General features: G+C 73.5%; 48 protein-coding genes and 1 pseudogene (2 of these 49 cut by a window edge). 26 read left to right on the forward strand and 23 right to left on the reverse strand.

Features of this window, described 5'->3' with window-relative positions; translation table 11 throughout:
- A protein-coding gene (locus tag AC0VX6_RS12620) for an ABC transporter permease (protein WP_475468783.1) crosses the window boundary here: on the forward strand, nt 1-520 show its final stretch. The gene continues 614 nt to the left of window position 1, outside the view; only the last 520 of its 1,134 coding nucleotides appear in the window; its start codon lies beyond the left edge, outside the window; the stop codon is at nt 518-520.
- A 132-nt stretch (nt 521-652) separates the two neighbouring features.
- Nucleotides 653-1,888, forward strand: a complete 1,236-nt coding sequence (locus AC0VX6_RS12625) for a hypothetical protein (RefSeq protein ID WP_475468785.1) — start codon at nt 653-655, stop codon at nt 1,886-1,888.
- A gap of 693 nt (nt 1,889-2,581) precedes the next feature.
- Here AC0VX6_RS12625 and AC0VX6_RS12630 read toward each other — a convergent pair.
- Together AC0VX6_RS12630 and AC0VX6_RS12635 are read right to left on the reverse strand one after the other, a co-directional pair.
- The gene (locus AC0VX6_RS12630) at nt 2,582-4,708 is read right to left on the reverse strand and encodes an AAA family ATPase (RefSeq protein WP_475468787.1); all 2,127 of its coding nucleotides are present in this window, start codon (nt 4,706-4,708) and stop codon (nt 2,582-2,584) included.
- A 592-nt stretch (nt 4,709-5,300) separates the two neighbouring features.
- Entirely contained in the window at nt 5,301-8,483 is a 3,183-nt protein-coding gene (locus AC0VX6_RS12635; RefSeq protein ID WP_475468788.1) for an AfsR/SARP family transcriptional regulator, read from the reverse strand.
- A 791-nt stretch (nt 8,484-9,274) separates the two neighbouring features.
- On the opposite strand from AC0VX6_RS12635, the gene AC0VX6_RS12640 reads away from it, so the two are divergent.
- Entirely contained in the window at nt 9,275-10,420 is a 1,146-nt protein-coding gene (locus AC0VX6_RS12640; RefSeq protein ID WP_475469321.1) for a UDP-N-acetylglucosamine--N-acetylmuramyl-(pentapeptide) pyrophosphoryl-undecaprenol N-acetylglucosamine transferase, read from the forward strand.
- A gap of 149 nt (nt 10,421-10,569) precedes the next feature.
- On the opposite strand, the gene AC0VX6_RS12645 is transcribed toward AC0VX6_RS12640, so the two are convergent.
- From AC0VX6_RS12645 to AC0VX6_RS12655, 3 genes are read right to left on the reverse strand one after another with little or no spacing between them, the layout of a single operon-like run.
- Nucleotides 10,570-11,175, reverse strand: coding sequence for a response regulator transcription factor (locus AC0VX6_RS12645; protein WP_274977715.1), 606 nt, complete (start codon nt 11,173-11,175; stop codon nt 10,570-10,572).
- A complete protein-coding gene (locus AC0VX6_RS12650) occupies nt 11,172-12,341 on the reverse strand; it encodes a sensor histidine kinase (RefSeq protein ID WP_475468790.1) in 1,170 nt (389 codons plus the stop codon). Before AC0VX6_RS12650 ends, AC0VX6_RS12645 begins: the two co-directional genes overlap by 4 nt.
- A 16-nt stretch (nt 12,342-12,357) precedes the next feature.
- Nucleotides 12,358-13,419 carry a lysostaphin resistance A-like protein gene (locus AC0VX6_RS12655; protein WP_475468792.1) on the reverse strand — a complete coding sequence of 354 codons (1,062 nt, stop codon included), beginning with the start codon at nt 13,417-13,419 and terminating at the stop codon, nt 12,358-12,360.
- A gap of 165 nt (nt 13,420-13,584) precedes the next feature.
- Here AC0VX6_RS12655 and AC0VX6_RS12660 point away from each other — a divergent pair, with 165 nt between their 5' ends.
- Both AC0VX6_RS12660 and AC0VX6_RS12665 read left to right on the forward strand, forming a co-directional pair.
- Nucleotides 13,585-13,782, forward strand: coding sequence for a hypothetical protein (locus AC0VX6_RS12660; protein ID WP_475468794.1), 198 nt, complete (start codon nt 13,585-13,587; stop codon nt 13,780-13,782).
- 45 nt (nt 13,783-13,827) lie between these two features.
- Nucleotides 13,828-14,121 (forward strand): helix-hairpin-helix domain-containing protein, encoded by a 294-nt coding sequence (locus AC0VX6_RS12665; protein ID WP_475468796.1) that lies wholly within the window; start codon nt 13,828-13,830, stop codon nt 14,119-14,121.
- Between the two features lie 126 nt (nt 14,122-14,247).
- On the opposite strand, the gene mug is transcribed toward AC0VX6_RS12665, so the two are convergent.
- A complete protein-coding gene (gene mug, locus AC0VX6_RS12670) occupies nt 14,248-14,793 on the reverse strand; it encodes a G/U mismatch-specific DNA glycosylase (protein WP_368045836.1) in 546 nt (181 codons plus the stop codon).
- 227 nt (nt 14,794-15,020) lie between these two features.
- The gene (locus AC0VX6_RS12675; protein WP_475468797.1) at nt 15,021-15,971 is read right to left on the reverse strand and encodes an MSMEG_6728 family protein; all 951 of its coding nucleotides are present in this window, start codon (nt 15,969-15,971) and stop codon (nt 15,021-15,023) included.
- 461 nt (nt 15,972-16,432) lie between these two features.
- On the opposite strand from AC0VX6_RS12675, the pseudogene AC0VX6_RS12680 reads away from it, so the two are divergent.
- The 3 genes and pseudogenes from AC0VX6_RS12680 to AC0VX6_RS12690 form a co-directional block, all read left to right on the forward strand.
- A pseudogene (locus AC0VX6_RS12680) lies at nt 16,433-16,537 on the forward strand (vacuolar transporter); the annotation flags it as partial.
- Nucleotides 16,498-17,232 (forward strand): VTC domain-containing protein, encoded by a 735-nt coding sequence (locus tag AC0VX6_RS12685; protein ID WP_475468799.1) that lies wholly within the window; start codon nt 16,498-16,500, stop codon nt 17,230-17,232. The pseudogene AC0VX6_RS12680 and the gene AC0VX6_RS12685, both read left to right, overlap by 40 nt.
- Nucleotides 17,233-17,272: 40 nt before the next feature.
- The gene (locus AC0VX6_RS12690) at nt 17,273-17,959 is read left to right on the forward strand and encodes a DUF4956 domain-containing protein (RefSeq protein WP_274977722.1); all 687 of its coding nucleotides are present in this window, start codon (nt 17,273-17,275) and stop codon (nt 17,957-17,959) included.
- A gap of 39 nt (nt 17,960-17,998) precedes the next feature.
- Here the strand turns inward: AC0VX6_RS12690 and AC0VX6_RS12695 are convergent, their stop codons facing one another.
- A complete protein-coding gene (locus AC0VX6_RS12695; protein ID WP_475469323.1) occupies nt 17,999-19,321 on the reverse strand; it encodes an RNA-guided endonuclease InsQ/TnpB family protein in 1,323 nt (440 codons plus the stop codon).
- A gap of 110 nt (nt 19,322-19,431) precedes the next feature.
- Between AC0VX6_RS12695 and AC0VX6_RS12700 the strand changes: the two genes are divergently transcribed.
- Complete coding sequence (locus AC0VX6_RS12700; RefSeq protein ID WP_475468802.1) at nt 19,432-21,012, forward strand: CotH kinase family protein; 1,581 nt, start codon at nt 19,432-19,434, stop codon at nt 21,010-21,012.
- Nucleotides 21,013-21,405: 393 nt separating this feature from the next.
- On the opposite strand, the gene AC0VX6_RS12705 is transcribed toward AC0VX6_RS12700, so the two are convergent.
- The 4 genes from AC0VX6_RS12705 to AC0VX6_RS12720 form a co-directional block, all read right to left on the reverse strand.
- A complete protein-coding gene (locus tag AC0VX6_RS12705; protein WP_274978131.1) occupies nt 21,406-21,915 on the reverse strand; it encodes a GNAT family N-acetyltransferase in 510 nt (169 codons plus the stop codon).
- A gap of 245 nt (nt 21,916-22,160) precedes the next feature.
- Nucleotides 22,161-23,255, reverse strand: coding sequence for a ribosome small subunit-dependent GTPase A (gene rsgA / locus AC0VX6_RS12710; RefSeq protein ID WP_475468804.1), 1,095 nt, complete (start codon nt 23,253-23,255; stop codon nt 22,161-22,163).
- Between the two features lie 677 nt (nt 23,256-23,932).
- Entirely contained in the window at nt 23,933-25,399 is a 1,467-nt protein-coding gene (locus AC0VX6_RS12715) for a sensor histidine kinase (RefSeq protein WP_274977726.1), read from the reverse strand.
- Nucleotides 25,396-26,121 (reverse strand): response regulator transcription factor, encoded by a 726-nt coding sequence (locus AC0VX6_RS12720; RefSeq protein WP_475468806.1) that lies wholly within the window; start codon nt 26,119-26,121, stop codon nt 25,396-25,398. Before AC0VX6_RS12720 ends, AC0VX6_RS12715 begins: the two co-directional genes overlap by 4 nt.
- Before the next feature lie 404 nt (nt 26,122-26,525).
- Between AC0VX6_RS12720 and AC0VX6_RS12725 the strand changes: the two genes are divergently transcribed.
- Nucleotides 26,526-27,767 (forward strand): anhydro-N-acetylmuramic acid kinase, encoded by a 1,242-nt coding sequence (locus AC0VX6_RS12725; RefSeq protein ID WP_475469325.1) that lies wholly within the window; start codon nt 26,526-26,528, stop codon nt 27,765-27,767.
- A gap of 4 nt (nt 27,768-27,771) precedes the next feature.
- Entirely contained in the window at nt 27,772-29,325 is a 1,554-nt protein-coding gene (locus AC0VX6_RS12730; RefSeq protein WP_475468808.1) for a sodium:solute symporter, read from the forward strand.
- 126 nt (nt 29,326-29,451) lie between these two features.
- Here the strand turns inward: AC0VX6_RS12730 and AC0VX6_RS12735 are convergent, their stop codons facing one another.
- From AC0VX6_RS12735 to AC0VX6_RS12745, 3 genes are read right to left on the reverse strand one after another with little or no spacing between them, the layout of a single operon-like run.
- Complete coding sequence (locus tag AC0VX6_RS12735) at nt 29,452-31,014, reverse strand: tripartite tricarboxylate transporter permease (RefSeq protein ID WP_475468810.1); 1,563 nt, start codon at nt 31,012-31,014, stop codon at nt 29,452-29,454.
- The gene (locus tag AC0VX6_RS12740) at nt 31,015-31,629 is read right to left on the reverse strand and encodes a tripartite tricarboxylate transporter TctB family protein (protein ID WP_274977731.1); all 615 of its coding nucleotides are present in this window, start codon (nt 31,627-31,629) and stop codon (nt 31,015-31,017) included.
- The gene (locus AC0VX6_RS12745) at nt 31,626-32,615 is read right to left on the reverse strand and encodes a Bug family tripartite tricarboxylate transporter substrate binding protein (protein ID WP_475468812.1); all 990 of its coding nucleotides are present in this window, start codon (nt 32,613-32,615) and stop codon (nt 31,626-31,628) included. The genes AC0VX6_RS12740 and AC0VX6_RS12745 overlap by 4 nt, the downstream gene beginning before the upstream one ends.
- A 307-nt stretch (nt 32,616-32,922) precedes the next feature.
- Between AC0VX6_RS12745 and AC0VX6_RS12750 the strand changes: the two genes are divergently transcribed.
- Genes AC0VX6_RS12750 through AC0VX6_RS12760 form a run of 3 tightly spaced genes read left to right on the forward strand, consistent with a single transcriptional unit; the run spans nt 32,923 to nt 35,833 of the window.
- Nucleotides 32,923-33,717: an IclR family transcriptional regulator gene (locus AC0VX6_RS12750; RefSeq protein ID WP_274977733.1), complete on the forward strand. Its 795-nt coding sequence runs from the start codon at nt 32,923-32,925 to the stop codon at nt 33,715-33,717.
- Nucleotides 33,714-34,967: a CaiB/BaiF CoA transferase family protein gene (locus tag AC0VX6_RS12755; protein ID WP_475468814.1), complete on the forward strand. Its 1,254-nt coding sequence runs from the start codon at nt 33,714-33,716 to the stop codon at nt 34,965-34,967. Before AC0VX6_RS12750 ends, AC0VX6_RS12755 begins: the two co-directional genes overlap by 4 nt.
- Complete coding sequence (locus tag AC0VX6_RS12760) at nt 34,964-35,833, forward strand: citryl-CoA lyase (RefSeq protein WP_274977735.1); 870 nt, start codon at nt 34,964-34,966, stop codon at nt 35,831-35,833. Before AC0VX6_RS12755 ends, AC0VX6_RS12760 begins: the two co-directional genes overlap by 4 nt.
- A 188-nt stretch (nt 35,834-36,021) precedes the next feature.
- Here the strand turns inward: AC0VX6_RS12760 and AC0VX6_RS12765 are convergent, their stop codons facing one another.
- Together AC0VX6_RS12765 and AC0VX6_RS12770 are read right to left on the reverse strand one after the other, a co-directional pair.
- Complete coding sequence (locus tag AC0VX6_RS12765; protein WP_475468816.1) at nt 36,022-36,906, reverse strand: universal stress protein; 885 nt, start codon at nt 36,904-36,906, stop codon at nt 36,022-36,024.
- A gap of 242 nt (nt 36,907-37,148) precedes the next feature.
- Nucleotides 37,149-37,478, reverse strand: a complete 330-nt coding sequence (locus AC0VX6_RS12770) for a hypothetical protein (protein WP_274977737.1) — start codon at nt 37,476-37,478, stop codon at nt 37,149-37,151.
- Between the two features lie 653 nt (nt 37,479-38,131).
- On the opposite strand from AC0VX6_RS12770, the gene AC0VX6_RS12775 reads away from it, so the two are divergent.
- The gene (locus tag AC0VX6_RS12775; protein ID WP_274977738.1) at nt 38,132-39,967 is read left to right on the forward strand and encodes an ABC transporter ATP-binding protein; all 1,836 of its coding nucleotides are present in this window, start codon (nt 38,132-38,134) and stop codon (nt 39,965-39,967) included.
- Nucleotides 39,964-41,736 (forward strand): ATP-binding cassette domain-containing protein, encoded by a 1,773-nt coding sequence (locus AC0VX6_RS12780; protein ID WP_475468818.1) that lies wholly within the window; start codon nt 39,964-39,966, stop codon nt 41,734-41,736. The genes AC0VX6_RS12775 and AC0VX6_RS12780 overlap by 4 nt, the downstream gene beginning before the upstream one ends.
- 266 nt (nt 41,737-42,002) lie before the next feature.
- Here the strand turns inward: AC0VX6_RS12780 and AC0VX6_RS12785 are convergent, their stop codons facing one another.
- The 3 genes from AC0VX6_RS12785 to AC0VX6_RS12795 form a co-directional block, all read right to left on the reverse strand.
- The gene (locus tag AC0VX6_RS12785; protein WP_475468820.1) at nt 42,003-42,686 is read right to left on the reverse strand and encodes an NAD(P)H-binding protein; all 684 of its coding nucleotides are present in this window, start codon (nt 42,684-42,686) and stop codon (nt 42,003-42,005) included.
- 329 nt (nt 42,687-43,015) lie between these two features.
- Entirely contained in the window at nt 43,016-44,101 is a 1,086-nt protein-coding gene (locus tag AC0VX6_RS12790) for an SDR family oxidoreductase (RefSeq protein ID WP_475468822.1), read from the reverse strand.
- A gap of 196 nt (nt 44,102-44,297) precedes the next feature.
- On the reverse strand, nt 44,298-45,524 hold the full coding sequence (locus tag AC0VX6_RS12795; protein WP_274977742.1) for an alkene reductase: 1,227 nt from the start codon (nt 45,522-45,524) through the stop codon (nt 44,298-44,300).
- A gap of 222 nt (nt 45,525-45,746) precedes the next feature.
- Between AC0VX6_RS12795 and AC0VX6_RS12800 the strand changes: the two genes are divergently transcribed.
- From AC0VX6_RS12800 to AC0VX6_RS12840, 9 genes are all read left to right on the forward strand, one after another.
- Complete coding sequence (locus tag AC0VX6_RS12800; protein ID WP_274977743.1) at nt 45,747-46,133, forward strand: MerR family transcriptional regulator; 387 nt, start codon at nt 45,747-45,749, stop codon at nt 46,131-46,133.
- 115 nt (nt 46,134-46,248) lie between these two features.
- Nucleotides 46,249-46,809 carry a GrpB family protein gene (locus AC0VX6_RS12805; protein WP_274977744.1) on the forward strand — a complete coding sequence of 187 codons (561 nt, stop codon included), beginning with the start codon at nt 46,249-46,251 and terminating at the stop codon, nt 46,807-46,809.
- Between the two features lie 292 nt (nt 46,810-47,101).
- Entirely contained in the window at nt 47,102-47,737 is a 636-nt protein-coding gene (locus AC0VX6_RS12810) for a maleylpyruvate isomerase family mycothiol-dependent enzyme (RefSeq protein ID WP_475468824.1), read from the forward strand.
- Nucleotides 47,738-47,811: 74 nt separating this feature from the next.
- On the forward strand, nt 47,812-48,123 hold the full coding sequence (locus AC0VX6_RS12815) for an ArsR/SmtB family transcription factor (RefSeq protein ID WP_475468826.1): 312 nt from the start codon (nt 47,812-47,814) through the stop codon (nt 48,121-48,123).
- Nucleotides 48,120-48,512, forward strand: coding sequence for a VOC family protein (locus AC0VX6_RS12820; protein WP_475468828.1), 393 nt, complete (start codon nt 48,120-48,122; stop codon nt 48,510-48,512). The genes AC0VX6_RS12815 and AC0VX6_RS12820 overlap by 4 nt, the downstream gene beginning before the upstream one ends.
- Before the next feature lie 285 nt (nt 48,513-48,797).
- Nucleotides 48,798-49,358, forward strand: coding sequence for a TIGR03086 family metal-binding protein (locus tag AC0VX6_RS12825; protein ID WP_274977748.1), 561 nt, complete (start codon nt 48,798-48,800; stop codon nt 49,356-49,358).
- Between the two features lie 397 nt (nt 49,359-49,755).
- Complete coding sequence (locus tag AC0VX6_RS12830) at nt 49,756-50,259, forward strand: 2Fe-2S iron-sulfur cluster-binding protein (protein WP_475468830.1); 504 nt, start codon at nt 49,756-49,758, stop codon at nt 50,257-50,259.
- The gene (locus tag AC0VX6_RS12835; protein WP_475468832.1) at nt 50,256-51,251 is read left to right on the forward strand and encodes an FAD binding domain-containing protein; all 996 of its coding nucleotides are present in this window, start codon (nt 50,256-50,258) and stop codon (nt 51,249-51,251) included. The genes AC0VX6_RS12830 and AC0VX6_RS12835 overlap by 4 nt, the downstream gene beginning before the upstream one ends.
- Complete coding sequence (locus AC0VX6_RS12840; protein ID WP_475468834.1) at nt 51,248-53,341, forward strand: xanthine dehydrogenase family protein molybdopterin-binding subunit; 2,094 nt, start codon at nt 51,248-51,250, stop codon at nt 53,339-53,341. The genes AC0VX6_RS12835 and AC0VX6_RS12840 overlap by 4 nt, the downstream gene beginning before the upstream one ends.
- A gap of 321 nt (nt 53,342-53,662) precedes the next feature.
- Here AC0VX6_RS12840 and AC0VX6_RS12845 read toward each other — a convergent pair whose 3' ends face one another.
- Complete coding sequence (locus AC0VX6_RS12845) at nt 53,663-54,439, reverse strand: YqjF family protein (protein ID WP_274977752.1); 777 nt, start codon at nt 54,437-54,439, stop codon at nt 53,663-53,665.
- Nucleotides 54,440-54,719: 280 nt separating this feature from the next.
- Complete coding sequence (locus AC0VX6_RS12850) at nt 54,720-55,625, reverse strand: manganese catalase (protein WP_274977753.1); 906 nt, start codon at nt 55,623-55,625, stop codon at nt 54,720-54,722.
- 241 nt (nt 55,626-55,866) lie between these two features.
- On the opposite strand from AC0VX6_RS12850, the gene AC0VX6_RS12855 reads away from it, so the two are divergent.
- Complete coding sequence (locus AC0VX6_RS12855; RefSeq protein ID WP_274977754.1) at nt 55,867-56,913, forward strand: sodium:calcium antiporter; 1,047 nt, start codon at nt 55,867-55,869, stop codon at nt 56,911-56,913.
- A 139-nt stretch (nt 56,914-57,052) separates the two neighbouring features.
- Here AC0VX6_RS12855 and AC0VX6_RS12860 read toward each other — a convergent pair whose 3' ends face one another.
- A protein-coding gene (locus AC0VX6_RS12860) for a metallophosphoesterase family protein (protein ID WP_274977755.1) crosses the window boundary here: on the reverse strand, nt 57,053-57,056 show its end. The gene runs 491 nt beyond the window's last position; only the last 4 of its 495 coding nucleotides appear in the window; its start codon lies beyond the right edge, outside the window — the gene reads right to left on this strand; it ends in the stop codon at nt 57,053-57,055.

A 57,056-nucleotide genomic window follows, 5' to 3' on the forward strand; every position in this document is an offset into this window, starting at 1 on the left:
CGACGGGCTGGTGCTGACCCCGCTCGTGCAGGGGCGGATCGCCGGGATCGGCTACCCGGTGCTGCTGGTGGCCGTGCTGTTCGCGGTCGGCGGACTGGTGCTGCGCCGGACCCGTGCGGGCCAGAACGTCTACGCCGTGGGCGGCAACGAGGACGCGGCCGCGCTGATGGGCGTGCCGGTGGCGCGCACCAAGACCGCGGTGTACACGCTGTCGGGCCTGACCGCCGGGCTCGCGGGCACGCTCAACGCGTTCTGGCTGGGGTCGGGCGTGACCATCTTCGGCATCGGGATCGAACTGGACGCCATCTCCGCCGTGGTCATCGGCGGAACCCTGCTCGCCGGGGGCTACGGGTTCGTCTCCGGCTCGCTCGCGGGCGTGCTGCTGCTCGCCGTCATCCAGAACATCATCAACGCCGTCAGCGGCCTGACCTCCGCCTACCAGCAGGTGGTCAGCGGGGCGTTCCTGGTCGTGGTGGTGCTGGCGCAGAACCACCTCAGCGGGAGGCACCAGCGGGAGTGACCCCGGTCGCGCCCGCGGTCCAGTACCGCGTCCGAGGCCGTCCAGCGCGCCGTCCAGCGGTGTGTCGAGTCCGCCCTCCCATCCTCACGGTGACGGCCGCACCCGTGCGGAACCAGCTGGGAGGGAGCTTCGATGGGGAACTCGGAATGGGCCCGCGCGCCGATCGGGATGGACGCGGGGCGGTGGACCACCTGGGGCGGGTGCCGCCGCGTTCTGGCCGTGGCGTGCACGGTCGCCGACGCGCAGCGGCTGATGGACCCGGTGGCGACCGTGGCCTCCGACCCGCGCGTGCAGGTGGTCTTCACGGCCGCGCCCGACCAGGTGTTCGGGGCCGGGCTCCCCGCCTGGCTGGCGCGGGCCGGGGTCGTGGCGGTGCCCTGGCAGCAGGCGGTCAACACCCGCTTCGACCTGGCCCTGGCGGCCAGCGCCAGCCGCGTCCTGGACCGGGTCCACGCGCCCGTGGTGCTGTTCGCGCACGGCGTCGGCTTCAACAAGCTCACCCCCGCCCATACGGGCGGACAGGGCGCGCTCGCCCGCGCCACCTACGGCCTGGGACGCGAGGGCCTGGTCCGGGACGGCCGCCTGGTCGCGGAGCGGATCGCGCTCGCCCACGACGACGAGGCCCTGCGCCTGGCCTCCGCGTGCCCCGAGGCGGTCGGCGGCGCCCGTGTCGTGGGGGACGCCGCCGCGGACCGGATCCTGGCCTCCCTGGAGCGGCGCCCGTGGTGCCGGTCCCAGCTCGGGCTGGACCCCGACGACGTGTGGGTGGTGGCGGCCTCCACCTGGGGGCGCTCGTCGCTGCTGGGGTCCCGGCGAACCCTGCTCGAACGCCTGGTCGTGGACGCGGTCTCCGCGGCCTGCCGGGTCGGTCTGCTCGTGCACCCGAACGTGTGGGCCGCCCACGGCGACTGGCAGGTGCACCAGTGGCTGGGCCCGCTCATCGCCCAGGGGCTGGAGGTGGTGCCGGTCGACGCCGAATGGGCCAGCGCCCTGGCCGCCGCCGACGCGGTGGTGGGGGACCACGGCTCCACCACCGTCTACGCCACCCTGACCGGACGGCCGGTGCTGGTGGCCGACGACGGGCGGGCGGACGTGGACACGGCCTCGCCCATGGGGCAGGTCCTGCGCACCCTTCCGGCCGTGCGCGGTGAGGCACCGCTCGTGGGCCGCGCCCTGAGCTCCGTGGGGGCGGCCGAGCGGGAGGCGCTGCGCGCCGTGGCCGCGCGGATCACCTCCCACCCCGGCCGCTTCGCCCAGCGCACGCGCACGGTGCTCTACGAGGTCCTGGGACTGGACGAACCCGACATCCTGCCCGCCGCACGCCCGCTGCGCCCGCTGGGCTGGGACATGCGCGGGTGGGCGGCGTGACCCGGGAGTCCTCCCCGGTACGGGTCCGGCGGGCGGCCGCCGCCGTGCCCGGGGAGCACGCGTTCACGGCCGACCCGTCCCGGGGGCGCCTTCCCCGGGGAACGGGGGCCTCCGCTCCGCTCCCGGAGCGCCTTCCCGCGGTAACGGGGACCTCCGCTCCGTTCCGGGGGCGTGTCCTCGTGGTGCCGGGCGCCCCCGACCCGCTCCGGGGGCACCTTCCCGCCGGGCCGGACACCCCCCTCGTCGCGGACCCGTGCCGCCCGGCCGACCGGCCGGACATCGCCGACGTCCTCCTGTGCGGCTGCGGGCACGCGGCCCCCTCGCCGGAGGAGGCGGGGCGCGCCCTGCTGCGCGCCCACCCGGGCTGCCTCGTGGCCGCCGTGCACGGCCCCGACGGCCGGGGCGTCCTGACCACCCCGTGGGGGCTCGTCCTGGTCACGCCGCTCGCCCGCGCCGGTCGCGCCGAGCACGGCGCGCACCCGTGGGGGACGGCCGCGGCCGCGGTCCTGGTGTACGCGTGGCTGGTCGGCGGTCGCGACCTGACGGCGCTGCCCGACACCGTGCTCAGACCCGCGCGGAACCCGACCGTCCCCCCACGGCCCGGGACCGGCGCGGACGGCGGCCCCGCTCCGGAACGCGCCCCGGTCCCGGGACGGCCGCACGTCCACGAGGTGTACGTGCGCGGTGACGGGGTCATCCCAACGCCTCCAGGCGTCCCTCCACACGCAGTCTGGCCGGGTCCGTGGGCGGCAGCAGCTCCACCGCCCCCTCGTAGGCCTCGCGGGCCCGGCCGGGCTCCCCTCGGCGTTCGGCGAGTTCCCCGATCGCCTCCAGGGCCTTGACCTGGCCGGAGGCCGAACCGCGCTCGCGCATCACCTCCAGCGCCCGCTCCAGTTCCTCCGAGGCGGAGGCGAACTCCTCCATGGCGGCGAGGACGGTGCCCAGGACGATCCGGGTCCGGGCCTGGTTGTAGGCGTCCCCGTCCAGGAGGGGGAGCGCGCGCTCCAGGGCCAGACGGGCCGGGTCGAGCTCCCCGAGGGCGTGGCGGGCCCGGCCGAGCATGAACAGGCTGATGGCCAGGTTGTGGGCGACCCCGGTCCGCTCGTCCGTCGCCACCGCCCGGGCGAGGTGGTCGGCGGCCTGTCCGGGGAGGTTGTTCTGGAAGGCCACGGTGCCCCGGCGCTGCTGGGTCTGGGCCAGGCGTTCCAGGTCCCCGTGGCGCCGCCAGACCCGTTCGGCGGCGTCCAGGTCGGCCATCGCCTCCTCGACACGGGAGAGGTGGCTGTGCACGAGCGCGCGGTTGTTCAGCAGCCGCGCGACCGTCGTCTCCTCCAGTCCGGCCGAGGGCTCCCCGAGCACGGGCGCGGCGGCACGCAGCCACAACCGCGCCCGGCCGTGGTGCAGGAACAGCGACCACAGGCCGTCCAGCAGGCGCGACACGTGCTCGTGCGCTCCCAGCTCCGGCGCCAGTTCGGCCAGGGCGGCGAGGTTGTCGCGCTCCCGGTCGAGCCAGGCCATGGCCTGCGCGGCGTCGGTGAAGGGGGAGCCCGGCACCGCCCGGTTGCCCGCGTAGGGCCGCAGCACGGCGTCGGCCGACACCGCCAGGTCGGCGTACCCGGACACCAGCCGCGTCAGCGACCGGCGGCGGGCGCCGGACTCCTCCTCGACCTCGGCCTTCTCCGCGGCGTGCAGGCGCAGCAGATCGTGGAAGGCGAAGCGTTCGGAGCTGTGCTCGGTCAGCAGGTGGTGGCGGGTCAGGGCGGCCAGCCCCGCCTCGCACTCGGCCACCGGGCGGCCGGTGAGGCGGGCGGCCAGCTCACCGGTGACGTCGGGGCCCGGGTGCCAGGCCAGGCGCCGGTAGAGCAGGGCGGGAAAGTCCGACAGGGAGGCGTAGGACAGGTCGAAGGCGTTGCGCACGGACACGTCCATACCCATTTCCCTGCTCGCGGCGTCCAGGTGGTCGAGTCGGCGGGGAGCGGAGCGCAGGCGCCGCTCGGTGTCCCGCCAGGTCCGGCTGCGGGTACCGTGGTCGACGGCGACCGTGCACACGGCCACCGGCAGCGCCGAACACAGGGAGACGACGCCGTGCATGGCCTTCCAGTCGGCCTCTCCGGCGGGGGAGCGGCCGCTGAGTTCGGAGAGCAGGGCCACGCCCTCGGCCCCCGTCATCGGCGGCAGGTCGACGAACTGCCCGCCGTCCAGGCGCAGTCCGGCCAGCCGCAGGCGCGTGGTGACCACGACCGTGCCGCGGTCGCCTCCGGGCAGCAGGGTGCGGACCTGCGCCGCGGACAGGGCGTTGTCCAGCAGCAGCGCGACGGGCGCGTGCGCGGTGGCCGACCTCCACCAGGCCGCGCGTGTGGCGAGGTCCGCCGGTGCCGTCCCGATCTGCACGCCCACGGCGCGGAGCAGCACGTCCAGCACGTCGTGGGGGTCGGCGGGCTGCCCGGGGGAGAAGCCGTGCAGGTCCACGAACAGCTGCCCGCCGCCGCCCAGTTCCGGGTGCGCGCGCAGGAACTCCGCCGCCAGGGCGGACTTGCCCACCCCCGCCGAACCCGTGATCACCACCAGCGCGTGGCGGCCACGGGCGTGGGCGCGCGACACGGCCGCCTCCAGCGCGCGCATCGGGCGGGGCCGGTCCACGAAGACGGCGGGCGCGGCGGGGAGTTGGCGGGGGACGCGGTCGGCCTCGGGTGCCAGGTGCAGGTTCACGTCCCCGTGGATCGAGCCGACCTGGACGGCGGTTCCGCTGATGTCGCCGCGCACGGTGTTGGTCCGGGTGCTTGGGTCGGCGGGCGGGGAGGTGTGACCGGGGGAGTCCACGTGGTCTCCTAAAACACCTGTGACAAATGGTGTGTAAGGGGCTCCTGGTGAGCCGGGTTTCAGTCCTCTCCAACCAGTGTTGAATTTATTTCTTTGGAGGGCAACTTGTTGATCGTTCTGGGGGGTTCTGGTCGGAGTTTGTGTCTTGCATGTGCACGTGCTAATGCGTGCGCTTATGCAAGAATGCGAGGTCATGGCCAGTGGGGACACGGTTTGGTGCACTACGAGGGGCCCGTCGCTGTGAGCGGCGGGCCCCTCGTCGAATGCGCCTAGGGGGTTAGGCGGATGTCGCTGCGGGGATAAGGGGAGTGCTCCAAATCACCAGCCAGGCTCCCGCCAGGAAAACCGAAAATGCGAGTACAATAAGAGACTTCATTGCATACTTCCTTTGTGACTCTTGCGTCGTCTAGACAGCGCTGCTAGGGGTCCACTCTGGTGATGCAGTGAAGGGCGGGACGTTCCAGGGGCACTGGACGTCCCGCCACTTACCGTGCTATAAGCACGCAGAACGGTGAAAACTCACCGGGCAGGTGCCGAGCATGCCAAATGCTATCGATAACGGCAGGCGTGCGTGTCAGGAAAGGCCGGTCCGTTACCTGGCTGTCAGGGTGTCGAGCAACGATCGAGCGATCTGGGCCTCCGGCGCCTGAAGCACCTCGAATATCTCTGCCGCCTGGCGCAGGTATGTACACGCCTCACTCGCCTTGCTTTGGGCGCCGAGATGCTGGCCCAGAGCGAGTAGAGCCTCTGCGTGCTCCCTGCGCAGACCGTGCTGCTGTGCTGTCGAGGAAGCCTGCCGCAGATAGGTCCCGGCATCGGTGTGACGTCCGGCTTTTTCCTCGATCCGGGCAAGGCCGAGCAGCGCCTCAGTCTTCACCGTGGGCGTGACGAACCCATGTGCTGCCAGGCTGCGGTGGAAGCAAAGGCGAGCTTGGTCTGGTTGGTCGGCTTCGGCGTGTGCTGCGCCCAGATTCGTCAGAATCGTGCTCTTGGCCCGGGGGTCTCCGAAGGGTTCGAGAATCTCCAACGCTTCACGCAGACATGATGCCGCTCGCTTCGGCTGCCCCCGATGTAGTGACACCTCGCCCATGTTCGTCAGGGCGACCGCGGCTCTGCGCTTATCACCGCGTCTACGGGCGATCACCAGGACCTTCTCGCACAGAGTCCAGGACTGGTGGTGGTACCCCAGTTGTTGGAGTGCGCCCGCCAGGTTCAGTTGCATCTCCATGAGCAACTGCTGGTCCTGTGAGTGTTCCAGCAGGGTCGCCGCGTCACTGAAGTCCGTGATCGCCTCGTGGGACGCGCTCACCGCGAAGTGGCACAGTCCGCGCACACGCAGGCAGAACACTATGCCGGGGCGGTGTCCGCGCGCCTCGAACGTCTCCAGTGCCCGTTCGACGAGGTCCCGGCTTTCGGCGTAGTCGTTGGCGACGTAGGAGATCATCGCCCGCTGGGCCACGGCCCACGCCCGTCCCAGCGGGTCCCCGGCCTCGGACCACCGCTCATGGGCCGAACGACTGTGCTCCCCGGCGCGTTCCAGCGCTCCCACGCGCAGAAGGGCGCGCGCCAGGTCGAAGTGGGCCCTGGCCCGCTCGCGGTCCTCCCCCCGCTCGCCCGCCCACTCCACCATGGCGGTGTGCAGGGTGACCGCCTCGGACCAGGGACCGTGCGCGTCCATGTGGTCGCACAGCACCCGCGCCAGCCGCAGCGCCGTACGGTCCGCGCCGTGCCGGTCCGCCTCCGCCACCACGGTGAGCACGGTCGCCAGTTCGCGCCGGAACCACGCCATGGCCCTGTCCTCCGGCCACGGTTCCCCGGTCGGGGACGGCTCGTGGTCATCGCGTCCGGGCCGGTGCGGGTGCAGGGCGTGGTCGGCCCGGCCCGTCAGCGACAGGTAGGCCGCGTGCATCCTCCGCCTGGCCGCTTGGGCCCGCTCCGGCGACAGACCGTCGCGCGCGCGGTGGCGGGCGTGGACCTGGAGAAGCGCGTGCATCTCGAAGCGGTCGGGTTCGGGCTCGTTCAGCAGATGGGCGCTCACCAGGTCCACGAGGGCCTGCCGTGAAGCGTGCTCGTCGGGGCCGACCAGCGCCGCCGCCACCCGCCCGTCCATACCGCGGGTGGGGTGCAGACCCAGCAGGAGGAAGGCGTCACGGGCCCTCGGGTCCATGGCGTTTACGGACACGTCGAAGATGCGTGAGAGGTCCCGGCCCCCCACCCGGAAGGCGTTCAACCCCGGGCGGGAGGGCGAGGGCAGCCGGTGCAGCAGATCGTGCGGCGACCACGACGGATGGAACTGGGCCAGGTTCGCCACCAGCCCGACGGCTATCGGCAGCCTGTCGCACCGTTCGATGATCTCGGCGAGGGTGTCGGCCTCCTCCTCGCCCCACGGCCGGTCGAGGGCGGCGGTGAACATCTCGGCGCACTCGTCGTCGGAGGGGAGTCCGAGCGGCAGGTGGTCGGCGCCCTCCACTTCAGGGAGGAAGAAGCGGCTGGTGACCACGACGGCGCACCGGGTTCCGCTGGGGAGCAGGGGAAGGACCTGTTCGGCGCTGGCTGCGTCCTCCAGAAGGAGCAGCAGGCGCATCGAACGCGTGTGCTCGCGCCACAGCGCGACGCGTTCGGCCAGACTCAGCACGGTGGGCGGCACCGGCACGCGCAGCAGGCGCATGAGTTCGGTGAGCGCCTCCTCCGCGCTCAGCGGAGCGGCCCGCTCGTCATGCCCGCGCAGGTCCACCGACAGCCGCGCGTCGGGGTAGAGGTCCTTGACGCGGTGGGCCACGTGCAGGCTCAACTGGCTCTTGCCCACCCCCGCCATCCCGCAGACGACCCACAGGTGCGCGAACCCGTACTCCGTCTCCCGAAGCCGCGAGCAGAGCAGGCGCGTCTGCGCGGTGCGTCCCCGGAAGTGCCGGGGATCGCGCGCCAGGTTGTCCACGATCGTGCGCGTCCTCCCGGTCGCGGGCGGTGGGGCCTGTGGCCCACAGTCCCCGTCCGACCCGCCGTTCCCGTCCGACCCACTACCCCCCGCCGGACCGGCGGTGGCCCGCAGCAGCAGTTCGAACCGACGCCGCAGCGCAGGGGAGGGGTCCACGCCCAGCTCATCCGACAGCCGCTCCCGCAGCCGCTGATAGGCCGCGAGGGCGTCGGCGGTCCGGCCCAGGGCGTGCAGCCCGTGCAGGAGGTGGCCGTGCAGGGACTCGTTGACGGGGTAGGAGACCAGTGCCGAACCCAGGACCTCCACCGCCTCCGCGTGGTCGCCCTCGGCCATGGCCAGCGATGCCCACACCGCCAGTGCGTCCTGGTGGGAGCGTTCCATGGCCACACGCAACTGCTCGACCCAGCGCCCGCCCACGCCCGCCAGGGGCGGTCCCTTCCACAGCGCCAGCGCCTCCTCCAGGGCCGTGCGCGCCTCGGCTGACCGGCCCGCCTGGTGCAGGGCGCGGGCGCGTGAGCGCAGGCCCCGGAAGCGCTCCCAGTCCAGCGCCTGTGCGGGCAGGCGCAGCAGGTAGCCCTCGGCGGTGTGGGTGAGGACGGTGCGGTCCAGCCCCGCCGACTCCAACTTTCCCCGCAGACGGGTGACGTAGGTGTGCAGTGTGCTGCGGTAGCCCTCCGGGGGAGAGCCGTTCCAGAGCCGGTCGGCCAACTCCCGCAGGGGCAGCCGTGCCGGGCTGGTCAGCGCCAGGGCGGCAAGGAGCGCGCGCTCCTTGCCGGTGGTCGGGGCGACCTGGCGTCCTTCGCTGCTCAGATGGATGGAACCCAGAACGCAGAGTCTCACCGGCGGATCCTTGTTGGGAAGTGCCCCCGTTTATCGCTCTCGCGTATATGTGTGCCCTTCTGGGATTGTTGAAACTTCTTTCGCCCCCTTTGTAAGTGTGCTCGATATTATGCACGTGCATTTTCTGGTGAAAGTAATTTTTGGCGATATCGAATGTTGTCTGGGGTGTTTTGTGTGGTTTCTGAGTGCCCGTATGGCGGTGGGTGTTCCTGTCCCTTCCGCCGGAAGGCATGCTGGTGAGCGGCCTGCCGGGGGTCTGTCGTGCGCTGCGGAACCGCTGCGCGAGTCTCCTTTTCCGGAGTTCGCGTGCACGGCGGTGGTGCGAACCGGGGGCGGTCGGTCGCGTGCCCGCGGCGCACGCTCCGCCGAACCACCGGTCACCCTCCGGGCTTCACCGGTCCCGCCTTTCCCGTGCGGCGCGGCCGTGCCGCACCGGTGTTTCCGGGAGGGCCGATTCCACGGCCTGACACGTCCTCCGCCCTTCCAGCGTCGCCCCGCCCCACGGGTGCCGTCCTCCCTTCCGCGCACGGAGAACAGCGCGGTGGGCGGACCGCTGCCGCGCCCCGCCGGTCCGGCACGCCCGCGCGGGTGCCGGTGTGGCAGTCCCCACTCCGACTGGAGCGGGGGGTGTACCGGGGCGGGTCCGGCGGCGGCTACGGTGCTGTTGGGCACAGGACGAGCGCCGCGCCGCTCCGTGTGGCCCTTTTCTTTGTCGGTAGCTTCTTGCGGCCCCGCTCCGGGGCATCCTCCGGGAGGAACTGGTGAACAGCGGCAACCCCCCTGCACGGGACATGCGCCTGATCGTGACCGGAGGAGGAACAGGCGGACACACCTATCCGGCCCTCACCGCCGTCCGCGCCCTGCGCGACCGGCTGGCGGCGGCCGGGGTCGCCCTGAGCGTGCTGTGGGTGGGCACGGCGGACAGCCTGGAGTCCCGGGTCGCCGCCGCCAACGGGATCGCCTTCGAGTCGGTCGCGACCGGCAAGATCCGGCGCTCGAAGAACCCCCTCAAACTCGCCTCCCGGGCCAACATCAAGGACATGAGCAACGTCCCCCGGGGCGTCGCGCAGGCCCGCGCGCTGGTCTCGGACTTCGCTCCCGACGTGGTGCTGGCCACCGGCGGCTACGTGGCCGTGCCCGTGGGCCTGGCCGCGAAGATGTGCCGCCGTCCCCTGGTGGTGCACGAGCAGACGGTCCGGCTGGGCCTGGCCAACAAGGTCCTCGCCCGCGTCGCGGCCCGTGTGGCGGTGTCCTCCCCGTCCACGACCGAACTGCTGCCCGACTCCGCGCGCGACAACGCGGTCATCACCGGCAACCCGGTGCGCCCCGAGGTGCTCACCGGGCAGGCCGACCGGGCGCCCAAGGAACTCGGGTTCACCGGCTACGACTCCTCGCTGCCCACCGTCTACGTCACGGGCGGGGCGCAGGGCGCCGTGCAGATCAACGGCATGATCCGCGACATCCTGCCCTGGCTGCTCGCGCGCGCCAACGTCGTGCACCAGTGCGGACCGGCGAACCTGGAGGAGGGCCGCCGCAGCTCGGCGCAGCTCCCGCCCGGCCTCGCCGAGCGGTACCACCTGACCGACTTCGTCGGCCCCGAACTCCCCGACGTGCTGGCGCTGGCCGACGTGGTGGTCTCCCGCAGCGGCGCGGGGACGATCGCGGAGCTGACCGCGCTGGGCAAGGCCGCCGTGTTCGTTCCGCTGGCCTCGTCGGCGGGCGACGAGCAGCGCCACAACGCCCGCCACCTCCAGGAGTCGGGCGCGGCGGTGGCCCTGTTGGACCGGGTCGACGCCCAGGGGCTCCAGGCGGCGGTGGAGCCGCTGCTGGCCGATCCGCGGCGGCGCGCGCAGATCGCGGAGCGGGCCCGCGAGCACGGGCGTCCCGACGCCGCCGACCGGCTGGTGGACGTCCTGCTGGCCGCGGCCCGCGGTTAGCGGGCGCGGAGGGCGCCGCCGGGTCGGCGGGCGCCGGGCTCCGCTCCCGCAGGGTCCCGGACACGGCTCGCGGCGGTTCCGGCCCCGGTCCCGGCCTCAGGACCGTTGCCGCGTCCCGGGAGGGCAGCGGTGAACGGCCCCGGCCCTGTTCAGATCCAGCCGTGTTCGGCGGCGATGTGCGCGGCCTCGTGCCGGTTGGCGGCGTCGAGCTTGGCGACGGCGGCCGCGAGGTAGTTGCGCACCGTCCCCCGGGAGAGCGAGACGCGCCGGGCGATCTCCTCCACGGGCGCGCCGTCGCGGGACAGGGCCAGCACGTCGGCCTCGCGCGGGCTGAGCGGGGAGTCGCCCGCGCTGATCGCCTCGGCCGCGAGTTCGGGATCGACGTAGCGGCCTCCGGCCGCGACCTTGCGCACGACCTCGGCGAAGGTGCGCGAGGAGACGGTCTTGGGCAGGAAGCCGCTCACACCCGCCGCGAGCGCCGACTTCAGGTAGCCGGGGCGGCCGTGGGAGGTGACGATGACGCACCGGCACCCGGGCAGCTCGGCGGCGAGCCTGCGGGCGATCTCGATTCCGTCGGGGCCGGGCAGCTGCAGGTCGAGCAGGGCCACGTCGGGGCGGAGCTTGAGGGCCATGGCCAGCGCCTCGTCGCCGGAGGCCGCCTGGGCGACGACCTCGAAGTCCTCCTCCAGGTCGAGCAGTCCGGCGATGGCGTCGCGGATGAGGTGTTCGTCGTCGGCGACGAGGATGCGTGTCATCTGGGGGCGTCCTTCGGAAGCGGGAGCGCGGCGTCGAGCAGGAACCAGTCTCCGTCACGGCGCGCCGTGACGCGTCCGCCGAGCGCGTGCAGGCGCTCGGACATCGCGCGCAGCCCGGTGCCCCCGCCGTCCCGCGCGGTTCTCGGGGGGCCGGCCCCGTCGTTGGCGATGGTCAGGTGCACTTCCCCCTCCTCGTTCGCGGTGGCGATGGTGACCTGGGTGGCCGAGGCGTGGCGCAGCAGGTTGGTGACGCCCTCGCGCACGACCCACGCCAGGGGCTCCGCGCACCGCTGGGGGACGGGGTCGCCGGTCACCGTGCAGCGGATGCCCGCGGACCTGAGCAGCGAACGGGCGCCCGACACCTCGTCCTCCCAGGTCGTGCGCAGCTCACCGCGTACGACGCGGCGGACCTCGGTACCCGCCTCCTCTGCCAGCCCGCGGATCGCGGAGATCTCCGTCGCGGCCCGTTCACCGTGGCCGCGCTGGACGAGCTCGGAGGCCAGCGAGCTCTTGACCGCGATGGCGGCCAGGGTGCGGCCGAACACGTCGTGCAGGTCCCGGGAGATGCGCAGGCGTTCGTTGGCCAGGGCGAGTGCGGCGCGGTCCTCGTGCGCGGACTGGAGTTCGCGCAGCACCCGCAGCATCCACGCGCTGGACCAGCACAGCCACAGGGCGGCGCTGACCATGACCGCCGCGACCAGCAGGAGCGCGATGTCGGCGACTCCCACGAGCGCGGCGGTCAGCACGAGCGCCGCCGCGTTGAGCAGCAGCGCCCTGCGGGAGTGCAGGACGGGGGCGAGGCTCGCGGCGGCCGAACCGATCGCCGCCGCGACCGTCATGCCCATCGCGGGAAGGGGGAGCGTCAGGGTCAGGGCGACGAAGGCCGTCAGGACCAGCGCCCACGCGATGACGCCCGTGAGGGGGAGCCGCCGCCCGCGGCCGACGACGACGTCGATGCTCCACCTGGTGACGAGGATGTTCCCGAGGACCAGGACCAGGCAGAGCCCACCCGCCGTGACCAGGCTGGCCAGGGGCGCTCCGGTGAGCCGGTCGACATCCACCGCGCTCCTGAGGAGGGTGCCGGACGGAAGCGAGACGGCGATGTAGGTGGACCAGCGCACGTAGGTCTCGAACCTGCGTGTGCCGACCAGCGGCGGATTGCTCATGGACGTCATTGTCGCGTCAGGTGCGCGTCGGCTGCGGACCGGAAGGGGTCAGTGCGGGTCCCGTCTTGCGGGTGCGCCACCACACCACCGCCGTGATCACGACGAGGGCGACGCAGGGGATGCCCAGGATGATCGTCCCCGTACCCGCCGACCGTTCCAGCGCGGCGTTCAGGTCGGCGTGCAGGAGGATGTAGATGAGGAAGCTGAGCGTGTTGTTCAGGGCGTGCCAGACGATCGAGACCTCGATCCCCCCGGTGCGCCAGGTGATGAGGGCCATGCTGGCGCCGATCACGAAGAACAGGACGTTGTGCCACAGGTCACCGGAGAGGTGGATGGCGGCGAACACCAGGCTGGAGACCAGGACGGCGACGACCAGGGCCGTACGCGGTCCCCGGCTCCAGCTCCCGGCGACCCGGAAGACGAGTCCGCGGTAGCCGTACTCCTCACCGGCCCCCTGCAGGGGCGTCAGCACGAGGGTGAGGGCGAACAGGCTGAGCAGGCTGACGGGCGACCAGGGGACCTGCTCCTGGGGCTTGAGGGCGAATATCGCGATCGAGACGGCCAGCCAGAGGGGGCCCATGAACAGGAGTGCCCGGCCGAGCAGGTCGAACCGGAAGCTCGACAGCACCGAGTGCAGCGAGGCGCCCTTCACCCCGTAGAGCCAGCGCTGGAGGAGCATGCTCCACGGGATGAGCAGGGCGATCGAGAACAGGTTGGCGGCGTGGAAGAGCGGCGTGTAGTCGGTACCGCCGAAGGTCGGGTTGGTCCTGCCCATCAGGCTGTCGACGAAGGCGGCGGCCGCCGCGATGGCGATGCCGAAGGCGAACATCCCCCCCACCAGGAGCGTGATCGCGAGGATTCCCCGTCCGATCCGGGGTTTGTCCCCGGCGAGTACCCGGTGGTACTCCACACCCGGCGGGACGGGCCGCGGGCCGCCGCGGCGCGGGTGCGGTGCGGCGGGACCGGAGGGTACTTCCGGCGCGGGCGCCTGCGCCGGACCGGCGCCCGAGGTGGCGGAGAAGGGGGATCCGGTCTGCGGGAGGGGAGCCCGGGAAGGGCGTTCGTCGTTGCTGTGCATGATTTAACGCTAGTACGGAGAGTGATCGCGCCAGGGTGCCGCGGATCACGGGTTCCCTCTGCGTTCCGCACGGGCCGGGCATGACATCTGTCATGCGCCGACGGGGCTCGCGCCGCCCGGGCGCGCACCGGCCGTATGTCGGCGGGGACGTCTAGCATCGGCCCCATGACCACTCTGTCCCAGCTGCGCAAGGCCGCGCTCGCCCTTCCGGAGGCCGAGGAGGGCAACCGCTCCGGCACGGTCGTGTTCTCGGTACGAGGCGGGGACTTCGCCTCGGTGACCGGGGACGGCCGGGTGCTGCTCCGCCTCCCGGACGCCGAGGCCGAGGCCGCGCTCTCCGCGCACTCGACGGGGGAGCGGTGAGAGCGTGCGGGCACGCCCGTCGGCTTCGGCCTGCCCCTGGCCGACGTGAACGGCAAGGACCTCAACGCCCTGGTCCGGCGCGCCTGGCTGTCCCGCGCGCCCCGGCGGCTGGCCGAGGCCGCCGAGGCCGCCGCGTCCGCGGCCCCGGGTGAGGTGGGGGACCTGCCCCGGGCCATCGGCGCACCGGCGACCCGGGCGCTGGCGGAGGAGGGGCTGACCTCCCTGGAGCGGGTGGCCGCGCTCACGGAGGCCGAACTGGGCGCGCTGCACGGGGTCGGGCCCAAGGCGGTGCGGATCCTGCGCGAGGCTCTGGCCGAACGCGGACTGTCCCCGCGCTGAGCGGGCCGGGCGCCCCTCGGGCGCGGGCGGGAGGGCGCGGGCCCCGGCACGGCCGGGAGCGGAGGATGCCGGTCGGCGCGCCCTCCGACGCGGTGGGGCGCTTCGGCGGGCCCGAACGCCGTCGGGTCAGGACGTCCCGGCGGACCGGTCCGGCAGTCCGGCGGCGCGCCGCAGGCGCGCGAACTCCCCGATGAGCGGCCCCAGCTGCCAGTGCGCGTTGCGGCCGCTGGGGTTGGGCAGCAGCCACACCCGGGCGCCGCCGATCTCCGCGTCTTGGGGACCCACCGCCGCGCGGCGTTCGGCGAAGGCCTGGCGGTAGGCGGTCACGCCCAGGACGGCCAGCCACCGGGGCCGCCACCGCAGGACCTTCTCCCGCAGCCTGCGCCCGCCCTCCACGTACTCCTCCCGGTCCAGCTCGTCCGCCTGGGCCGTGGTCCGCTCGACGACGTTGGTGATGCCCAGGCCCAGGGACAGGAGTTCGTCCTCCTCGTCCGGCCTGAGCTGGCGCGGGGTGAAGCCGGACCCGTGCAGGGAGGGCCAGAAGCGCGTACCCGGCTTGGCGAAGTGGTGTCCGACCGCGCCCGAGGTCAGGCCGGGGTTGATCCCGCAGAAGAGCACGCTCAGGTCCTCGGCGATCACGTCCGGGACCAGCCTGTTCCGGGCCGCCTCCAACTCCGCCTTGCTCGGGCCGGGCCTGCGCCCGGCCGGTGCGGAGCGTGCGCGCGGGCGCTCCGCACCGCCCTTCGACACGCCCTCTGCTCGTCCGCTCGCGGAGTCCATGTGCCACCCTTCCGTGTGCGCTGTCGGTGACGCGGGCGACCGCGTCGCTGTCGCGGTCACCTGCCCGGAACCACTGTGCCCCAAGCACCGCGGGGCGGGCGCCGCCCCCGGGAGCGGTGCTACACCTCCACCGCGGGCAGCAGGCGCAGCACCACCGGGGCCGAGCGCGGCTCGGGCAGTTCGGCGCCGTCGAGGACGACCAGCCCGGCCCCGGGCGGTACGGGGGCCTCCGCCCCCTCCCCGGGAGGGACCCGGCGGAACCGGAACTCGGGTTCGCCGACCTCCTCGCGCATCGCCGCCTCGTCCTCGGGCCCGGGCTGCCGCGCGGTCGAGCGGCTGGTCCGCCCCACCGCCTCCGAGTGACCCGGGTCGGCGCCGCCTCCCCGCGGCCGGGGCGGCGGCGATCCGGGCACCAGCCACAGCGTCTCGCCGGGCGTGCACAGCCCGGCCAGCAGGCCGGGCAGGGTGTCGCCGGGCCCGGTGAGCCGCAGCGACGCGCTGCGGCCCTCGACCAGCCGGCCCAGGGCGGCGACCTGCCCGTCCGAGAGCGCGACCGCCTCCAGCAGTTCCGCCGCCTCCTCCACCGGAGTCGCCGCCGAGGTGCCGCGCCGCAGCGGCCACCGGGGGAAGACCGGCCGGGGCCAGACGTAGGGCAGGCCGCCGGGCGTGCCGGGGAACAGCGGCGCGTAGTGCGCCGGGTCCTTGTACACCAGGGCCGAGCGGTGCGACAGGTGCAGCGCGTCGTCGCCCAGCCACGGCGGGAGCATGTCGCGCTCCCACAGCTCCTCCTCCTCGGGGACGCGGCCCCCGGTGAAGGCCAGCAGCGAGGGCAGCACCGAGTCGGCGTACCCGCGGCGGCGCCACTCGCGGCACACCGCCACCCCGTAACCCACCAGCGCGGGCACGAAGCCGCGCCACATCGCCACGGCCGGGTGACGCTTCCAGCCGTACTCGGGCCACACCAGGGCCCGCAGCACCTGCATGGTCTCCACCCGCTGCTTGCCCAGCCTGCGGTCGTCCAGCACCCGCGCGCACTCGGCGAACCCGGGGTGGGGCAGGAAGGTCTGCATCGTCCCCCCGTCCGGCCCGCGGCGTTCTCGCCGGTCAGGCCCTCGTGCGGTCCGCTACCCGTCCGCCGCCGGTGTTACCCCTGGCGCCGGTCCGCTCCTGCCCGGGCGGTACCCGACCGGCGTTCTCACCCACCTCTCACCTTCACCCGCGACCACGCGCCCACCAGGGGACGCCGCCCCGGCTCTCAGGAACCTCTCAGGAAGTTCTCCGCCTCTTCGCAGGGTCGTCGGGTTGTGTCCTTCTGGTCGTCACCACCGTCAGGACAGGAGGCACCGTGGCAGCACCACGCCACCCCGGCCCCGCCGGGCACGCCGCGAACGCAGCGAAGGCAGCGAAGGCCGCACCGGCCGGCACCCCGACCGGCACCGCCGCCGGGGACCGGCTGAGGGCGCCGAGCAGGCTCCACGCCTTCAACCGATACGAACTCAAGTACCTCGTCCCCGCCGACCAGGCCCGGGACGTGCGCGCCGAACTCACCGCGCGCATGCGGGCCGACCGCAACGCCGGGCCCGACGGCTACGGCGTGTGGAGCCTGTACTACGACACCGACCGGCTGCGCTTCTACCACGAGAAGATCGAGGGCCTGAGGTTCCGCCGCAAGCTGCGCGTCCGCCGCTACGGCGAGGTCGGCCCGGCCGCCGAGGACACCCCGTCTCCGTCGAGATCAAGCAGCGCGTCAACCGCGTCACCCAGAAGCGCCGGGTCCTGCTGCCCTACCACCTGGCCCGCGACCTGTGCGACCGGCGCGTGCGCGTGGAGCACCCCGGCGCCGACCAGGCCTTCGTGGACGAGGTCCTCGACCTCGTGCACCGCCTGGACCTGCGTCCGACCGCGATGACCGGGTACCGGCGCGAACCCTACGTGGGCACCGGCTCCGACCTGGGGCTGCGCGTGACCCTGGACCACCGGGTGCGCGGGCGCGACCGCGACTTCGACCTGCGCGCCGAGGCCGAGAGCCGCTACATCATCAGCCCGCACCTGGCGGTCATGGAGGTCAAGGCCAACGAGCGCGCCCCCTACTGGGTCACCGACATGGCCGCCCGCTTCGGCCTCCAGGTGCAGCGCGTCTCCAAGTACTGCCAGAGCGTGGAGGCCCACGGCATGGCCCCGCGCTCGGTCTTCCACCTGCCCGAGGAGGACGTCGTGGCCGAGGCGCGTCCGCTCGGCCTCCTGGCCGGGGCGCGTCCGCCCGGTCCCGTGGTCGATGCGCCCGCGCCCGGTCCCGCGGCCGGGGGCGCGTCCCCCGGCACCCGTTCCTGAACCCCGTTCCCACCCGCTCCGTACGAAGGCACACCCGCACATGAACCTCGATTTCGGCGTCACCGACCTGTCCGGCACGTTCAGCGTCATGGACGTGGTCCTGTCCCTGACCCTGGCGTTCGTCACCAGCCTCGTGGTGGCCTGGACCTACCGCGCCACCCACCGCAACATCAGCTACTCGCAGAGCTACGTGCACACGCTGATCATCCTGGGCATGCTCATCGCCCTGATCATGCTGGTGGTCGGCTCCAACATCGCCCGCGCCTTCGCCCTGGTCGGCGCGCTGTCGGTGGTGCGGTTCCGCAACGCCATCAAGGAGACCCGCGACGTCGGGTTCATCTTCCTGGTGATGGGCGTGGGCATGGCCTGCGGCACGCGCTTCTACACGCTGGCGGTCATCGCCACCGTGGTCATCTGCGCGGTCGTGCTGCTCATGCACCGCTTCAACTGGTTCGCGCTCAACGTGCAGCGCCAGGTGGTCAAGGTCCAGGTTCCCGCGGACGGCGACGACTACGGACCCGTCATCGACGACGTGCTCATCCGCTTCACCGACGAGTACGAACTGATCAGCACCGAGACCGTGCGCGGCGGCTCCCTGCTGGAGACGGCCTACACCGCACGGCTGAAGAAGGGCGTCAAGCCCGGCGACGTCATCCAGCGCCTGCGGGAGATCAACGCGGGGCAGAAGGCGACCGTCCTGACCGGCTACGACCAGACGGACATTTGACTTTTCCTCCTGCCTTGAGGCAGAAGGCTCCGACCAGGCCTACCGACCTGGTACCGCCATGGTGGTGACCCTCACAGGCCCGGTTTCCTGTTTCTTTGCCGGTTGCGACAGGGAGGACCCTTGCCGTCTGACACCAGCTCCGCAGGCATCGTCCAAGGTCGAACCCCGGACTGCGACTCGACCAGCCGCACTGATGTTCCTCGCCGCATTCACTTCCCGGTCATGGCGGGTGCGGCAGCCCGGGCACGACCACACCCGGGTTCTCAACGACAACTCAGCGAGCACGTAGTGGCACTCACTGCAGGTCTTGGAGGAGGCCAACCACCGGTCGACCACCACCAAAAGGCGACCCGCGCGTTGTGTCTTGTATTCCAACTGGCGGCGTATCTCGCCGAAGGAGGCGTCCAGTACCGCTCTGTTCAACCCCGCCTTGGCCTGCACTTTTCTGCCTGGCTGGCCGTGGGTGCCCTTCGCCGAGGCGGTCATACCCCGCACGTTCAGGTCCTCGATCGCGATGATCGGGTGCTCGCGCACCAGCCGAGTGGTCAGTTTGTGCAGGAAGTCCTGGCGGAGGTGACGCACTTTGCGGTGCGAGGCCGCTACCCTGCGCCTGGCCTTGCGTCGATTCTTCGATCCGCGCTGCGTGCGGGCCATCCGTCTCTGATAGCGGACCAGGCCACGGGCTTTGCGCGCCAAGTGGCGGGGGTTGGGAATCTTTTCTCCTGTGGACAGGGTGGCCAAATCCATCACGCCCAAGCCGATCCCGACCACATCGCCCTCCTCCGCCGCTGTCTGTGTACCCGAGCCTGCTTCCGGGGCCGGGGCCGGGGCCGGGGCGGGTACTGGGGCGTCGGTCTCCACCGAGAAGGTGACGTACCAACGCCCGTCCGCCTCTCGGGAGACGATGACCATGGTGGGGTCCAACTCGGTGAGGGAGTCCTGGCTCCAAGACCACACGAACCGCAGAGGGGAGATGCTCTTGGCCAACCGCAACCGTCCATCACGAAGCCGAAACGCACTGCGGGTATAGTGCGCGGCCTGTCTGCCTCCCCGCGCCTTGAACCGGGGATAACGGGTGCGCCCGGCGAAGAAGCCGACAAAGGCCGCGTGCTGGTGCCGGAGTGTCTGCTGCAACGGCACCGAGGAAACCTGACCCAAAAACGCCAGTTCCGGTGTCTTCTTCCAACGGGTCAACGCGGCGTCAGTGTCCCGATAGGAAGTCCTTTTGCCTTCCTCCCGCCAGACGCGGGTGCGCTCTGCCAAGGTGCGGTTCCACACCAGACGCAGGCATCCGAACGTGCGGCTCAACTGAACTGCTTGTTCGGGGTCCGGGTAGGCCCGGCACTTGTATGCCCTCCGCATGGTCATCATGGTGGCAGAACTCTCGGATGGGTGTACGTCGAATCCGAAAACACTGCTCGGATCTGTCCTCGGACTGAATGCCGAGGACGTCCTACGAGAGGAACGATGACATGCACAGCCTCAATGACGAAGAGGGCGACGGTGGCACCGCCGCCGGGCGAGGCCCGCACCGGCCCGCGCGCCTGCGGCACCGCCTCCCGGTGCGCCTGCGCCAGCACTGGAGGAGCACCGCCGTCGTGTGCGCCGCGCTGCTCGCCCTGGTCCTGGTCTTCGGTGAGGCGCGGGTGCGCCCCTACGTCACCTCCGAGTTGGTCTCGCAGGACGCCGTCACCCAGAACATCGAGGGCGAGGGCGACCTGTTCGACGGCGGGGAGCACACGATCAAGGTGAGCTTCGACCAGACCGAGTACGCCGACATGATGAGCACCTTCCGCGAGGAGGGCGAGAAGGAGTACGTCCGGGCCGACGTCACCATCGACGGCACCACCGTCGAGGACGTCGGACTCCGTCTCAAGGGCAACTCGACCCTGATGAGCCTGCGCGGTGACGCCGGGGCGGGGGCGGCGGCCGACACCGGGGGTGAACAGGGGGCCGGTCCGGGCGCCGGGGGAGCGGCCGGGCCGGGCTCGGTCACCCTGTCCGAGGAGGAGCCGGAGAACCTCCCCTGGCTGATCAGCTTCGAGGAGTTCGTCTCCGGCCGGGCCTACCAGGGGCACACCGAGATCGCCCTGCGCCCGGCGACGGCGACCTCCGACACCGCTCTCAACGAGGCCCTGGCCCTGGAGTTGACGGCGGCGGCCGGGCAGACCACGCAGGACTACACGTTCACCTCGTTCGCGGTCAACGGCGGCGAGGAGGTGCCGCGCCTGCTGCTGGACGCGCCCGACGCCGCCTGGGCCGACGGGTACGGGGACGGCGTGCTCTACAAGGGCCGCGCCGGAGGCTCCTTCGACTACCTGGGCGGGGACGCCACCGACTACGAGGAGGCCTTCAACCAGATCAACGGCGAGGGCGCCCACGACCTCCAGCCGGTGATGGACCTGCTGCGATTCGTGGCCGAGTCCGACGACGAGGAGTTCGCCCGCGAGCTGGACGAGCACCTGGACACCGAGTCCTTCGCCCGCTACCTCGCGCTGCAGAGCCTGATGTCCAACAGCGACGGCATGGACGGCCCGGGCAACAACTACTACCTGTGGTACGACACCGCCGAGGAGCGGTTCACCGTCCTGTCCTGGGATCTGAACCTGTCCTTCGGCGGTATGGGCGGCGGTGGGGGAGCGATGCCGGAGGGAGCGCAGCTCCCCGGCGGGGGCACACCCCCCGAGGGCATGGAACCGCCGGAGGGGATGGAACCGCCGGAGGGCATGGAGGCGCCCGGGGAAGGGGAGGCGGCCGGAGGCGGTATGTCCATGGGCGGCAGCGGGGCGCTCAAGGAGCGCTTCCTCGCCGACGAGGACTTCCACCGCCTCTACGAGGAGGCCTACGCCGACCTCCACCAGGAGTTGATCGGGAGCGGTACCGCCACCGAACTCCTGGAGTCGGCCGTCTCCCGGGCCGGGGCCGCGGGCGACACGGGGGCCGACGCCGCGGGCGAGCAGCTCACCGAGCGGATCGCCGCCGTCTCCCAGACCCCGCAGGAGGACGGCCGGGAGGCGGGGGAGGGGGCCACCACCGACCAGCGGGGTTCCTGAGGGCTGTCCGGTGCGGGCGGACCGCCGGGGGCAAAACGGGGCCGATCCCCGCGGTCCCCCGGTGTGGTTCTCGCTGGCCGGGGCCGTGACCACGACAGGTACCGACGTTCGGTGCGTGCCGAAGGGATCCGTCCGCTGATCGCCCGCCGCGGCCAGAAGCCGGTTCGGGATCGGGAGCCCAGCGGTGGGTGGTGGAGCGGGGCTTCGCTCTGCTCCGCTGACCGGGCCCGGCACGGCGGTGTCCGGGGTCGCCGCCGACGCCCGAGCCGATCCCGGCCGGGGACGGGGCCTGCACCGGGCCCGAAGGGTTCCCACCGCTGGGACCCGGATCAGTCCTTCCCGGACACCGACCGCGCGCCCCCGGGGAGGAGACCCCCGGGGGCACGGGAGAGGTCAGACCCCGAACGCGGCGGGGTAGCCGATGGTGCCGGTCGGGACGGGGCGGTCGCCGTCCAGGGCCATGGCCATCATGGCCTCGTCGGGAACCTCGAAGGGCGCCCGGATACCGAAGCGGGAGGCCGGGGTGAAGCCGAACCGCGGGTAGTAGTCGGCATGGCCCAGGACGAGGACGAGGTTCTCCCCCATGGCCCGGGCGGCGCCCAGGGCAGCGCGGATCGCGGCCGAACCGGCCCCGGTGCGCTGGGCGGAGGGCTCCACCGCGCACGGGGCCAGGGCGAGGGCGGGTTCGCCGTCGACGTGGCAGCGGCTGAGCAGCGCGTACCCGACCGGAGTGCCCTCAGAGGTCGTGGCGACCATCGACAGGCCCTCGATCCACGCCTCGGGGTCGGCGCGCAGGGCGTCGACGATGTCGGCCTCGGCGTCGGTGGGGAAGGCCGCCAGGAGGATGTCGCGGATGGCGGGGGTGTCGTCGGTGGTCTCGGGGCGGGTGTGCCAGGTGGTCATGGTTCCGTTCTCGGTGTCGTCGTGGGGTTGGAGCAGGCGGGTGGCGTGGTCGTAGCCGTCGCGGTACCGCCGCCGCGTGTCGGTCTCCGTCTGGTGTGCGGTACCGCCGGTCGCCCGCGCCGCGTCGGCGTCGGCGGCGTGGGTGCGCGGCGGGTGGGCCGCCTCGGCGGTGAGGCTGCCCGGGCCCGGGAACGCCTGCGTCACCGGGTCGCCGTCGGCGCCCAGGCGGGTGTTGTCGGTGTCCTTCACCGCTGGCGGTCCCGGAACCGGTAGGTGGCACGCAAGTGCCGGGTGATGTCCTTCCTGGCGGCCTCGCGGCCCGCGCGCAACCTCGCGTCGGTGCGGGAGGCGGCGTACGCGTTCTCCCGGAGTAGCTGGTGGTAGCTGTCCAGCCTGCGGCGGGGGATCTCCCCCTCCTCGACCGCGGCGAGCACCGCGCAGCCCGGTTCGCTCGTGTGGGAGCAGTCGGCGAACCGGCACTCCTGTGCGAGGTGCTCGATCTCGCCGAAGGCCTGTTCCAGGCCGCCCTGGGCGTCGTGCAGGCCGATCGCCCGCAGTCCGGGGGTGTCGAGCAGCACGCCCCCGCCGGGCAGCGGGAGCAGTTCCCGCCGGGAAGTGGTGTGCCGTCCCCTGCCGTCCGCCTCACGCACGGCGCCGGTGGCCAGCAGGTCCTGGCCCAGCAGCCGGTTGCCCAGGGTGGACTTGCCCGCCCCGGAGGGGCCGAGCAGCACGACGGTGCCGTTGAGGACGGCGGTCAGGAAGTCCAGGCCCTGCCCCGTCTCGGCACTGGTGACCAGCACGTCCACACCGGCGGCCACCTGCGACACCTGTTCCCGCGCCGAGGGCAGGTCCGCGCACGCGTCGGCCTTGGTCAGGACCACGACCGGTTGGGCGCCGCTCTCCCATGCCAGGGCGAGCATGCGTTCGGTGCGGCCGTGCTTGAGCGGTGCGGCCAGGGAGACCGTCACCACGACGGTGTCGACGTTGGCGGCCAGGAGTTGGCCGTGCGAGGTCCGTGAGGCCGAGGCGCGCACCAGGGCGGTGCGCCGCTCCAGGACCTCGTGCAGGAGCGGTGCGGCGCCGGTGAGGGGGCGCAGGGCCACCCAGTCGCCGGTGCACGGTGCCGTCAGCGGATCGCTCTGGTCCGCGGTGCCGGGGATGTCCGCGCGGACGGTTCCGGTGTCGGTGACGGCTTCGCACGAGCCGCGGTCGGCCCGGACGACGCGGGCCGGGACCAGTCCGTCGGCGCGATGGGGGGCGAAGGCGCGTTCGCGCGCCTGGTCCCAGCCGTAGTCCGCCAGGGAGTACGGCTGAGCATGACGCGAAAGGGATTGAGACAACGTAGAGACCCTAGAACAGGGGCCCCGATGAGCACGGAGTACCGCCTCCTGCGAGCCGTCAGGGCTCCGACAGGGGGATCAGCGTCAGGTCAGACCGGGGCCCGGGACGTGAGGATGGTCCAACGGGCGCTGCGCAGGGCAGCGGCCTTCACCGCAGACATCAACTCACCTCCCATTTCTGGTCCCGCAGCCGACCGGGTTGTCTCTGCGCCGACGATGTTAGCACGGAGGCTGGAAGCCCCCGGTCCCGTCAGCGGAACCCGCCCCGTCGACGAGGCGGAGGGGTTCGGGCGCTCCGGTCAGACCGGTGGCATGCCGGTCAGCGGCCCGCCGACCCCCTCCCGGCCCGCGGACCCCCTCCCGGCCCGCGGACCCCCTCCCGGCCCGCGGACCCCCTCCCGGCCCGCGGACCCCCTCCCGGCCCGCGGACCCCCTCCCGGCCCGCGGACCCCCTCCCGGCCCGCGGACCCCCTCCCTGCCCGCGGACCCCCTCCCGGCACGCCGATCCCCTCCCGGTCGGCCCGGGTCCGGGGCAGCGGCAGGAGGCGGCGGGGAAGCCCGACGCCCGTGCACACGGCGGGGCCGCCCTCGTTCCACGCGGTCAGCTCGAACGGGCGGGAGGTGTCGATGACGAGACCATCCCGTCGGCCGGGCCCCGGACGAGTCGTTCCCGGAGTTCAGCCCAGCGGCAGCACCACGGTGAAGACGCAGCCCCCGCCCGGCGGCGACTCCGCGGTGACGTAGCCGTCGTGCGCGGCCACGAAGGCCGCGCTGATGGCCAGGCCCAGCCCGGCCCCGGCCCGCTCGCGGGGCCCGTCCGCCCGGTAGAACCGGTCGAACACCCGGGGCAGCTCCCCGGCGGGGATGCCGGTCCCCTCGTCGCGTACCGCTATGACCGCGACCTCCGCCACCCCCGGCGGCAGCGCGCCCGCACGGGCCGGTCCCGGAGGCGGCGGGTCCTGGGTCCGACGCACCGACACCCGCACCGGCGTGCCCTCGGGCGTGTGGGTCAGGGCGTTGCCGACGAGGTTCTCCAGCACCTGGCGGATCCGGTCGCCGTCGCCCACCGCCCGCACGGGCCCCTCGGCCTCCAGCGCCACGGGCGTGCGCGGGGCCCGGGCCCGGGCGCTGAGCACCACCCGCTCGGCGATGGCGACCAGTTCCATGTCGGAGTGCTCCAACCGCGGCGCCTCGTCCACGCGCGAGAGCGTCAGCAGGTCGTCCACCATGCTCCCCATCCGCCCGGCCTCGTCCTCGATCCGCGACATCCACCGGTCCGCCCGGGCGTCCTCGGCGACCAGCCCCTGACCCCTGCCCTGCCGGTACAGCTCGGCGAACCCGCGGATCGAGGACAGCGGCGTGCGCAGCTCGTGGGAGGCGTCCGCGACGAAGCGCCGCGTCGTCTCGACCGCGCGGTCCCGCTCGCCCAGGGCCCGAGTCAGCTCACCGAGCATCGTGTTGAGGGAGGCGCCCAGCCGACCCGTCTCGGTGGCCGGGTCCTGGGGCGGGATCCGCCGGTCCAGGTCGCCCCCGGCGATGGCCCGCGCCGTGGACTCGATCTCCCGCAGCGGCCGGAGCTGGAACTGCACGATCGCCGCGGTGCCGAACCCCACGGCCGCCAGCGCCACCAGCCCCGTCACGGCCTCGATGAGCACGAGCCGGTCGAGCGTGTCCTCGATCCCCGCCAGGGACTGGGCGGTCATGAAGACCCCGCCGTCCTCCCGGGCGGTGGTCAGCACCCGCCAGTCGCCCCCGCCCCCTGTTCCGGGCAGCGTGAACGGCTCCCCGGACCGCGCCCGCAGCTCCTCGGCCGTCACCGCCGACACGTCCGGCAGGCCGTCGTCGGAGCCGGTCTGGCCCACGCTGTCCACCACGTCGCCGTCGGCGTCGACGACCAGCGCGCGCAGGTCGGTGGGCAGCGGGGGCGGCTGGGCACCGACGGGCGGGTCCGCCTGCTCGGTCGCGTGCCGGGGCGCGGGCAGGGTCCGCAGCCGGTGGTCGACCTCCTCGGTCAGCGAGCGCTGGAGCAGCAGGGTGGCGACCGCGCCGAAGGCGACCAGGCACACGGCGGTCAGGCACAGCACCGCCAGGGGGATCCGGCCGCCCAGCCCCCGCGGCCAGCGGAGTCCGCGGCGGCCGCTCACCCGTTCCCCCCGGCCGCCAGGCGCAGGCTGTAGCCCACGCCCCGCACGGTGTGGATCAGCGCGGGGCGGCCCGCGTCGACCTTGCGGCGCAGGTAGCTGACGTAGGTCTCCACGACGCGTATGTCGTCGCTCTCCCCGCCCCACACCCGGTCCAGGATCTGCGCCTTGCTGACGACCTTGCCCGCGTTGAGCAGGAGGTAGCGCAGGAGCGCGAACTCGGTGGGCGAGAGCCGCACCGGCGCGCCCGCGCGGCGCACCTGGTGCCCCTCCTCGTCCAGTTCCAGGTCGGCGTAGCGCAGGGGCTCGGCGCCCTCGGAGCCGCGGCGGCCCGATCTGCGCAGGATCGCGTTCAGCCGCAGCACGACCTCCTCCAGGCTGAAGGGCTTGGTGACGTAGTCGTCGGCGCCGACCCTCAGGCCCGCCACCCGGTCCTGGACCGTGTCGCGCGCGGTCAGGAACAGCACCGGCAGGCCGGGCACGACCCCGCGCAGGTCACCGGCCAGGTCCAGGCCGCTGCGGCCGGGCAGGGTCACGTCCAGGACGGCGATGTCGGGGGTGAACCCGTCCAGCGCGGCCAGGGCGGCCCCCGCGTCGGGCGCGCCGCGCGTGGCGAAGCCGCTCAGCTCCAGGGAGGCGGTGAGCAGTTCGAGGATGTTGGGCTCGTCCTCGACGATGAGGGCCCGGGCCGCCGGAGCGGCGGTGCCGGAGGGCGCGTGGGGCATGCGGGAGTCCTGAAGGTTCGTGGGACGTACGAACACGAAAGGTTACGGGCCGCGGGCAAGAGTTCGGTGAGAACTCTCCGGCACCGGGAGTCACCGCCGTGCCGGTCACGGGGAACGGTTGACGCACCGCGACGCGCGGTATACCGCTGGTACGCGTTCGAGGCCGGAAGGGTTGGTCGCATGGGTGGTGTCCACGGGTTTGCCGCAGGTCGGGTCCGTGCAACCCGGCCGGGGGACCGGCCTCCGCCCGCGTCCACGGCCGACCCCGGGGAACCCGGACCCGGGGCCGGGCCCGTGTCGCCTGCGGCAGGGACCGTGCCTTCGCCTCCCGGGCCCGCACCCCTCGCATCCCCGATTCGACCTGACGCATGGGCCCGGCCCCGCCGACCCGGGGCGGGCGCCGCGTGATCGTCATCGGCCTGTCCTCGGGAACCTCGGCCGACGGCATCGACGTCGCCGCCGCCCGCTTCGCCCTGGACGGGGACCTCGTCCTCCTGACCCCGCTGGGGCACCGCACCGAGCCCTACCCGGGCGACCTGCGGGAGGCGATCCGCGCCGCCCTCCCCCCGGCCCGCACGACCATGGAGACCGTCTGCCGCCTCGACACCCGCATCGGCCGGGCGTTCGCCGACGCGGCGCTGCGCGCGGTCGGCGAACTCGCCGGGGGACGGGCCGACCTGGTGGCCTCACACGGCCAGACCCTGTTCCACTGGGCTGATCATCGGGCCGATCATGGGGCCGGTCAACGGGCCGACGGCGCCACGGTCCACGGCACCCTCCAACTGGGCCAGCCCGCCTGGATCGCCGAGGCCACCGGCCTGCCCGTGGTCTCGGACCTGCGCACGGCCGACGTGGCCGCGGGCGGACAGGGCGCGCCGCTGGCCAGCCTGCTCGACGCCCTCCTACTCGGCGCGCGCCCCGAACCCACCGCCGCCCTCAACCTCGGCGGTATCGCCAACGCCACCGTCCTGCGGGGAGAGCAGCCGCCGCTGGCCTTCGACACCGGCCCCGGCAACGCCCTGCTCGACGCCGCCGCGCGCAGGGTGAGCGGCGGGCGCGCCGACTTCGACGCCGACGGGGCCATCGCCCGCTCCGGCCGCCCCGACCCCGCCCTGCTGGAGCACCTGCTCGCCGAGCCCTACTACCGCCTGCCCCCGCCCAGGACCACCGGGCTGGAGCTGTTCGGCCCCGGCTACCTCGACGCGGCGCTGCGCGCCACCGGCACGCCCGACGACGCGGACCTGATGGCCACCCTGGTCGAACTCACCGCCGCCACCGTCGCCGACGCGCTGCGCCCCCACGGCGTGGCCGAGGTGCTCGGCTCGGGCGGCGGCACCCGCAACCCGGTCCTCATGGAACGCCTCGCCGCCCGGCTCAGCCCGGCGCGGCTGGCCGCGTTCGACACCCTGGGGCTGGACAGCGACGCCAAGGAGGCCTACCTGTTCGCGCTGATCGGCTTCCTCACCTGGCACGGGCTCCCCGGCTCCGTGCCCTCCTGCACCGGAGCCCGCCGCGGGCCGGTGGCCGGACGCCTCACACCGGGCGCCTCACCGCTCCGGCTCCCCGAACCCGCGTCCACCGTCCCCGCGCGCCTGCGCGTCGGGGCACGGGACCTGCGAGCCCCCGCCCCCCACCACCCGGAGTAGCGCAGTGCAGACAATCGACCTCGTGGTCATCGCGGTGTACCTGCTGGGATCGGCCTGGCTCGGCCTCAGGCTCTCCGGCCGACAGCGCGACATCAAGGACTACTTCATCGGCAACCGGCAGCTGCCCTGGTGGGCGGTGTGCCTGTCGGTGGTGGCCACCGAGACCAGCGCCCTGACCGTGATCAGCATCCCCGGCGTGGCCTACCTGGGCAACGTCACGTTCCTCCAGGTGGCGGTCGGCTACCTGATCGGGCGGGTGGTCGTGGCCTTCGTGCTGCTGCCCCGCTACTACCGGGGCGAGATGACCACGGCCTACGCCTACCTCGGCACCCGCTTCGGCCGCGGCATGCAGGGCACGGCCTCGGTCGCGTTCCTGTTCACGCGGCTGCTCGCGGACGGGGTGCGGCTGTTCGCCGCGGCCATCCCCGTCAAGATCATCCTGGACTCCTACGGGATCGACCTGTCCTACTTCGCGATCATCGCGCTGCTGGGCGTGGTGACGATCCTGTACACCTTCGTCGGCGGCATCCGGGCCGTGGTCTGGGTGGACGTCCTGCAGATGGCGGTGTACGCGGTCGGCGGCGTCGCCGCCCTGGCGGTCATCGCGGGCGGCCTCGACGTGAACTTCCTGGCGGTGGCCGCCGACGCGGGCAAGACCCAGTTCCTCGACTTCACCTCGAACCCGGTCTCGGCCCCCTACGCGACGGTCACCGCGGTCCTGGGCGGGGCCCTGCTCTCCACCGCCTCCCACGGCGCCGACCAGATCATCGTGCAGCGGCTGCTGGGCTGCCGCAGCCTGCGCGACGCCCAGAAGGCGGTGATCGGCAGCGCCGTCGTGGTGTTCTTCCAGTTCGCGCTGTTCCTGACCGTGGGCCTGGCGCTGTACGCCTACTACGAGGGGGCCTCGGTCGAGGAGATGGGCCTGGCCAACTCCGACGAGCTCTTCCCGACGTTCATCGTGGAGGGGCTGCCGGTCGGCCTGTCGGGCCTGCTGCTGGCGGGAATCCTGGCCGCGGCGATGAGCACCCTGTCGTCCTCGCTGTCGGCGCTGTCCTCCTCCACCATGGCCGACCTGTACCAGCGGTTCAGCAGGCGCACGCTCACCGACGCCCAGGGCCTGCGGCTGGGCAGGCTGTTCACCCTCGGCTGGGGGCTGGTCTTCATCGGGGCGGCGGCGATGTTCACCGGCACCGACAACCCGGTCGTGGAGCTGGGCCTGTCCGTGGCCAGCCTGACCTACGGCGGCCTGCTGGGCGCGTTCTTCCTGGGGCTGTGGGTGCGCCGGGCCCGCCAGCTCGACGCGATGGTCTCCTTCGCGGTCGCGGTGGCCACCATGGTCTGGCTGTTCCTCTTCCAGCCCGACCTGGTCGGCTTCACCTGGTACACCGCGATCGGCACGACCATCGTGCTGGGCCTGGGCTACCTGCTGTCGCTGCGCCACCGCGGCGCCGCGCCCCGCCCCGAGGAGGCACCTGAGGAGGGCTCCGGCGCCGGAACCGGCCGGGCGCCCCGCGCGGAGGGCGGGGCCGCCCCGGCGGACGAGGGGGAGCGGCCCTGATCCTGCCCGGTCCGACCCCGGCCCGCGCCGAGGTCCCGCCGCGCCGCCGGTCGTTGCTCCCGCCTCCGCACACATAGCGGGGGCCGGTCCGGAACACGCCCCGGACCGGCCCCGCGCACGCGACGCTCACCCCGCGTCGACGGTCTCCTCGCGCCGCGCCTCGCGCGAACGCGCGCGGGCGCGGATCCGCAGGAACGCGACCAGGGCCACGGCGGCCACGAGGACCGCGTAGATCCCGATCGTGATCGGACCCGCGAAGAGCACTCCCACGTCGCCCTGGCCGATGGCCAGGGCCCGGCGCAGCTCCGTCTCGGCCAGCGGACCGAGGATGACCGCGATGAGTACCGGCGCCACCGGGATCTCGTACCGCCGCATCATGAACCCGAGCAGCCCCAGGACGATCAGCAGCCACAGGTCGGTGATGGAGTAGGACGCGGCGTACACGCCCAGCGCCGCGAAACCGGTGATGCCCGCGTACAGGTAGCGCCGCGGGATCAGCAGCAGCTTGGCCCACAGCGGCGCGAAGGGCAGGTTGAGGATGAGCAGCATGACGCTGCCGACGAACAGGCTGGCCAGCAGTGCCCACACCAGGTCGGCGTTGCGCTCGAACAGCAGCGGGCCGGGCTGCATCCCGTACTGCTGGAAGGCGGCCAGCATGATCGCGGCCGTGGCCGAGGTCGGCAGGCCCAGACCCAGCAGCGCGCCCATCGCGGTGCCAGCGGTGGCGCTGGCAGCCGACTCGGGCGCGGCCACGCCCTCGATCGCGCCGTCGCCGAACTCGTCGGGCCGCTTGCCCCGGCGCGCCCGGAGCTGGGAGAGCTTGCGCTCGGTGCCGTAGGCCAGGAAGGTCGGGATCTCCGAGCCGCCCGCCGGGATCGCGCCGAAGGGCAGGCCGAAGCCCAGCCCGCGGATCCACGCCGGGACGGCGCGGCGCAGGTCGCGCCCGCTCAGCCAGGGGGTGCCGGTGCCGGTGATGAGTTTGGCGCCCGCGCCCGCGCCCCCGCCCCGGTGCACGCGCGAGACCACGTGCAGCACCTCGCCCAGCGCGAGCAGGCCCACGGTCACCGTGACCACGCTGATCCCCTCGAACAGGGAGGGGACGCCCAGGGTGAAGCGGGCCGCGCCGCTCTGGGCGTCGATGCCCACCATCGCGATGGCCAGGCCGATGGAGAGCGCGATGAGCCCGCGCACCATGGACTGGGCCACCACCGCCGAGGTGGCGACGAAGGCCAGGACCGCCAGCGCCAGGTACTCGGCCGGGCCGAAGCGCAGGGCGATGTCGATGATCACCTTGGAGAAGAAGGCCACCACCGTCGTGGCCACCACCGCGCCGGTGAACGCGCCGATGGCCGACGTGGCCAGGGCCTGGGAGGCCCGGCCCTTGAGCGCCATCTTGTGCCCCTCGATCGCGGTGGCGATCGCGGAGCTGTTGCCGGGCGTGTTCATCAGGATCGACGTGGTCGAGTCGCCGAACAGGCCGCCGTAGTACACGGCGGTGAACATGATGAAGGCCCCGGTGGGGTCCAGCTTGAACGTCACGGGCAGCAGCAGGGCCACGGCCATGGCCGAGCCCAGGCCGGGCAGCACGCCCACGGCGGTGCCCAGCAGCACGCCCACGAACGCCCACAGCAGGTTCTCTGGGGAGAGCGCGGCGGCGAACCCGCCGCCGAGCAGACTCAGGGTCTCCACTTACAGCACCCCTCCCAGGATTCCGGCGGGCAGGTTGAGGCCGAGCCCGCCGACGAAGGCGAGCTGGACCACGGACGAGTAGGCCAGCGCGACGGCGGCCTCGAACAGCGGGCGCCTGCCCCCGAAGGCCCAGGTCACGCCGTAGAACAGCAGCGCGCCGGACAGCAGCCAGCCCACCGGCTGCAACAGCAGGGCGAAGAGCACCACCGAGCCGAGCACGGTGCCCACGGCGCGCCAGTCGCTGTGGGCGGCGGGGGCGCCCGCGGCCGGGCCGCGCCCCTCGACCAGGTCGCCGACCACGCCCGCGTCGGCGTCGGAGTGGTCGGCCCCCTCCGGTTCGGGCACCGCGGGGCGCAGGGCCACCTGGACGACCAGGGCCGCGCCGAGGGCGAGCATCAGCACCGCGACGATCGCGGGGAAGAGCTGGGGGCCCGGGGAGGCCGAGTTGTCGGGCACGTGCATGGTGAGCGTCTGCACGCCCACGAACACGCCGATGCCGATGGTGAGCAGGCCGACGAAGATCTCGCTGCGCCCCCTCCACCAGGTGCGCCGCTCCTCCGGCGGCCGCGCGCCGGGCTCGCCCGGGGCGGTGGGTGTTGTGCTGTGCTGGCTCATGAAAGCCCCAGGTCCTCGGTGACGTCGGTGATGCGTTCGATCTCGGCCGCGAGGAACTCCTCGAACTCGCGGCCGCTCTGGAAGGTGTCGTCCCAGCGGTTGCGCTGGAGGGTGTCGCGCCACTCGTCGGTGCGCACCATCTCCTCCACGATCGCGGTGAGCTCCGCCCGCTCGGCCTCGGTGATGCCGGGCGGGGCCATGAACCCGCGCCAGTTGGGCAGCACCGCGTCCACGCCCTGCTCGGGCAGGGTCGGGGCGTCGATGCCCTCGACGCGCTCGTGGGCCGAGACCCCCAGGACGCGGATGTTGCCCGCCTCCACCTGGTCGCTGAACTCGTTGTAGCCCGAGACGCCGACGTCGAGGCTGCCCGAGAGCAGCGAGGTGAGCGCCTGCGCGCCGCCCGCGAAGGGGATGTAGTTGACGGCCTGGGGTTCGACGCCCTGCGACTGGGCGGCCAGCCCCGCCAGAAGGTGGTCGGTGCCGCCCAGGGAGCCGCCGCCGACCGCGACCGCGCCCGGGTCCTCCCGCCAGGCCTCGATGAGGTCGCCCATGTCCTCCATCGGTGAGTCGGCGGGGACCACGAAGACCTCGTAGTCGTCGGCGACGCGGGCGATGGGTGTCACGTCCTCCAGGGTCTGGGCCGAGTCGTTGACGATGATGCCGCCGATCATGACGGTGCCCGTGGTCATCAGCGTCGTGGCGCTGCCCTCGCGGCGCACCGTCTGCGCCAGGCCGATGGTCCCTCCCGCGCCGGGGAGGTTGAGGACCTGGGTGTTGTCGACGATGTCGTTCACGCGCAGGGAGTGCTGCGCCTCGCGCGCCACCAGGTCCCAGCCGCCGCCGGGGTCGGCGGGGACGACGATGTCGATCCTGGCGCGGGCCTCCGACGCGTTCGTGTCGGACAGCGCGGCGTTCGTCGCGGCGGCGCCCACCAGGAGCGCGGTGGCCACGGCCCCCGACGCGCGGAGGATCCGCTGTCTGTTCATCCTTCACTCCCTTTCGGCCCGCTGGTCCACCAGGTGGTCCAACGGGACCGTTTCGTGGTCTGGGAAATCATGCGAGCCCCTGTGATCTCTGTCAATGGCGATTCGAAACCTTTTGTTAACGAGTGTGTTGCGACGCACAGTCCCGTGTCGGTCCTCCCTTTCGCCCAGGCCAGTCCGGGTTTCGCCGGTGGGGGGTGCTCTTCGGGGAGGGGCTGGCCGTCCGCCGAGGGGTTGCGCTACGCTGACGGCGCGATTCCACTTGACGGTCTTGATAGACCACCTGGTGGACCAAACGGAAGGGGGAGGGATGCCTGACGGCGACTCCGGCGGCACCGTGCGCAGCGTCGCGCGAGCCCTGGACCTGCTCGACCTGTTCGACGAGAGGAACCAGCGCTACTCCACACGGGAACTGGTGGAGCGCACCGGCCTGGCCAAGACCACGGTCCTGCGGCTGGTCGCGACCCTGGAGCAGCGCGGACTGCTGTGGACGGCCCCCGACGGCCGGGTCGGTGTCGGCCCCAGCCTCCTGCGCTGGTCGCGCCTGGCACACGCCGTCTGGCAGGTGCCCGAGGCCGTCCGTTCCGTCATGCGCGAACTCGTCGCCGACACCGCCGAGACGGTCAACCTCTACGTCCGCGCCGACGCCACCCGCGTGTGCGTGGCCAAGGAGGAGGGCCCCCAACGGCTGCGCCACGTCGTCAACGTCGGCGACGAGATGGTCCTGTGGGGCGGGGGCGCCAGCAAGGTGCTGCTCATCGGCGCGGGGGAGTCCCTGCTGCTGCGCGTGGCCGCCGCCTCCCCCCACGGCCCCGGGCACGTCAGCCGCCTGCGCGAGGAGGTGGAACTGGCCCGCACACGAGGCTTCGCCGTCAGCCACGGCGAACGCGAGCGGGGCGCCTCCGGCGTGGCCGCGCCCGTCTACGGCCCCGCCGGCGGGGTGCCGGTCGCCGCGCTGGCCGTGGGCGGACCCACCGCCCGCTTCACCGACGCCGCCGTGGAGGGCTTCACCACGGCGGTGGTCGACGCCGCCCGCCGCATCACCGACATCGGGCTCGACCCCTCGGGAGGGACCGCGGGACCCGGAACACAGGAGAGACGTTGACCGACAACCACACCGACACAGGCTCCGGCTCCGAGGCCGGGGAGAGGGCCCTGCCGCTGGCGGGGGTGCGCGTCCTGGACATGACCAACGTCCTGGCCGGACCCTACGCGGGCTACCAGCTGGCGCTCATGGGCGCCGACGTGGTCAAGGTCGAGGTCCCCGGCTCCGGTGACCTGGCCCGCCAGCTCGGCGCCTCGGCGGAGCTGAACGGACGCGGACTGGGCGCGTCGTTCCTGGCCCAGAACGCGGGCAAGCGCTCCCTGACCCTGGACCTGAAGACCCCCGGCGGCCGGGAGGCCATGACCCGTCTGGTGCGCCGCTCCGACGTGCTGCTGGAGAACTTCCGGCCGGGCGTGCTGGAGCGCCTGGGCTTCGGCTGGGAGGACCTGAGCGCGATCAACCCCGGCCTGGTCTACTGCGCGGTGTCCGGGTTCGGCTCCGACGGCCCCCTGAGCGGACGCCCGGCCTACGACCAGATCATCCAGGGCCTGTCGGGGATGATGAGCACCACCGGCACGCCAGGCACCGGCCCCCTGCGCGCGGGCTTCCCCATCGCCGACGTCCTGGGCGGCCTCGCCGCCGCCTTCGCGATCAGCACCGCCCTGGTCAGGAGGGAGCGCACCGGCCGGGGGAGCAGCGTGGACGTGTCCATGCTGGAGACCGCGATCACCGCGATGGGCTGGGGCGTGTCCAACTACCTGTCCGCGGGTGTGGAGCCGGCCCCCATCGGCAACGAGAACGCCACGGCGGCCCCCTCGGGCACCTTCGCCACCGCCGACGGCGCGCTCAACATCGCCGCCAACAAGCAGGAGCAGTTCGAGGCGCTGTGCGCGGTCGTGGGCGCGCCCGAACTGGCGCGCGACCCCCGCTTCGCCCAGCGCGAGGACCGCAAGGCCCATCGCGAGGCCCTCCGCGAGGCCCTGGAGGAGCACCTGGGCACCCGGCCCGCCCTGGAATGGGAGGGGGAGCTGGCCCGGGTCGGGGTTCCCGCCGCCCGCGTGCTGACCGTGGCCCAGGCGCTGGAACTGGACCAGGTGGCCCACCGCGGGCTGGTGCACACGCTGCCCTTCCCCGGCGGTGACGAGGACCGCGAGCTGCGCGTGCTCGGCAGCGGCGTCCGCGTGGACGGCGCGCCCTTGGGTCCGCGCACGGCGCCGCCCCTGCTGGGCGAGCACACCGAGCAGGTGCTGCGCGAGACGGGGTTCAGCGACCGGGAGATCGACGCACTGCGCGAGGAGAAGGCCGTATGAGCACGTCCGACACGCCGTCCATGACCCACGAGGAGATCGGCCGCTGGTGGCGGACCGGGCTGATCCGGATCGCCCCCGGCGAGATCGAACCGGGCGGCTACCCGGTGCAGGAGCTGATCGGCCGCGTCTCCTTCGTCGACACGGTCTGGCTCATGCTGCGCGGCGAGCTGCCCGACCCGCGCCGCTCCCGCCTGCTGGAGGCCGCCCTGGTCTCCGCCGTGGACCACGGCCCCCAGGCGCCCTCCATCGCCGCCGCCCGGATGGCCGCCAGCTGCGGGGTGGGCCTGAACAACGCCGTCGCCACCGGCGTCAACCTGCTCGGGGACGTGCACGGCGGCGCGGGCCAGCAGTGCGTCGCCCTCCTGGAGGAGATGGCCGGGCGCGTCGCCGAGGGGACCCCGGTGGCGCGGGTGGCCGAGGAGGTGGTCGCCGAGTACCGCGGGCGCGGCGCGTACGTGCCCGGCTTCGGCCACCGCTTCCACCCGCGCGACCCGCGCCGCGACCCGCTCCTGGGGCTGGTGCGCGAGGCGGTCGAGGACGGCCTCGTCCCCGCGGGGCCTCTGGAGGCAGCCCTGGCGCTGGAGGAGGCGCTGGCCAAGGGGCGCGGACGCCCCGTGCCGATGAACATCGACGCCGCCACCGCGGTCGTCTACGCCTCGCTGGGCTTCCCCTCGGAGCTGGCCCGGGGGCTGTTCGTCCTCTCCCGCTCCGTGGGCATCCTCGCCCACGCCTGGGAGGAGCACCAGGGCGGGGCGCGCATCAAGGGGCCCCTGCCCAGGGCGGTGCTGGCGGGCTACGACGGCCCCGCGACCCGCCACCTCGCCGCCGACGACCCGCGGCTCTCCCCGGAGCCCGGCCGGGACTGACCGCGGAGAGTCCCCCCGAACGGCGGGCGCCGGTGCTTCCGTCCGGCCCGGTGCCCGCCCCTCCTCCGCGTCACCCGGCGGGGCGGCCCGGGCCCGCGGCCCTCACGCTGTTCCCCGCGCGCCCGGACCGGTGGCGGGACGGCGTGCTCGTGCCGGTCGGCCCTGAGGACGCGCGTCCCGCCGCCCCGTCAACCCGTGTGGACCACCATGACGGGGCAGGGGGAGCGGTGCAGTACCCCGTGGGCCGCCGAACCCAGGGCCAGTCGGGTCAGTCCGTACTCGCCGCCCGCCCCGACCACGAGCAGCCGCGCCGCTCGCGCCGCGTCCGTCAGCGCCGCGACGGGGCGGCCGTCCACCACCTCGGTGCTCACCTCCACCTCCGGGTACCGGGCACGGAGGGGCCCGACGGCGCGCTCCAGGGCGGCCTCATCGTCAGGGCCGTTCTCCCGGGCCCGGGGAGCCGACGCGACCACGGGGGGAAGGAACGGCAGCGGCGACTCCCGGACCCGCACGACGCGCAGCGGCCCGCCCCCGGTGGAGGCGGCCTCGAACGCCTCGGCCAGGACCCGCTCCGCGCCGGCCGACCCGTCGTCCCCCACCACCACCTCGGCGCTGTCGTCGGCCGCGGGCCGCGGCCCCACCACGACGACCGGCACCGACGACTGCGCGGCCACGCGGTAGGCCACCGATCCCACCCTCAGCCCGGAAAACCCGCCGCGCCCCCTGTGCCCGACGACCACCAGGGCCGTTCCGTCCTGCCCCGCGCACGCCAGCAGCGCCCGGCCGGGGGAGTCCACCGCCACCTCCCGGTCCACGGCCACACCGGGGGCCGCGGCCGACGCGCGTTCCCCGGCCAGGTCCAGGACGGCGCGGGCGCTCGCGCGGATCTCCTCCTCGGGCCAGACGAAGGCCGCGTCAGGCGACGGCGCGGGGAAGGCCGTGATCGTCCGCAGGCGGCAGTGCCGCCGGGAGGCCTCCGCCGCGGCCCACTCCACCGCCCGCAGGCTCTCATCGGAACCGTCCACCCCGACGAGGACCGACCGCTCCATGACAACCTCCACTGGTCTCGTCACCACCGCGTCACCCACCATCATCACCAGGACGGGCTTCCAGGGCGGGCCGCTCCCGGTTTCCGGGCGAGTCCCGCCCGGTCCGCTCCCTTCGGAACCGGGACGGGCGTGCCGCACGCACGGCCGCGGGGCGGGCCTCCAAGGGCCCGCCCCGCGGTGTCGCGCGTGGTGTCACGCTGTGTTGTCCGAAGCCGTCGTCCTGCGTGCCCGGCGCCTGTCGCGCCGAACCGGGTCCGCCGCGCGGGTCAGATGCGGGGCCTGCGCCTCCTGGTCAGGGAGTTGATCCACCGCAGGGCCTGCCCACCGGGGCTGCTCCGTCGTCCCGGAGGCGTCCGGCGCGCCGGACCCCGTAGCGGATCCGGGCCGCCGCGCCCCAGCGGACTTCCGCCGCGTCCCAGCGGGCTGCCGCCCCGGGACCGGGCCGCGGACCGGGCGAACCGCTGGGCCATCGCCAGGGGGTCGCTGCCGCGTCCGCCCGTGCGCCCACCGGCACGCGGGCGCCTGCCCGGTGCCGGGCGGGCCAGCCCGGTGCGCCGCATCAGCTGGTTCTTCGCCGTCCTCAGGGGGTTCCTCATGGCGGTTTCCTCCTCGTCTGTCGGTCCCGTGTCCCGGTCGGCCACCCCACTGCCGGGCGGATGATGACGAACGGAGCACGTTCCTTGTTCCTGACTGTTGCGCTACCCCAAGGTGTGATATTGATGCGTCTTTCCTCGATCGGGCTGGCGGAGTGACCCCGGAGGGGAAGCCCGTCGGCGTGTCTCCCGGGAGGGTCAGCGCAGGCCAAAGGGGTTCTTGAACCTCAGCGGGGCTCACACGCCCTCGGGCGGATCCCGTCGCGCTTCGCGCGGCAGCACAGGTGTCAGGGCGGCCGCCACGAGCCGCACGGCCGCGAGCGGTCCGAAGACCGGGCCTTCACCGCCCCCGCTCTGTCCAACGAGGCCGTCACCCGGCGCATGCACCAGGAGTAGGCGGGCTTCCACGGCCGGGTCGCGGACCCGTTGCGCCGAGGACAGCACGGGAGAGCGGTGCCCCGCGCCCCGGACGGCCGCCGGAAAACCGGACGGCCGCCGGAAAACCCGTCGCGCCCCGGGCGGCTCGCCCCGTAACGTGCTCCTCGCCGACCCTCCGGCCCGCCCTCCAGGGCATGCCCGGCTTCCGAGAGGACCCCCCGATGCGCGCCACCAGCGTGCCCTCCATCCCCCCGCAACCTCGACCACCGGGAGCGGGTGTGACCGCGGACACGGACCGCCTCCCGCCCCCGGCCACGCGGTGGGTCCTTCCCGCCCTGGTCCGCTACTCCTTCTCCGTTGCACCGGGCCCGGCCGCCCTGACCACGGTGCTGGCCGTCCTCGCCGGTGCGGCCCCGGTCGGCATCACCATCGGGATCGGCGCACTGGTGGACGGACTCGCCTCGGCCGTCGGCCAGGGGCTGGACAGCCCGGCGGCGCGGGAGTGCTACCGCTGGGTCGCCCTCATCGTCGTGCTGTTCCTCCTCACCCACGTCGCCGATTCGGCTCGGACGGCTCTGGGGCGGGCCCTGGGCCGCCGGGTCACCGGCCGGCTGAGGGAGCGCGTGATGGCATCCGCCTCGCAACCGGCGACCATCGGACACCTGGAGGACCCGGACTACCAGGGCAGACTCAGTCGGGCGCGCGGTGACGGCACCATCGACATGCCGCCCGGGGAGGCGGTCTTCGGCCTGTCGGCCAAGGCCTCGCTGTGGGTGACCGCCGTCGGCTCCGCGGCCCTGCTCACCCAGGTCACCTGGGGGCTGGGGATCATCGTCTTCGCGGTCTTCGCGGTGCTCCACCTCCGGCTGGTCCGCAACTACCGGACCGCCGTCGTCGAGACCGTGAACCAGACGCTGAAGCTGCGCCGCACCTCCTACCTGCGGGACGTGCCGACCACACCGGACGCGGCCCGGGAGGTGCGCCTCTTCGGGCTCACGGCTTTCTTCCGCGACGCCTACCACGCCGAGTGGCGCGTGAACATGGCCGAGGTCTGGCGGCGAAGGCGTGAGCACCGCGTGTTCGTCGTGGTGGTCGTCGTGGTCACCGGCGCCACGGTCGCCTCGGTCTTCTACTACCTCGCCTACCGGGCCGCCACCGGAGGCACGACGGTGGGCGACCTGGCGCTGGGCGGCCTGGCCCTGCGGGCCCTCCTGCAGGTGCTCCGGGCGGACGAGGACGACCTGCGCACCGGCTTCGGCTCCAGGGCGGCCGCCGAGGCGTTCGCCCTTCCGGCCGCGGACCCGCCCGGCGGGTCCGACGCCCCGCCCTGGACCGAACCGGCCGCGACCGTCTCCTGCGAGGGTCTGCGCTTCCGCTACGGCGGCGCCGCGGACGAGGTGCTGCACGGCATCGACCTCGACGTCCCCCAGGGGCAGTCGCTCGCCGTCGTCGGCCTCAACGGGGCCGGAAAGACGACGCTGGCCCGGCTCCTCGCCGGTCTGGACGCTCCCAGCGGGGGCCGCCTGCGCGTCGGCGGGACCCTCATCGAGGACGCCAACCGCCGGAGCTGGCAGCGCAAGGTGGTCGCCGTCTTCCAGGACTTCGGCCGCTACGAGCTGACCGTGCGGGACAACATCGCCTTCGGCTCCCCGGCCCACGCCGACGACGAGGAGGGCCTGCGGGAAGCGGCGCGCCGGGCCGGACTGCTGGAGTTCGTCGAGGGGCTGCCCAATGGCTGGGACACGGTGATGTCCAGCGGCTACGAGGGCGGGGTCGACGCGTCGGGCGGCGAGTGGCAGCGCATCGCCATCGCCCGGGCGCTGTTCGGCCTGCGGCACGGCGCACGGCTCCTGATCATGGACGAACCGGCCGCGAGCCTGGACGCCCGCGCCGAGGCCCGGCTCTACGACACGTTCCACGAACTCACCGCGGGGGCCACGACCGTCGCGATCTCCCACCGGTTCGCGACCGTGCGCAGGGCGCAGCGGGTGGTCGTGCTCGACCAGGGCCGCATCGTCGAGGACGGCACGCACGAGGACCTGATGCGCGCCGACGGCCGCTACGCCGAACTGTTCCGTCTGCAGGCCAAGCGTTTCGAGGAGGCACCGTCGTGATCAGCGCCCTGCGCTTCGTCCTCACCAGCGGACCCCGCGTCGACGGGTTCCGCTCCCTGGTCGCGGTGGCGATCGCGCTTCTCGAACAGGCCACCGGGATCGGCCTCGCCGTGGCGATCGGGCTGTTCAGCGAGGCGGCCACCGGCGGTTCGACCAGCGGCCTGGTGGTGCTCGCGCTGTGCGTGGCGGTCTTCGTCATGCTCACCCAGGGCACCTTCGTCGCCGGTTACTTCACCCGCCTGCGCCTCCAGGAGGAGATCCAGAGCGACGTCGACCGCCGGTTCGTCGACGCGGTCGGCACGACGCCGACGCTGGAGGTCCACGAGCGTTCGAGCCGCTCCGACCGGGCGGCGCTGGTGCGCGGAGCGCGGGGCGAGATCGGGCCGGGCTTCGACCGGCTGATGTGGCTGGCCGGAGCAGCGCTGGCCCTGGTCGCCTCGGCCGCCCTGATGGCCTCGGTCGTTCCCGTCCTGGCCCTGCTGCCGCTCTTCGCCCTCCCCGCCGTGCTGGCCACCCGGGCGGCGGACCGCAGGCGCGGGCAGGCCGTGGAGCGCGCCACACCCCGGACCCGGCTGGCCGGTCACCTGTTCACGCTCGCCACGACCGCCGCGCCCGGTCGTGAGACCCGCCTCTTCGGGCTGGCGGACGAACTGCGGCGCAGGCACCGCCGGGAGTGGGACTCCGCGGGCCGCGACATCGCCCGCACCGACGGGCTGGCCCGGGTCCCGGTCGCGCTGGCCTGGCTGCTCTTCGTGCTGGCGTACGCGACCGCCGTCGCCCTGATGGTGCGGGCCGGACTGGTCGGCGACGCCCCGCTCGGCCTCATCGTCGCGGCCGTCGCCGTCAGCAGCCAGATCACCGGCCAGGTGCAGAGCCTGCTCAACCTGTCCTTCTGGACGATGGAGTCGCTCCGGGCCACCCGGGCCTTCCTCGACGTGGTGCGGGACGGCGCCGCCGAACGTGCCGCCGTCGTGCCGACCGCGCCGGTGGCGGTGCCCGCCCGGCTGGAGAGCGGCATCAGGGTGGAGGGTCTGGGCTTCCGGTACTGGAACCGCGACCGGCCCGCGCTGAGCGGTATCGACCTCGATCTCCCGGCCGGCTCGGTTGTGGCGCTGGTCGGCGAGAACGGCGCGGGCAAGTCGACGCTGGTCAAGGTGCTCAGCGGCCTCTACCAGCCCGTTCAGGGGCGCGTGCTGGTGGACGGGACCGATCTGGCGCGGTTCGCCCCGGACCGGTGGCGCGCCCGGATCACGGCGGCCTTCCAGGACCCGGTGCACATCGAACTGTCCCTGCGGGACGCGGTCGGGTTGGGGCGGCTGGAGGAACGCGACGACCCGGAGAGGATCCTCCGGGCGCTGCGGACGGCGGGCGGGGACAGGCTCCTCGCATCGCTGCCCGAGGGCCTGGACACCCGGCTCGGGCGCGGGTCGTGGGACGGCGAGGGGCTGTCCGGCGGCCAGTGGCAGACGGTCGCCAACGCCCGGGCGGCGATGCGGCGGGCGCCGCTGCTGCGGATCATGGACGAGCCCACCGCCAGCCTCGACGCGCGCGCCGAGGAGTGGCTGTTCCAGCGGTACGCCGACCTGGGCCGTCAGGAAGGCGGTGTGACCGTGCTGGTCACGCACCGCCTCACGACCGCCCGGGCGGCCGACCTCATCGTGGTGATGGACGGCGGCCGGGTCGTCGAAACCGGCACCCACGACACGCTGAGCCGGACCGACGGGCTCTACGCCGAGCTGTTCCGCCTCCAGGCCCGGTACTTCGTCTGACCGGACACGCCGGGCCCGGACCGGTTCCCGCCCCTGCCGTGCGGGCTTCGCCGGGGTCGCGCGACGGGTCCGGCCGCACCGGGGTTCCCCCGGCTGTGGCCGGGCCAGCCGCAAGGACGCTCCTCGCATGTGTCGATTGGCGCAAGCCCCGAAGAGCGCAGACCACGCGGAAGAGCACAGATCACGCGGTCGACGGCTTCTCGCCGGTCAACCCCCGGACGGGCCGACTCCGCGTGCGGAACCGGCCCCTCCGGTCGTGGTGTGACTCACCGGAGCGCCTGGGAGATCGGTGTCTGCCCGTCGTAGAAGTTCACGGTCTGCCGGATGGCGGCGTCAGCGGTGATGACGTGGGTGATCACCTCGGCGACGTTGTCCCGGGAGGTGTGGCCCTCCTCGCCCGGTGGCCGGCCGTCGATCGTGCCGTCGGCGTGCGCGAGCCGGATCCTCCCCGTCGCCGGTTCGAGGGTGAGCCTCCCGGGACCGAGGATCGTGTAGTCCAGTCCGGTCTCCCTCAGGTGTGCGTCGGCGTCGTGCTTGGCCTTGGCATAGGCGTAGAAGGAGTTGTCCGGGTCGATCCGGTCGACGTCGACCGCGGCGCCCGCGTAGGACACGGTGACGAAGCGCCTGACGCCCGCCGCCTGGGCGGCCGCCATCGCGCGCACGGCCGCCTCGTAGTCGACCTGGTTGGTGCGCGCCGGACTGCCGCCGCCCGCGCCGGCGGCGAACACCACGGCCTGTGCGCCGTCGAAGGCTCGCGTGAGGGCTTCAACGTCCGCCTGCTCGATGTCGAGCACGACGGGATCGCCTCCCACGGCTTCGACGTCGGTGCTTTGGCCGGGGTCGCGGATGAGCGAGTCGACCCGGTAGCCCGCGTTGGTGAGCTTGGGTGCGGTGAGCAGGGCGACCTTGCCGTGGCCGCCGAGGATGACCACGCGCTTGGTGTCGGACATGAGCGCCTCCTTCTGTACCGGCTTCGAGGTCGAGTGGGTCCTGTTGGCCGGACCGTCTCGACCGGTGGTTCCCGGTGCCACAACGTATCCGCTCTCCGGTTCTCCCCACCTGGAGCACTCTGGAGCAGGGCGAAGTGGTCCTCAAGTTTTACGGGCCGACCGTCCGGCGACGCGGACGTAAGGGGAACTGCCCCGGTTCCAGCCGTGCCGCACGGGTTCCGGAGAAGGGCCGGGACCCGCCGGTCCGTCCGGGCCCGGTGGTCACCGTGACCAGGGAGCGTCTCGTCCGCGTGCCTCCCACCGCGGGGCTCCGGGTGACGGAGCCCGGATCAGGCGGGGATGACCCGCTCGCGGCGCAGGGTCTCGAACAGATCGGTGAAGCACGTGAGAGTGTCGGCGTAGTCGGTGAATCCTGCGCGGCGACTGCGGCTCATGTCGGTGAAGCACTCCAGGGGACGGTTGAGGTCGCTGTCGGTGTGCCACCAGGACGCCACCCGTGCGAGGTCGGTCTCCACCAGGCCCTCACGTTCGGCCAACATGCGCCATGCGTCTGCCTTCCCGGCCATCTGTTCCTCCAACGGGCGCGGGCGGTCGGCGTAGCCCTGGGGCTCGACGCCGAGCCGCTCCGCGATCCGGGGCCACATCCAGCGCCAGCGGAAGACGTCTCCGTTGGCGGTGTTGTAGGCCTGGCTGGGCAGACCGTCGGCGGTGGCGGCCCAGATCATCTGACGGGCCAGGAGACCGGCATCGGTCATGTCCGTGACTCCGTTCCACTGCACCTCGTTGCCGGGGAAGACGAAGGGCAGGCCTTCGGCGCGGCACAGGGCGGCCTGGGCGGCCAGCGTCTGCCCGAGGTTCATGGCGTTGCCCAGGGCGTGGCCGATGATGGTGTGCGAGCGGTGGACACTCCAGGCGAACCGGTCCCGCGCGGCCGCCCGCCACAGCTCGTCCTCCTGGGCGTAGTAGAAGTTCGGGGTGTCCAGGCGGGGCTCGTCCTCATGGAAAGGGGTGTCCCGCGTCGCTCCGGTGCCGTAGGCCTCGAAGGGGCCCAGGTAGTGCTTGAGGCCGGTGACCAGCGCCACGTGCCGCAGCTGCCCGGAAGGGCCCACCACGTCCATGACGTTGCGGACGATGGCGGAGTTGACGGCGATGTTCTCGGCCTCGGTCGCCTGGCGACTCCACGCCGTGAAGAAGACGTGCGTGGGTCGCGACCCGGCCAGGGCCGCTCGGACGGATTCGGGATCGGTCAGATCGGCGCGCAGGACTTCGACCCCGTCTCGGGGTGCGGTGGCCCGGCGGGAGAGGCTGGCGGTGCGCCACCCCCGCGTGGCCAGTTCCCGGCACAGGGCCCGGCCGGCGATCCCGGTTCCGCCCACGACCAGAGCGCGCCGTTCAGGTCGGCTGGCTGTGTTCATGTGTCCTTACTCTCCTCTGGAAGTCCGTTCCTGACCGCCCGCAGGGCCGGGGGACGGCGCAGGGGCTTTGCCGTGTGGGGCACGCCGGTCCGTCACGGCCCGGGCGGCCCCGTCGTGACGCACGCCCGGTCGGGACCGATGGTGGGTGAGTGCGCACCGGGCCGGGTGCGGTTGGTGCGTTGTGCGACGACCGGAGTCAGTTCCGGGCTGCCGCGTGCCGCTGAGCCCAGGCCAGGTGCCACTGCTCCAGCGGCGTCTGGGGGCCGAAGTCCAGCCCGGGGACCGGCTCGGCACGCCCCTCGCGCAGGTCGGTCAGGTGGCGCTCGGCCTCCAGGGAGGGGTAGTCGGTGTAACCGTGCCCGTCGCCGCCGTAGAAGGTCGCCCGCTCGGCCTCGTTCAGCTCGGCGCCGACCTCCAGACGCCGGGGCAGGTCGGGGTTGGCGATGAAGGCACGGCCGAAGGCGACGGCGTCGGCGTTGCCCTCACCCACGGCGGCCATGGCCCGCTCCCGGTCGTAGCCACCGGCCGCGATCAGGCGCCCGGGATAGCGCTTGCGGACCCAGAGGCTGTCGATGCTGTCGGCGGGGCGCCGTGCCGAGTCGTCTCCGACGATGCCCGGCTCGACCAGGTGCAGATAGGCCGGGTCGCGCTCGGCGAGGGCGTCCAGGACGTGGGTGAACAGCGCCACCGGATCGGAGTCGGCCATGTCCTGGAAGGTGCTGCTCGGCGACAGGCGCACCCCGACCCGGTCCGCGCCGACCGCGTCGATCAGCGCGTCCAGGGCCTCCAGCAGGAGCCGGGCCCGGTTCTCGACGCTGCCGCCGTAGCGGTCCGTGCGGTGGTTGGAGCCGTCCTGGAGGAACTGGTCGATGAGGTAGCCGTTGGCGGCGTGCAGCTCCACGCCGTCGAACCCGGCCGCCCGCGCGTTGCGCGCCGCCCGGCCGTACTGGGCGACGATCGCGGGGATCTCCTCGGTCTCCAGCGCGCGGGGTCTCACGTGGGGGGTGCGGCCGTCGCGGGCGAAGGTGGAGCCGTTGATCGCGATGGCGGAGGGGCCGACCTGTTCCTTGCCGCCGGGTTGCAGACTCGGGTGCGAGGCGCGTCCGGTGTGCCACAGCTGCGCGACGATGGTCCCGCCGACCTCGTGGACCGCGTCGGTGACCGGCTTCCATCCCCGGACCTGTTCCTGGTTCCACAGGCCAGGGATGTCGGGGTTGCCGATGGCCTCGGGTGAGATGGCGGTGCCTTCGGAGACGATGAGCCCGGCCGAGGCGCGCTGGGCGTAGTAGAGCCCGGCCGAAGGACCAGGACGGCCGTCCGGCAGGGCCCTGCTACGGGTCAGCGGTGACATCACGACGCGGTTGGACAGTGCCAGCGCGCCGAACCGGGCGGGGTCGAACAATGCGGTGCGGTCGTGGTGCATGGCCTTCTCTCCGGGGCAGTGGTGAACATGCTGGTCAAACGGGGCGAGTCGCCCGATCCCCGAAGATAAACCTTGACGTTGACGTGAATGTCAAGCACGGTGGGCACGAGTGCTCTCCGCTCCTGCTCCCACGCGTGGAGCAGCGGCCGAACAGGTGGCGCCCGGTACACTCTGACGTGTACGTGAGTGTCAACCTTTGGGCAGGGGGCGGAGGGCCGAGCAGTGAAGATCGGTGAGCTGGCGCGCCGTACCGGCGTGACCACCAGAACCCTGCGCTACTACGAGGAACAGGGTCTGCTGCACCCGCAGCGGGAGAGCAACGGCTACCGCTCCTACCCCGACTCCTCCGTGACGCGTGTGGAGCAGGTGCGCGACCTTCTGGCCGCGGGCCTGTCCACTCGCGTCATCCGGGTCGTCGTCCCCTGTTTCGAGGGTTCCGGGCCGGGGCTGCGGCCGCAGGTGGACAGCGAACTGGCCGCCAACCTGGCCCGCGAGGTCGAGCAGATGGACGCCCGTATCGACGCCCTGACCCGCAACCGCGACGCCGTGCGCCGTTTCCTGCGCGAGGCCACCCCCGTGGAGGTCGACCAGGACTCCGCGTTCGCCTGACCCCGGTGGGCGCTCTCCGGCCCAGGGTCTGCGTGCCGCGCCGCCGTACTGGGCGAACTCCTTGGGCTCCTCCGGGTCGGCGGACGCCGCAGCGGAGCGGAGACCACGCCGGGCCATGGCTGGCAGCCTGTCCTCCATGGAACCCGCCGCGACGACGATCACCGACTACGATCCGCGCTGGCCCGGCATGGCCTCCGCCGCCATCACGGAACTGCGCGACGCGGCTCCCGGGCTGTTCACGGAGATCGAGCACATCGGGTCCACGTCCGTCCCGGGGCTCGCGGCCAAACCCGTCATCGACCTGATGGCGGCCACCGGTTCCCTGCGGGAGGTCCGCGACCACGAGCCCGGCCTGGCCCGTCTCGGCTTCACCCCGCACACGAACGGGATGAACGACCGGCTGCTCTACGTGCGCGTACCCGACGGGGTGCGCACGCACATCCTGCACGTGGTCACCCGGGCGAGCTGGCCGACTCGCAACCAGAGGATTCTGCGCGACTACCTGCGCTCCCACCCGCGGGAGGCGGCCCGCTACGCGCAACTGAAGCGAAGGCTCGCGGCCACCACCGCTTCCCCGCGCGATTACACCGCGGCGAAGACCGAGTTCGTCCAGGAAGTGACCGACCGCGCGCGAAGGGAACTCGGTCTACCGACCACACCCGTGTGGGAGAAGTGACGCCGGTGATCCGCGCCCCTCGCCCGGGGCAGGGAGCCCCTGCCCCACACGGGCGGGGGCCGTCACCGCACCAGGAGGCCGACGCCCCGACCCGGCGATGCGGACGGCGCGAGCACCGTGTGCCCGTGGGCGCGGAAGCACCACGCCCCCGTGGGCGACGGAGCGCGGAACTGTCGCAGGCCTGGGCCATAATCCCGGCGTCCGCCCACCACTGTGGGGGCGAGGCGAGAGCCCGTCCCGAGGAGAGCCCCATGACGTCACCGACACCCCGCCCACGCCACGGAACCCGCCGGTGAGCGGCCGTGCGGACCTGTGGTCGCTGATCCACCGGGAGCGGGCGGCGCTGGCCGACGACCTGTCGGGACTGACCGGGGAACGGTGGGCGACGCCGTCGCTGTGCGCGGGACTGACCGTGCGCGAGGTGCTCGCGCACCTGACGTCGTCGGCGAGCCTCAACGGCCTGCGATGGCTGGCCGGGGTCGTCCGCTGCCGGTTCGACTTCGACGCCCAGGTCGCGATGCGCCTGGCGGAGCAGATGGGGGACTCCGGAGCCGACACCCTCGCGCGCTTCCGGGGGATCGTGGACAGCACGACCTCACCGCCCCTGCCCAAGCCCGCCGTCCTGGGTGAGGTGATCGTGCACGGCGAGGACATCAGGCGGCCCCTGGGCATCGTCAGCGCACGTCCGATCGCCACGCTGACCCTCGTGGCGGACTACTACCGGGGCTCGGACCAGGTCGTCGTCGCCAGGAGCCGGATCCGGGGGTTGAGGCTTCAGGCCACCGACGGTCCGTTCGCCTCCGGCGCCGGACCCCTCGTCCGCGGGAGCACGCTCGCCCTGATCATGGCGATGACCGGCCGTTCCGCACACCTGGACGAGCTCACCGGCGACGGTGTGGAGATCCTGCGCGAACGCGCGGAGGGCTGACCCGCAGCCGTGGAACGGGGGACCGCTCCGCAACACGCGCTCCGACTCGACATGCAAGTTTTTACTTGCCTATCATGGTGGTCGTGGCAAACGACCTCTTCAAGGCCCTGGCCGACCCGACTCGTCGTACCATCCTCGACGAACTCACGGAGAAGTCCGGCCAGACACTGTTCGAGATCTGCTCGCGGTTGGCCATGAAGCACCAGCTCGGCATCTCGCGCCAGGCGGTCTCCCAGCACCTCGCCGTGCTGGAGGCCGCCGGGCTCGTCGAGACCAGGCGCGAGGGCCGCTACAAGTTCCACGACCTCAACACGGCCCCGCTGCGGCGGATCGCCGAGCGATGGCTTGCGCCAGACACGTCCGGACCGGAGGAGAGCAACCCGTGAAGATCCACCTGACCAGCATCTTCGTCAACGACCAGGCCGAGGCCGAGCACTTCTACACCGAGATCCTCGGCTTCGTGAAGAAGCATGACGTCCCGGTGGGGGAGAAGGACCGGTGGCTGACCGTCGTCTCGCCCGACGAGCCCGAGGGCACCGAGCTCCTCCTGGAGCCCTCCGGCCACCCGGCCGTCGGCGCCTACCGCGACGCCTTGGTCAAGGACGGCATCCCGCTCGCCCAGTTCGCCGTCGCCGACGTGCGGGCGGAGCACGAGCGCCTGCGGGGCCTCGGCGTCCGCTTCACCCAGGAACCCCTGGAGACGGGCCCGGTCACCACCGCCGTCTTCGACGACACCTGCGGCAACCTGATCCAGATCGCGACCGAGCCGCAGTAGGCACTCACCCGGGTGCGGGGCCCGGCCGCCCCGGCGGCCGGACTCCGCCCGGGCGCACGGGCGGCGCGCCGGTCCGGGCTGCTCGGGCCAGACCTGGCCCCGCCCGCGCCCGGTCGCGCGGTGGACGGCCGACTACCGCGTCGTTGACCATGTCCGGGCTGCGCCCGCGCCCGGACGCACGCACGCGTACGGGCGGCCGTGGCCGCCGCGCCCGGGCGGATTCACCCCCTGGCGGCACGGGTAGGGGACCGGCGCACAACCGCTACTTCGTCCCGGGGGACACTCATGCCACACCTGACCGAACTGCACGGAACCGCGATGGGGGAGTTCGACCGCCGGGTCCGCGAGGTCAAGCTGACGGACTGGGCTCTGCCCACGCCGTGCGCCGACTGGGACGTGCACGACCTGGTCAACCACCTGACCACCGAGCAGCTGTGGGCGCCGCTCCTGCTGGACGGCGCCCGGGTCGAGGAGGTCGGCGACCGCCTCGACGGCGACAACCTGGGCGAGGAGCCCATCACCACCTGGGAGGTCGCCGCCCGCGAGGCCCGCACCGCCTGGCTGGCGCCGTCCTCCCTGGAGAGCACGGTGCACCTGTCCTTCGGCGACGCGCCCGCCGAGCTCTACCTGTGGCAGATGACCTTCGACCTGACGGTGCACGCCTGGGACCTGGCGCGCGCCCTGGGCGCCGACGAACGCCTCGACCCCGACCTGGTCAAGGAGGTCCACGCCTGGCTGAGCGACCAGGACCTGGGCCCGGGGCCGATGTTCGGCGCCCCGGTCGAGGTCGGGCCCGACGCGAGCCCCCAGGACCGCCTGATCGCCCGCACCGGCAGGACCCCCTGACCGACCGCGCGGCCCCGGCCGGGTCCCGCACCCGACCGGGGCCGGTCCCGTGCCCGGCCACCCCCCGCACGCGCACACAACCCCGCACCGGCTGCGCGGCCTGACCGCCGCCGGGGTCGGCGGGCCCGCCCCCCGCCCCTGCGGGCGGGCGGGCGCCGGACCCACCGCGACCACGGCCCGGGTGACCACACGCGGGTGTTTAGCCCTCCCCTTGCGGGTTACGCGCCAGAGTGGCGGCTCCCCGGACTCCCGCATCCCGGCCCCGCGCGCCGTGTCGGCTTCCGGGAGCCCCACGACTGGCACAGACTGTGACGAGTCCCTGGCGCGGTGCGCCGGGCGGGCCGCGTGGACGGCGGCGCGCAGGACACCGACCCACACACGAGGAAGGGCACTGCCGGTGGAGGCCACGATCACACTGCACGTCGACGGGGAGAAACGCGAGCTGACCGTCGACACACGCACCACCCTGCTGGACGCGCTACGCGACCGGCTGGGCGTCACCTCGCCCAAGAAGGGCTGCGACCACGGCCAGTGCGGGTCCTGCACGGTCCTGCTGGAGGGCCGCCGCGTCGTGTCCTGCCTGACCTTCGCGGTCGCGCACGACGGCGCCAGCGTCACCACCGCCGCCGGACTCGCCGGGGAGGGACAGCTGCACCCCGTCGCCCGCGCCTTCGTCGAGAACGACGGCTTCCAGTGCGGCTACTGCACGCCCGGTCAGGTCTGCTCGGCCGTGGGCATGCTGGAGGAGGCCGCCGCCGACTGGCCCAGCCACGTCACCGAGGACCTCCAGGCGCCGGTCGACCTCGACGACGACGAGATCCGCGAGCGCATGAGCGGCAACCTGTGCCGCTGCGGCGCCTACGTCAACATCGTCGCCGCGATCCGGGAGGCCGCGCAGTGAAACCCTTCCACTACACCCGCCCCGCCGGGGCCGACGAGGCCGTCACCGCGGTCGCGGGCGACCCCGGGGCCTCCTACATCGGCGGGGGCACCAACCTGGTCGACCACATGAAGCTCGGCATCGCCGAGCCCACCTCCCTCGTGGACGTGCGCGACCTGCTCAGCCACCGGATCGAGGAACTGCCCGACGGCGGCCTGCGCGTGGGCGCCGCCGTGCCCAACAGCGACCTGGCCGCCCACCCCGGCGTCCGCCGCGACTACCCCGTGCTCTCCCAGGCCCTGCTGGCGGGCGCCTCCGGCCAGCTCCGCAACGCCGCCACCACGGGCGGCAACCTCCTCCAGCGCACCCGGTGCGTGTACTTCCAGAACACCGCCATGCCCTGCAACAAGCGCGAACCCGGCACGGGCTGCTCGGCGATCGAGGGCTACGGCCGCTACAACGCCGTCCTGGGCGCCTCCGAGCACTGCGTGGCCACCCACCCCTCCGACATGGCGGTCGCCCTGACCGCCCTGGGCGCCCGGGTCCACGTGCTGGGACCCGCCGGGGAGCGCACCGTGGACATGCCCGGCCTGCACCGCCTACCGGGGGACGAACCCCAGCGCGACACCGTCCTGGAACACGGCGACCTCATCACCGCCGTCGACCTGCCCCGCCTGCCCCTGGCCGCCCGCTCCGCCTACCGCAAGGTGCGCGACCGCGCCTCCTACGCCTTCGCCGTGGTGTCGGTGGCCGCGGCGCTGCGCGTGGTGGACGGCACCGTCGAGGACGTGCGCGTGGCCTTCGGCGGCCTGGCGCACGCGCCCTGGCGGGCCGGCCGCGCCGAGGAGGCGCTGCGCGGGGGACCGGCCACCGAGGAGGCCTTCCGCGAGGCCGCCCGCGCCGAACTCGCCGACGCCGCCACCGGCCCGGACAACGCCTTCAAGGTCCCCATGGCCGTCAACACCCTGACCGCGACCCTGCGCGGCCTGACCGCAGAGGAGGAGGCACGATGACCGGGACGCTGGACGCGCGGGCCATGGGCCGCCCGCTGACCCGTCTGGAGGGCGCCGACAAGGTCACCGGTCGGGCGCCCTACGCCTACGAGCACCCGCTCACCGACCCCCTGTACCTGCACCCGGTGCTGTCCACCGTCGCACGCGGGCGCGTCACCGCGGTCGACGCCTCCGCCGCCGAGGCGCTGTCCGGGGTGCGCGCCGTCCTGACCCCGGACAACGCCGAACGCCTCGCCGACACCGAGGACCGCGAGTTCGCGGTGCTCCAGTCCCACGAGGTGTCCTTCCACGGCCAGTTCGTCGCCGCGGTCGTGGCCGACACCCCCGAGACCGCCCGCCAGGCGGCCGGACTCGTGAAGGTGGACTACGAGCGCTCCGCGCACGACGTGGTGCTCACCGCCGACCACCGCGGCCTCTACCGGCCCGTGGGCGAGGACGACGAGGGCCCCGCCTCCGACACCGAGCAGGGCGACCCCGACGCGGCCCTGGCCGCCGCCGAAATCGTGGTCGACCAGACCTACAGCACGCCCACCGAGCACAACAACCCCATGGAGCCGCACACCACCACGGCCCTGTGGGAGGAGGACACCGGCCACCTCACCCTCTACGACTCCACCCAGGGCGTGCACGTGGTCCGCGCCTCCGTGGCCGGGGTGTTCGGGCTCGACCCCGAACGTGTCCGGGTGGTCGCGCCCCACGTGGGCGGCGGTTTCGGCTCCAAGGGCGAGGCGCACGCGCACGACGTCCTGGCCGCGATGGCCGCCCGCGCCCTGCCCGGGCGGCCGGTCAAGTTCGCGCTGACCCGCCAGCAGATGTTCTGCCTGGTGGGCTACCGCACGCCCACCATCCAGCGCCTGCGCCTGGGCGCCGACCGCGACGGGCGCCTGTCCGCGGTCGTCCACGACTCCGTGGAGCAGACCGCCAGGATCAAGGAGTTCACCGAGAACAGCGCGATGTGCTCGCGGTGGATGTACGCCGCGCCCAACCGCCGCACCACCCACCGGATCGCGCCCCTGGACGTGCCGGTCAACTTCTGGATGCGCGCCCCCGGCGAGGCGCCGGGCATGTACGCCGCCGAGGCCGCCATGGACGAACTCGCCCAGGCCTGCGGCGTCGACCCGATCGAGCTGCGCGTGCGCAACGAACCCGGGACCGACCCCCAGAGCGGCTCCCCGTGGTCGGACCGGCGCCTGGTGCGGTGCCTGCGCGAGGGCGCCGAGCGCTTCGGCTGGCACGGACGCGACCCCCGCCCCGGCGTCCGCCGGGAGGGGGACTGGCTGGTGGGCACCGGCGTGGCCTCGGCGAGCTACCCGCACCTGTTCAACCCCGGCTCGGTGGCCCGCGTCCGCTACGGCCGGGACGGCCGTTACGAGGTCTCCATCGGCGCGGTGGACATCGGCACCGGGGCCTGGACCGCGCTCACCCAGATCGCCGCCGACGCGCTGGGCCTGCCCGCCTCCGACATCCGGCTGCGCATCGGCGACACCGCCTTCCCGTCGGCCTCGGTCGCGGGCGGCTCCAGCGGAACCAGCTCCTGGGGGACGGCCATCGTGACCGCCGCCCGCGCCTTCCGCGACCGGCACGGGGACTCCCCGGCCCCGGGCGCGGAGGCCGAGGGCAGCGGGGCGGAGGACACCGTGGACGAGTCGTACTCGGTCTACTCCTTCGGGGCGCACTTCGCCGAGGCGCGGGTGAACGCGGACACGGGCGAGGTCCGGGTGCCGCGCATGTACGGCCTGTTCTCCATCGGCCGGGTGGTCAACCCGCGCACTGCGCGCTCGCAGTTCCTCGGCGGGATGGTCATGGGCCTGTCGATGGCGCTGCACGAGGAGAGCTTCCGGGACCCGAGGTACGGCCACATCGCCAACGGCGACTTCGCCGAGTACCACGTCCCCACCAACGCCGACGTGGGCGACCTGCGGGCGGAGTGGCTGGACGAGGAGGACCCCCGCGCCACCCCCATGGGCTCGCGGGGCGCCGGTGAGATCGGCATCGTCGGCACCGCCGCGGCGGTGGCCAACGCCGTCCACCACGCCACGGGGATCAGGGTGCGCGACCTGCCGGTCACGGCGGACAAGCTCCTGCGCTGACGGCCGGTTGCGGTGCGCCCGCGCGGGCGCACCGCAACCGGGCACGCCCCGGCAGGGCCGCCAGGGGCGGGAGGCGCGGTTCACGGGAGGAGTCCGTCCGCGTCGTCCTCCTCCGGCTCGCGGACGCGGCGGGCGAGAGCCCTTCGCGCCTCGTCCGTGGCCAAGGCCCGCAGGGGAGCGACCGGGCCGAACGGGTACCCGGCGAGGCCGTCCGTGCCGGGCCCGCCGATCCCGACGACGGTGGCCGCGGCCCCTCGGCGCGGTGGGTGCCGACCGTCGGAGGGGCCAGCCGCAGGGCCCGCCCCCGGCGGGCGGGGAACGCTACGGGGGGAGCGGCCCCGTCCGGGGAGCGGGCAGCGGCGAGGGGCGCACACCGGTGTCCACGCCGGGCGACCACAGCACCGACACCGGTTCCGGGTCGTCCACGCGCACACCCGCCGCCCGGAGCAGGTCGCCCTCATAGGCCCAGGAGTGCGCGCGGAACAGCGGCCAGCGCGGATGGTCCACCCCGATCCACCACGTGCGTCCCGCGCGTCGCGTGTGCAGGCCCCAGCGCGCGGTCACGAACCGCTCCAGCCGGGACTCGCGCTCCACCCGCTCGCCCACGGTCGCCCGCCACCGCCCCCGGGCCCCGCCCAGGGGAAGGCGGCGGCGCACCGCGCCCGCGCGCACGCCGTCGCCGCCCGCGTACAGGGACACGTCCGACCACATGTACGGCACGCCGACCAGGGCTCTGGCGGCCAGGACGTTGTGCGCGGAGTCGGCGTCCATGGACAGGAAGACCACGCCCCGGCGGCCGTACCCGTCCACCGAGTACAGGCGCACGTTGACCTCGCCGAACCCGCCCACGGGGATCCCGGCGGCCGTGGTGAAGGGCACGCGGAAGGCCACGAACCCGACGTAGGTGGTCCCGCCCAGCACGTCGGGCCGGGTGTGTTCGGGCAGCAGCGGCGCCACGCGTTCGGGAGGGACGGCCCAGTGCGCGAAGAGGACGTCGTACCAGCCCTGGTGGAACGGCGCGGGCCCCGGCAGGGGCGGCGGGTCCGGGTCCAGGGGCGGCAGCCGCCGCCGGTCCGCGCGCGCTGGCTTCTTCCGCACCGGACCTCCCGCTCCGCCGGGGCGTGGACCGCGCCCGTGTCGTGGCCGAGCCTACGCCTGTGCCATCCGCGCCGGGACGCGGCCCCGTCTGCGGACTGCGGTCCTTCGGTAGCCGTCGGAACCGAGGAGCCGAAACCGCGCCAGTGCGGCCGGAACCCGATCCCCTCGCGCCCGGGGCCGTTCCGCCCCCGCGAGGCGGCCCCTCACCGCGGGCACCCCCGAACACGGGTCCGCCCGCCCCGCGCGGAGCGGGACGGGCGGACGGCAGAGCCGGTTCCGGTCACTCCAGGGAGTCCTTGAGCTTGTCCACGAACCCCTCGCCCTTGGTGGCCTTGGACGGGCCCTTGACCGAGCCCTCACCGCTGGGGCCGCCGTCGGTCCCGTACAGCGCCGGGTCCGGGGGCGGCGCGGAGGCCGGGCCGCCGAGCGGCTGGGGCTGGTCGAGGTAGCGCAGCTCGTGGCGGCCGTCCGGGGCGGGCCGGTGCGACCAGCCGCCGTTGGCGGCCGCCGTGCCGTCCGACAGGCCCCAGATCGTGTTGGCGTGCTCCTGGTTCTCCTCGTCGAAGAGCGCGTCGGGCGCGATCTCGCCCTCCATGCCGTCCTCCTGGAGCTCCTCGATCGCGGCCAGCCACATGTTCTGGTGCACGGTGTCGCGGGCCAGGTTGAACTGGAGCATGGCCTTGACGCCGGGGTCGTCGGTCATGTTGTACAGGCGCGCGGTCTGGAGCCTGCCCTGGGCCTCGGCCGCGGCGTTGGCTCGGAAGTCGGCCAGCAGGTTGCCGCTGGCCACGATGTACTTGCCGTTCCAGGGGGTGCCGCCGGAGTCGGCCGGTACGGCGCCGCCACCGGCGACGATGGCCTGTTGCGGATTCATCCCGCCCACGACCGCGGCCACGGCCGGGTCCTTGACGGCCTTGGCCACCGTGGTGGCCGGAGCGCCCTCCAGCAGGCGCGCCACCATCGTGGCGAGCATCTCGACGTGGCCGATCTCCTCGGTGGCCACGTCCATGATCAGGTCCTTGTACTTGCCCTCGACGCGGCAGTTCCACCCCTGGAACAGGTACTGCATGGTGACGGTCATCTCGCCGTAGGCGCCGCCGATGAGCTCCTGGAGCTTGGCCGCGTAGAGCGCGTCGGGAGCCTCGGGCTTGGCCTCGAACTGAAGGTGTTTGGTGTGCCGGAACATGTCCACCTCGTCACTGGGGGATGTGGCCGTCGCACTGCGTGATTCCGACTCCGGCTACCCGGGGCCTCCGGTCGCTAACGGTGGTTGGAGGGGATTTGGCCTTTCCGTGTAGCCGCGCCTGCCGTTCCCGGCCGCTCGGCCGACGCCCCTCCCGCCGGCGGCCCGCCCGTGTCCGCCCGGGTTTGTCGTGCAGGGAGGGGGTAGATGCGGTCCGGAAGCACAGCAGAAGGAAGAGGTGGACATGCTGGAGGCGTTATCTCCCCCCTGGTCCCTGGGGTGGAGCGTCGCGATCTTCGTCCTGGTGGCCGCGGTGACCGTGGTGGCCAGTGTTCGGATGACCTCCCTCGGCGACGTCCTGGCCGACCGCACCGGCTGGGGTGAGGCGGTCTTCGGCGCGGTCTTCTTCGGACTGGCCACGTCCCTGTCGGGGATCGTGATGACCGCGGTCAGCGCCGCCGGGGACCAGCCCGGGCTGGCCTACAGCAACGCGGTCGGGGGCATCGCCGCGCAGACGCTGGCTCTGGCGGTGGCCGACTTCTTCTACCGGCGCGCCAACCTGGAGCACGCCGCCGCCTCGTCGGCGAACCTGCTCTTCTGCTGCCTGCTCATCGGACTGCTGTCCGTGGTCGTGCTCACCGCCCTCGGCCCGGACGTGACGTTCCTGGGGGTGCACCCGGCCTCGCTCGGGATGATCGCCTTCTACATGGGCGGGCTCTGGCTGATCAGGCAGGAGAACGAGCAGCCCATGTGGCGGGCCGTGCGAACCCGGGAGACCGTGGTGGACGTCCCCGACGACGACGGCACCGACGAGGAGGACGGTACCGGCACGGGCGTGCTGTGGGCGCGCTTCCTCGTGGTGGGCGTCGTGGTGGCCGTGGGCGGGTGGGCGCTCGCCGAGGCGGCGGGCGTGATCGTGGAGTCCACCGGGCTCAGCGCCGGACTGGTCGGAGCGGTGGCCATGGGCGCGGTGAACGCCATCCCCGAGACGGTCGCGGCGGTCGCCGCGGTCCGGCGGGGCGCGATGACCCTGGCGGTGTCCGCCATCATCGGCGGCAACAGCCTGGACGCGCTCAACGTGGCGGTGGGTGACGCCTTCTACCGCGGGGGTTCGCTGTACCACGCGGCCACGGCCGACGAACTCTTCCTCACCGTCGGCGCGCTGCTGATGACCGTGGTCCTGCTCGCCGGGCTCATCATCCGCCAGGCGAAGGGGTGGGGCCGGATCGGCTTCGAGGGCGTGCTGCTGATCGTGCTCTACCTGGGGATCGTCAGCGTGCTCACGTTCTGACGCCGACCGCGCCCCCGGGGCGGGCCCCGGGCTTCGCTCCGAGCGGGACGCCCTCCGACGCCGGTGGCGCGGGGCGCCTTCTGAACGGTGTCGCTTCTGAACGGGGCGGCTCCTGCGGCGCGGGCCCCGGGGTCCCCTTTCAG

The organism is Nocardiopsis sp. iso_25, assembly GCF_056173305.1.

What these genes read in the sequence shown, in the direction of transcription:
- AC0VX6_RS12650 (WP_475468790.1), bottom strand. Translation starts at nt 12,341, where the DNA reads ATGAGCAATCCGCCGCTGGTCGGCACACGCAGGTTCGAGACCTACGTG.
- AC0VX6_RS12660 (WP_475468794.1), top strand. Translation starts at nt 13,585, where the DNA reads ATGACCACTCTGTCCCAGCTGCGCAAGGCCGCGCTCGCCCTTCCGGAG.
- AC0VX6_RS12720 (WP_475468806.1), bottom strand. Translation starts at nt 26,121, where the DNA reads ATGCCCCACGCGCCCTCCGGCACCGCCGCTCCGGCGGCCCGGGCCCTC.
- AC0VX6_RS12850 (WP_274977753.1), bottom strand. Translation starts at nt 55,625, where the DNA reads ATGTTCCGGCACACCAAACACCTTCAGTTCGAGGCCAAGCCCGAGGCT.
- AC0VX6_RS12750 (WP_274977733.1), top strand. Translation starts at nt 32,923, where the DNA reads ATGCCTGACGGCGACTCCGGCGGCACCGTGCGCAGCGTCGCGCGAGCC.
- AC0VX6_RS12655 (WP_475468792.1), bottom strand. Translation starts at nt 13,419, where the DNA reads ATGCACAGCAACGACGAACGCCCTTCCCGGGCTCCCCTCCCGCAGACC.
- AC0VX6_RS12625 (WP_475468785.1), top strand. Translation starts at nt 653, where the DNA reads ATGGGGAACTCGGAATGGGCCCGCGCGCCGATCGGGATGGACGCGGGG.
- AC0VX6_RS12840 (WP_475468834.1), top strand. Translation starts at nt 51,248, where the DNA reads ATGACCGGGACGCTGGACGCGCGGGCCATGGGCCGCCCGCTGACCCGT.
- AC0VX6_RS12645 (WP_274977715.1), bottom strand. Translation starts at nt 11,175, where the DNA reads ATGACACGCATCCTCGTCGCCGACGACGAACACCTCATCCGCGACGCC.
- AC0VX6_RS12815 (WP_475468826.1), top strand. Translation starts at nt 47,812, where the DNA reads ATGGTGGTCGTGGCAAACGACCTCTTCAAGGCCCTGGCCGACCCGACT.
- AC0VX6_RS12640 (WP_475469321.1), top strand. Translation starts at nt 9,275, where the DNA reads ATGCGCCTGATCGTGACCGGAGGAGGAACAGGCGGACACACCTATCCG.
- AC0VX6_RS12790 (WP_475468822.1), bottom strand. Translation starts at nt 44,101, where the DNA reads ATGAACACAGCCAGCCGACCTGAACGGCGCGCTCTGGTCGTGGGCGGA.
- AC0VX6_RS12705 (WP_274978131.1), bottom strand. Translation starts at nt 21,915, where the DNA reads ATGACCACCTGGCACACCCGCCCCGAGACCACCGACGACACCCCCGCC.
- AC0VX6_RS12745 (WP_475468812.1), bottom strand. Translation starts at nt 32,615, where the DNA reads ATGAACAGACAGCGGATCCTCCGCGCGTCGGGGGCCGTGGCCACCGCG.
- AC0VX6_RS12760 (WP_274977735.1), top strand. Translation starts at nt 34,964, where the DNA reads ATGAGCACGTCCGACACGCCGTCCATGACCCACGAGGAGATCGGCCGC.
- AC0VX6_RS12785 (WP_475468820.1), bottom strand. Translation starts at nt 42,686, where the DNA reads ATGTCCGACACCAAGCGCGTGGTCATCCTCGGCGGCCACGGCAAGGTC.
- AC0VX6_RS12855 (WP_274977754.1), top strand. Translation starts at nt 55,867, where the DNA reads ATGCTGGAGGCGTTATCTCCCCCCTGGTCCCTGGGGTGGAGCGTCGCG.
- AC0VX6_RS12770 (WP_274977737.1), bottom strand. Translation starts at nt 37,478, where the DNA reads ATGAGGAACCCCCTGAGGACGGCGAAGAACCAGCTGATGCGGCGCACC.
- AC0VX6_RS12740 (WP_274977731.1), bottom strand. Translation starts at nt 31,629, where the DNA reads ATGAGCCAGCACAGCACAACACCCACCGCCCCGGGCGAGCCCGGCGCG.
- AC0VX6_RS12675 (WP_475468797.1), bottom strand. Translation starts at nt 15,971, where the DNA reads ATGCAGACCTTCCTGCCCCACCCCGGGTTCGCCGAGTGCGCGCGGGTG.
- AC0VX6_RS12700 (WP_475468802.1), top strand. Translation starts at nt 19,432, where the DNA reads ATGCACAGCCTCAATGACGAAGAGGGCGACGGTGGCACCGCCGCCGGG.
- AC0VX6_RS12690 (WP_274977722.1), top strand. Translation starts at nt 17,273, where the DNA reads ATGAACCTCGATTTCGGCGTCACCGACCTGTCCGGCACGTTCAGCGTC.
- AC0VX6_RS12695 (WP_475469323.1), bottom strand. Translation starts at nt 19,321, where the DNA reads ATGCGGAGGGCATACAAGTGCCGGGCCTACCCGGACCCCGAACAAGCA.
- AC0VX6_RS12825 (WP_274977748.1), top strand. Translation starts at nt 48,798, where the DNA reads ATGCCACACCTGACCGAACTGCACGGAACCGCGATGGGGGAGTTCGAC.
- AC0VX6_RS12805 (WP_274977744.1), top strand. Translation starts at nt 46,249, where the DNA reads ATGGCTGGCAGCCTGTCCTCCATGGAACCCGCCGCGACGACGATCACC.
- AC0VX6_RS12795 (WP_274977742.1), bottom strand. Translation starts at nt 45,524, where the DNA reads ATGCACCACGACCGCACCGCATTGTTCGACCCCGCCCGGTTCGGCGCG.